The following is a 57,671-nucleotide window of genomic DNA, read 5'->3' as shown; positions in this document are numbered from 1 at the left end:
GTAGGATTCATTGTTAGCATATTCCCTACTATACTTCTGGCGTCAGGTCTTGAATTTTCAAGTTTAGTACCTGTCAAATTAAAAGCAACATTAAATTTATCATTAAGGGCTTTTTGGTTTAAATTTAAACGTCCTGAATAACGTTTTAAATCACTATTACGTAAAACACCTTCCTGATTATCTACTCCTAAAGAGGCGGCATACGTTGATTTATCAGTTCCTCCACTCATGGAGAAATTAATGTTTTGAGAAACACCTGTTCTGGTCAATTCATCCTGCCAGTCTGTATTTGCTCCACCATCTTGTAAATTTCCGTTTACTGCTACAACTTGTTTTCTAAATTCATCAGCACTAAAAACATCAACCTTGTTGGCTAATGTTGAAAATCCGGAAGTCATAGAAAGGTTTATTTGACTTCTTCCTTTTGATCCTTTCTTAGTAGTGATTACAACAACCCCATTTGCAGCTCTAGAACCGTAAATAGCAGATGCTGATGCATCTTTAAGTACCTCAATACTTTCGATGTCCTGTGGATTGATAAAGTTCAAAGGATTTGAAGCAACACCATTATTACTATTGTCTAAAGCAAAACCGTCTACTACATAAAGCGGTGTTGTACCTGAACGCAAACTTCCTACTCCACGAATAATAATGTCCTGAGAAGCTCCCGGTTCACCACTTGCGGCTGTAACGTTAACGCCGGCAACTTTACCTTGAATCAACTGTCCGGCATTTGCTACCACTCCTTTATTAAAATTTTCACTCTTTACAGAAGCAATAGCTCCGGTTACATCCGATCTTTTTTGAGAACCATAACCTACAACAACTACTTCATTTAGAGTGCTAACTTCTTCAGTCAAGGAAACACTCTGTTTTTGACTCCCAGAGAAAGCAACTTCCTTTGTTTGAAATCCTACATAAGAAAAAACTAAAACACCATCGTTTTGTTTTGCTTTAATTACAAAATTACCGTCAAAATCTGTCGTAACAGCAGCTTTAGGATCTCCTTTTATATAAACTGAGACTCCCGGTACTGGTATTTTTTCAACATCAGAAACCACAGCTCCGGACACTGATACCTGCGAGTAGGAATATGACATACATCCTAAGGCAAGAATTAATAATGCGTAAATTTTTTTCATTTAAATATTATTTTATGTTTTGCCAAAAGTATTTTATGAATCCTGTCAAATGGGGTAATTTTGATGCATTAATGAGGATTTTAGATTCAAATTAGGATAAAATTAACGACAAAAAAGGGGTGTTTTGTTCAATAACATTCATCTAACTTTCTGTAAACACAGGGCTAACAAATTTTCTAAGAGAATCCTTTGTATTCTTTAGGACTTTTTCCAAAATATTTTTTAAAAGAACGTCCAAAGTATTTCGGATCATTGTAACCACACTCAAAACTGATCTCAGAAATATTCAATTTTTTGGTTCTTAATAATATTTCTGCTTTCTGTAATCTAAATGAGGTTATTACATCTGAAGGTGACTGATTTAATGTTTCTTTAAAAACACGGTAGCATTTTACTCTCGAAATCCCCAAGGTTTCTACAAGTGTTTCAACATTAAAAGAAGGATCTTGCAACTCCTTTTTTATAGTTTCTAAAGCTTGCTTGACCAACTTATCATTATTGGTTAAAAAAGGGGTGTCTTCTGTTAAAATTTCGAATATTTTTTGCTGCATTTTATTTTCCTTTGATGCCTCTTTGTTCTTATCAATCAGAGAACTTATCTTTTTCATAATAAATGAGGAACTTGCAGGCAACTGAATCAGTGTATCGATACCTAACTCTAATAATTGTTCATGCAATTCATAATTAATGTATTCTGAGATATAAATCATCGGTATTTTGAGGCCTGACATCTTTTTATGAGAAGCTAAAAAATGAACCAGTTCTTTTGAGAATGTCGCTTGATAAAACACCAAAGCAGAAACGTTTAATTGCGTTAAAGCCGAATTTAAATTAGCTACCGAATTTTCGAAAAGCAAATGATAATTATTATTCTCTAAAATCTGATTTGCTGCGGTGTAATCTGACTGATCGCTAAAAACCAAAAACAATTCTTTATCCAGCGAAAGCTGATCCTGTTCGCTAAAATGCTTCCAAGAAATTGTTTCTTTCATTTTTAAATTTTCGTCCGCTAATTCTAAAGGAATTTGTAAAGTACTTTTGAATTTTTCATCAGAATAATCAAAAAAAATCCCATCCAAGTCTTCCAACAACACATTTAATGCTTTAAAATAAGGACTGTAATGTAGAATATTATACCAATTATTTTTTAAGATAACACTATCAGATACAACACTCACTTTTAAGAAGTTATCCTCATACCCTATTTCGATATTTAAGGTACTGTCTGTTTCAGAATATTTGCAGATATCATTAAAAAAATACTGCAAAAGTAACTTTAACCGCAATAAGTCTATCGATACAAAACAAAGAGCATTGTCTATTTCGCAATTTAAATTAACCTGATTGTGTTGCAGCTCTAGTTTTAATTTTTCAATACTATTCTTTAAAACTGGAAACAAATTGACCGCCGATTTCCTGATCGGACCAATATCTTTTACATAACTCAAATAATTCCATCCCGAGATCAGATTCGCCAGTTTACCTGATTGAAAAAGTAAATCCCGTTGCACTTCGTTATCTTTTTTATACGTACTTGAAATTTTAATGATCTCAGCAATTGGATCTTGAAACTCTGCCAGCATAAAAGTTTTAAATTTTTCGATTTCAAAATTTTCGTTTTTAAGAGTGCTGTGCAACTTCAAAAGTTTTTCTTTCTGCTCTGATATTTTTTTGTTCTTTTTATCGAGTTTTTCATTAATAGCCTGCAAATCTTTCTTCTGCTTTTCGATAATTGCGGTTCGGGCTCCTATTTTTGCCACCAAGTACTTTTGCTGCGCTGCTGCAGTTTTATTTCTAAAATAAATCAGCGTGATACAACCTAATAAAATACAACCCGATAATAAAATGTAAAACAATATTGTTTCATAAAAAGCTTTCCTAATATGAAGCGTAAAAAATACGGGCTGCACTACTCCTTTTTCGCCTTTTTTAATCAAAAAATGGTACTCTCCCGAAGATAAATTGGCATATTCTATTTTTTTGGTATCTCGTAATAAAATCCAATTTTTATCTCTTCCTTCTAACTTATAATAAATTGAAGCTGCATTTTCTCTCGGAAAAACAATAGGTACTATTTCTATTTCTAATTCATTATCCGTAAAACTCTTATCTATTACGGGCAAATAATTTTCGTTACCATCGATATTTAATTTGATCTTTTCAACAGATGTGTTGGTACGAAGACTATTCGGATCAAAATAATTAAGTCCATTTACTCCTCCAAAATACAAAAGACCTTTATTATCCTGATAATAGGCCCCTTCTGAAAATTCTGGTGCCTGCCACCCATGATTTGGATTGTATGATGTGATTTTAAAGTTGTTTTTAGCAACAGATGCAATTCCTTTAGTGGTACTCATCCAAACCTTATTTCCGTTATCGATAAGACCGTACACCATGTGACTCGGAAGTCCGTCCGTCTCAGTAATATTCTTAATTAAACCCTTTTTTTTATTAAAAACGCTGACACCTCCTAACGAAGCAATCCAGTAATTATGAGTATTTTTGTCAATTAGAACCGAATAAACACTATTGCCCAAAAGACCCTGATGGGTTGAAATTTGTTCTAACTTACCGGTTTCTAAATTTAAAATAATTATACCATCATTTTCGGTAGCTAAAATTAAACTCTGTTTGTCTTTTTTGACACATCTGATGTGGTATTTATTCAACAAATTTTGTCCTTTAAAACTCTCCCATTTTTCCGTTACTAAATTAAATTTAGCCACACCACCCCAGCACCCTATCCAAAGCTGTTTATTTTCATCTTCACAAATAGAATAAGATCTGTTATTAGGCAATTCCTTTATTTTTTCAGCCTCATAACACCTATATTGAGAGCCTGAAATACGTATAATTCCTTTATAAGTTCCTACCCAAATTGTTCCGTCACTGGCGGTAAATAAACTCCTGACCCTTTCCCAATCCGGATGCAAAGCGGCTTCTTTTATTCTAAACTTGTCGTAAGAATGATTTTTTTTATTGTAATAATAGAGTCCATTTGTGTAGTAGCCCAGCCAAATTTTACCCTCTTTATCTTTGGTAATGGCTCTGATAGTTTCCGTTGGCAAATTAGGATGTTTTACAGGATGTGGCATTATTGTGTTTAACATTTCTGAACCTGTGTAAGCCATACTTAATCCGCCATCTTTTTGCCCTAACCAAATGTTACCAAAAGCATCTTCGTGAAGCGTTTCTATTTCATTACTGCTGAACGAATAAGGCAAATACAAGTCTGAGGTAAAGTGCTCAATGTTTTTTTTGCCCCCTTTATTAGAAATAATATATATTCCGTTTTTTTGAGTAGCATACCAAATATTTCCGAATTTATCTTTTAAAACATCATTGATAATCAGTCTTGGATATTCTTTAAGCAAGCTGTTTTTGAGATCACTCAAATCTGTTTTTTGTACTCTATTATAGGATATTGCGGTGAAAGCTCCCTTTATAAATTCGTAATAAGCCGTACTGGTTTGAACGACAATATTTCCTTTTTGAGATAAATAAATGTTTTGCGGAAGTGACTTAAACTTAAATGTTCTGAATTTACCATTTTCGACGTATTTATTGACATCTCCCTCTTTGCTAATCAGCCAAATACATCCTGTATTATCCTTTTTTACTTTAGTAATATAATTACTGGATATGGTTTCATGATCATTAGCGTTGTGTTTAAAACACTTAAAATTATGACCATCGTAATAATTCAATCCATCCCAGGTAGCAACCCAGAGCCCTCCGTCTTTGTCATTTTCAATATCTATTACCGAATTATTGGATAATCCCTGATTGGTAGTAAAATTTTCGAACTTTATTTGTTGACCAAATGACTGTAATGTGATCAAACACATTATCAATAACCCTCTAACCATTTGTTTGTTTTTTAACCTACAAGTATACAATCAGAGGTTTACTTAAACATAAAGTGTATGTTAAGTTTAAAAAACAGTTGATTTTAGAGAATGATTTATTGAAAAAGTTTTTACCTTGTTTTATTTTTTAGGTAAAATAGTACATTCAATATCACCTTTTTTGATTTTCTGAAATAGTTGAACTTACTTTAATTTTAATTGTAAATTTTTACTTCATATTAAAGTTAATCGTCATAGTGGTGATGTCTTACTAGACAAATTTCAATTCTTTAAAAAAACGAAGCATTTATTACATAAAAATTAAATAGTAGTTACTTCTTCTGATCAAATAGCCGAAGAATAAAGTACATTACTATATTTGTAATTAGTAAGTTAACATTGATTAGAATACTATTTAAATAACGAACTGAAAACAACCAAATCTATGCAAACGGACGATAAAAATGGCATGCTTTACCTGATTGACGGAAGCCTGAACGAGGTTATTAGTCATTACTACCATATTTACAATTCCGATTCTCAAAACGTACTTAAACACTTATCTCCAAGCCTGGAAATACTATTGGTTTTTAATTTTGGTACCAACATTCAAATATCTTTCAACAATTCTACCTCTCCTCATGAGATAAAAAAGGGATGCGCTGTAATTGGCCCTGTCAGGAAAATGCTTAATTATGAACTTAAAGAAGGTGCTGATGCGATTATTGTTAATTTCAGGCTCAGCGGATTTTACAGGCTCTTTAAAGTTCCGCTGAATAATTTTGATGGAGAAACAGTATACGATCCTGATCAAATAACAGACCAGTTCTCATTTAATGAACTGTTTAAAACACTTCTAGAGATGAATGATCTCAAAGCGAGATTAAGTATTATTTCGAGTTTCATCGTACATTACATTCACAAAATGGACGATGCCGCCCAGCCTCTTATTGATGGGGAGCATTATTTTTATAATCCAGCTACACATCCCGTAAAGGCCATTGCATCTGATGCTAACTTAACAGAGCGTACGGTTCAGATTCGATTTCAGAAATATGCCGGATATTCTCCAAAAGAGTTATTGAGATTTTTAAGATTCAAAATGGTACTTGGTCGTCTTATTGATGACAAGGAAAAAATTACCGATATGTTTGAGATTATTTCCGCATTTAATTATCATGATCAAAGTCATTTAATTAAAGATTTTCAACATTTTCTGGGAACAACTCCTCAGCAATTTATAAAAGATTTAAAAGGTAAAGAATTTTTTACCGTAGGTTCCGGAACCAAAAATCCAGACACATTTGAACAATAGTATTAAAAATAATTATTTTTTTACATTATTTAAAAATAACACAAGTTACTCATATACAATAAAATAAACACAAAATAACATACAATACAAGTTAAAAAAACAGATTTAAAGAACACGTTCGTTTTCTTACAATGGCAGTCAATATTTGGGATGTAGTTTTGCTCTAGAAATAAATAACATTCTAAATAGTAAAACTATGACTCATACAATTTTAGGTGCCAACGGTACCATCGCCACTGAACTAATACCTGTATTAAAAAAACACAATGTCAACATCAGACTTGTATCAAGAACACCGCAACATGTTGAAGGAACAGAATCGATAACAGCCGATGCACTCGATTCTGAGCAGCTATTGTCTGCGATACTTGGTTCTGATGTAGTTTATCTAACAATTGGATTGGTTTATAATGCTAAAATATGGGAAGAACAATGGCCGGTAATTATGCGAAATGTTATAAACGCATGTAAAACAACTGGTGCCAAACTAGTCTTCTTCGATAACATATACATGTACGGAAAGGTTGACGGAATTATAACCGAGGAAACTCCATACAATTACATAAGCAAAAAAGGAAAAGTACGAGCTGAACTGGCAAAAATGTTATTGAAGGAAATGGCTTCGGGCAACATTGAGGCTACAATTGCAAGGGCAGCAGATTTTTTTGGTCCGAGAGCAACAGAGAAAAGCATCCCGAGCGTATTGGTATTTGAGAAGTTGAAAGCAGGCAGCACTGCCCAATGGCTGATCAATCCGAATGTGCCAAGATCATTAAATTATACTCCGGATATCGCTGAAGCGCTTTATATTCTTGCGACAAATGAAAAGGCGTTTGGACAGGTATGGCATCTACCGACACCAGCGCCACTTACCGGAAAGGAATTTGTAAAGTTGGCGGCCAAACATTTGAAAAGTTCAGACAAAATTTCGGTTTTACCAAAATGGCTGCTAAAAATAATAGGCCTGTTGAATCCCTTTATGAAAGAAGCATACGAGATGAATTACCAAAACGAATTTCCACTTCATCTTAGTTCTGCTAAGTTTGAAAAAGCTTTTGCATTTAAACCAACCTCATACGAAGATGCAGTTAAGGAAACAGCGCTATGGCATTTAAACAGATAACAATTATAGCATTAATTAAATCAATGTTAAACTTTATCTGATGCGATTTTATGACATTCAAACTACTATTTTCGAACCAAAAAAATCTCCAAAATCAAATGACTTTGGAGATTTTTAAATTTTAGGAAGTTATAAATACTCGTATCTTCTGTTAGCTGTTTTGCTTTAAGAACGTGGTTTCGATAAGTTTCTGTCGTACATAATAATAGTTCCTGCTACGGCGACATTCAAGCTTTTTTCTGATTTGAATTTTACTAAATGATGGCATTTATCCATTACTTTTGAGGATAAGCCGTGATCTTCTGCCCCTAATAAATAAACACAACGTCTTGGATGTTCAAAAGTTTCTAAATCGCAAGCTTTTTCATCTAATTCAACACCCACCAATCGTGCACCTTTGGGTAAGTTTTCATAAAAAGCCTCAAAAGTATCATAATGAAAATATGGAATTGCTTTTACCGCATCATGAGTATCACAGGCTTGTTTGGCATATCGGTTACCAATGGTAAAGATAAAAGTAGCGCCTAAATTTTGAGCAGATCGCCACAAAACACCCAAATTTTCAGGCGTTTTACCATTTTGTATTCCTATCCCGAAATATTCATTTACAAAGTTATCATTCATAAACACAAAAGTACAAACTGTAAGCACATAAATCAATACTTAAACAAACATCATAAAAAGTAGTATTGTCATCCGAGATTAGTGCCTTTTTTCTTTAGATTGAAGTAAAAAAAGATTCGTAACTCCATTATATTTTAAATAGTAAACACAGAATAAATTATAATTAAACAGGTTGTGAATTTATTTTGTTAAGAATTTGATCAAAAAAAAACCCGCCTCATACAGATGTACAAGACGGGCCGTCCATAAAAACATAATCTTCCATTTTATGTTCCTATATAATCTTCCTGATCGTATTTTTATTGCTTTTAATAGTAGTTGATTTCACTAAAATTCACAAATTCATCTCTGACTAATACTGAGTTTATGCTTACTATTTTGTTATCTCCTTTATATACAACTGAATTTGTGTATTAAAATGAAAACTATATTTTTATTTTGTTTTGGGAATAATGTCAATTATCACTGTACGGTTATAAAAACGTTCTTCGGGAAGTTTGTTTTCAAAAGCAGACATATTTTCGTCTTCTCCAAAACCGTGTACTTCAAATTTTACATCTTTTCTGCCCGAATTTGATAATGCTTTTTCTATAATTCCTCTTACTTCATTGGCTCTGTCTATAGATAAATTCAAATTATAAGACTCTTCACCAATAATATCCGTGTGGCCGTGAATGATAACTACAGCATTTTTTGGTATTTTTGGCGTAACAACCTCTGTCAGGTATTTATCATACATCGCGATTGCTTTTGATTTATTAAATTCAAAAATAATACTGAATCTAAGCCCTTCATCAGTTTTAGACGGTGTCCAAAGTACCATGTGCGTGGTGGTTATTTTTTCTTCAACACCGCCAGTTTTGGTTTTACCAATCATTTTTACTTTATAATCACCTTCAGAACGAGTTCCCATGATGCTTTTACCCGGAATACTTACTTTTTCGTGAGTATAAGGACCAAAAGTTTTTACTTTTCCATCGGGATCTGTAGTTTCTAAAGACCAAGACGAATAGGCCTGTTTTGCACCAGTTGCATCAATAGTAATATAACTGTCAATAGGTGCCTCCTGTAAAGTAACTAATTCTAGTGGTTTTAAAGGTGCATCTGGTCCTGCTTGAAATTCCATCAATAATTCTGGTGAATTACTTTCTATAGAAACCCTGCGATCTCCCTCTCGAAGCAACACCAGTTCTTTTGTTGCGCCGGGTTGTTCAGACGGAACAGCAGGTTTTGATTGCCCTTTGGTTGTGATTCTTGATGCATTTATTTCAAATACAGTAACTAAATATGTTTTGATCGATTCGGCCATAGCAACACCATCTTCTGATCCTTTTTCAGAAGAACCAACAAGTTTTACATTGGCTGAAGGATTTTTCACCATTCGATTTCCAAGAATATTAATTACATTATAATATACTGTCATTTGTCTTGCAGAACGTCCAGATGTATTTACACTAGGCGTAATTCCGATCTGATCTTCATTGAAATTTTTTACATCCTCTTTTTTCAGTAATTTGTAGCGACTTGGTATTTTATTCGATTCAAGATCATAGAAAACATAATTTCGTAAAGGAAATACTTCACGTACATTACGTTCCCCCGGAATATTTTTAGGAGCATTTACAGAAAACTGTACCTTAGACTCTGCTGCGGCAGGAGTTTCTAATGCTTTTCCCTGTCCAAACTTAAGCGCCATACCTACTCTAAGAGTTGTAGTACTCCAAGTTTCGACAGAACGTGCATGTTGTCCAAAATAAGGTTGAAAATTTATAAAAGGAGACAAAATAAATTGTGTTTTATGATTTTGTGACGATAACGGAATATCATAACCTGCTCCAACTTGCATCGAGACAAGAACTTCTTTCATATTATCAAAATCACCTCTTACAGCTGGCGTTGCCTCTTGTTCTGGATAAGCCGGATTTGTTCCTAATGTATATTTAAATGATTTATCGACATTGAAAGCCAAACGCGGGCCTCCATACACATAAAAATTAGATTTGAAAGGAGCAAAACGAATGCTCGGCTCAACGGTAACATAACTTAATTTTGTAGATAAATCTGCAGGGCAGTTGCAAGAAGTAACTTTCTGATCGAAAGAACCTTTTCTGCTGTCATATCCTGCCTGAAACATAAACCCTAATCTAGTATCTGGTTGATGAAATTCTACGAGCGGTGCCAAATAAAGTCCCGCACCTTCGCCATTATGAAAAGTAACCGGTGGCGTTAAACTAGCATTAAGCTGATGGGTTGAACCACGGTAAAAATTATAATTGGTGGCACCTGCCAGGCCAAAGAACCAAGAAGGTTTTGTATAATAAACCTCTTGTGCCTGAAGCATCGTTGGCGTACTTACACACAATAAAAACAAAAATAAAAACCTATTTAACAGTGTTTTATCTAAAATTTTCGTTGTGTTTATATTTGTTTTAAAACTAATGTTAGTTTTCATTTACGTGTATTTAGTGATTATTTTTCTTTAGAAATAGCCCGCCCGAAGACGGGATATATTATTTCGTAAATGTTTTAGTTAGGAACATTAATAGTAGTGTTTACCATAGTAACAGATGCGACTAAAGATATCGCTCTTCCGTTAAGCACCGTCTGATTTGCATTTCCAGAAGTAGAAAACGTAACACCAGAATTGGCAATAATAGTTCCTACCATCGTTCCTCCTCCGGCACTGTTAATAGTGGCCGCACTACCTACATACCAAAAAACATTTTTAGGTTGTCCGTTGTTGATCATGATAACGCTTTTTGCACCCGTAGGCCCTGCAATTCCAACGGTAAGTCCAGAAGCAGTTTGAAAAATCCAAGTAGCATTTGAGTCACCTTGCGCATCAAGCGTCAGGTTGCCATTGCTGATTTTAAATGTACCACTTGTTGATTTGTATACTCCCGGAGCCAATGTCAATCCGCCTAATTCTCCTGCATTCGGATCAGAACCACCTGGTTTTGCCGCTGGCGAAATACTTAAATATGCTGCATTTGCATCTAATAGTGCTTTTTCTGCAATTAATAAAGATGTAGCTGTTCCTGGGGCCGGAGGGGCAGTAAATATATCACCCGTCACATTACCAACATTTAGAGGTGTTTCGGTATAAATGATAAGGCCATCGTGAAATCCTGTAATCGTGGTTGAAGCTGCTGTTGTACCCAGACTTCCATTATTTATTACTGTATTTAATCCCTGATTTGTCACTCCGGCATTTCCGCCAAAAGCGCCAAACATAGCTGCCGTTCCAAGATCTACAATTATAGGCGCAGGTGGTAAAAGTACCGTAGTAAAGTTCCAAACATAGTCAGCAGTCAATGGTGTTCCAGAAGCACTTTTTGCTCCATTTGTAATTGTGGCTGTATAAATTTGTCCTAATGCCAACGCATTTGTTGGATTAAACGAAGCCGTGTTACCTGAGTAAGAAACAGTACCCAGAATTGTGGTTGTGCCTTGTTTTAAAGTAAATGTAGCTGTTGTGATTGAAGCTGCATCCATTAGAGTGCTAAAATCTGCAGTTACAGTTTGATTTAAAGCAACATTAATAGCATTATTCATAGGGTCTGTTGCAGTTACTGTGGGTACCCCATCTGTCGTAAAACTCCATGAATAATCTGCTATCATCGCAGTACCTATTGAGTTTTTTGCACCAGCAGTAATCGTTACCGTGTAAATTCTATTAGCCAATAAAGGATTTGTAGGAGCAAAAGATACTGTAGATCCCGTATAAGAAATTACTCCCAGCACAGGATTAGTACCTTGATTTACTTTAAAAGTAGTACTATTTAAGGTAGCTGGATTCATAGCCATATTGAATGTTGCCGAAATTGTTTTATTTAATGCAACCCCAATGGCATTGTTTATAGGATCTGCAGCAGTAACTACAGGTCTTAAAAGCATTCCTGTAGAAAATACCCATACATGCTCAAGCTGTAAAAAATTACCATTTACATCTTTTGCTTTTGTTGTAATTTTAGCCGTATACGTAGTATTTTCCTCAAGCAAAGCTTGTGGTTTAAATGATGCAGTTCTTCCAGTATAGGTAACTGTTCCCGTTATAGGAGACATTCCCGATACAATAAATGAAGTCGAAGTAATAGAATTCGGATCCATATATTCGTTGAATGTAGCGCTAATAACCTGATCCAAAGGAACATTTAATGCATTTTGCAAAGGAGTTGTAGACTCAACTACAGGACATACTCCAGCGACTTCTTTAAAATCATCATTTTCACATCCGGTGATAGATGCGATACATAATACAATAAAGGTTAATAGTAAAATTTTAATTTTCATTTATTTTGTTTTGTTTAAGATTTAGATTATTTGATTGTGTAAAGGTGATGCCAAATGAAAATTAAACATTATACAATTAAGAGTGAGAGTTGTATTATTAACACTATTTGTATGTGGATTTCTATAATTTATGATTTATAAATCAGTAACCGCTGTAATGGGCTATGTTTAATGACTTTTTTCAATACTTAAAGCTTAAACAGATTAGTATCATAGTGCGAATTAAGATCATTACTTTCTATTACTAAAACTAGAAGTAACAACTGAATGACCTTACGAATAACTGGTAAAGGAAAAGAAGAGAGAATGGATAAAAGTTAGGACGTTGTAAAGCAACATACATAATAGTATGAATTCTTTAATTCGAACATAAAAGCCTTATTACTTTATAGTTATAAAATACTATACAAGTTCTTTGCAAGATTCAAAAAAATCGTAAGCTCTTTTCTCAGCATAAGAATACTCTGAATTACGCAGGGGAAAAGCACAATGACCTCCATACTTTGGAGTTTCAAGATAAACATATTCACTTTCTTGAGCTATAGCCCTTGGATAGCATCTTTCTCCTAAAAAAGGATCATCAAGAGAATTAATAATTAAAACCGGAGTGGTAATATTTTTTAGAGAAAATTCAGGAGAAACCCGCTGATAATATTCGTCACGGCTTGCAAAACCATGCAAAGGAGCGGTAAAATAATGATCGACTTCATCAAAAGAAGAAATGCCGTCAATTTGATCACGGTTTATAAAATCCGGAAATTGAGCCGCTTTGTATTTTAATTTTCTTTTAATATCAATTGTAAAATTCTTTAAATAAACTCTGTTAAAGCCCTGTTTAAGCACTTCGGCACTTGTTGCGATATGAGTGGGGACAGAAATACATACTCCCGCCTTTATGCGTTCATCCATTTTTGTCCAGCCAAAATAATTGAGCAGTTGTACACCTCCCATTGAATATCCGATTAAGTAAACATCTTCAAATCCTTTTTGCAAAACAAACTTCACTACTGCGTCCAGATCATCTACTGCGCCGTGATGATAAAGTCTTGGCAAACGGTTCATTTCTCCTCCACAGGTGCGATTATTCCATGCAAAAACTGAAAAATCTTTCTCCTGAAAATAAACGGCACAACTATTATTGTACGTTCTACGGGAATCACCTTCTAAACCATGACATAAAATAACTGCTTTTTTAGGATCATTTAGAATAAAATCAATATTGATAAAGTCGCCGTCTTTTAACTCAAGTTTTTCTCTTGTATATCCAGGAGCATCAAATTTTTTAAACAAAGCGGCATAAATAGTAGAAACATGCCTGTTACGATGAATAATAGAAGGAAAATTATACTCTGATTGTTCAATAATTGGCATGATAAAAAAGTTTTTATGGTCCGGTTTGAATACAAATCTATGAAATCAATCAATACACAATTTAAATCTGTCCTTTTTTTATTACATTTTTTTAAATTATCAATAAGACATAAGATCCTGATGCAATTATGTAACAAAACATGACTAAAAAATTAAATTTGAGATACTTAATAAAAAAACGTTTATGAAAAATTTTGAGTATAAAGGAATGATTTTAACTCCTCACAATAAGGATTGTGCTCTTTTTGAAGAAAAAATAAAAGGTAAATATTATGCTTTGCATCGTCCTTCTAGGCCGGAAATTATATTTGGCTTGCAGAATCGCCAGACGGTATTCATTGGGAAAATCACAAGTGTATCATCAAATCCAGATATGGTTTATGGGACAGTGTACGAGTGGCTGCCGGTGCTGCTCCGATAAGAACAAAACATGGATGGCTCGAAATCTATAATGGAGCAAATTCGGAACATCAATAATGTTTGGTCGCTTTTAATGGATCTCGATGATCCTTCTATCCTACTGGCAAGAACTTTAGATCCGATAATGGTTCCACAGGCAAATTATGAAATTAGCGGATTTTTTGGTTATGTGGTTTTTACGAATGGTCACATTGTGGAAAGAGATAAATTAACAATATATTACGGAGCTGCAGACGAATTTGTTTGTGGTGTCTATTTTTTAATTCAGGAAATTCTTTCTGTACTACGGTGCTGACTTCACCAAGACAAAATCAACTGTAAAATCAGCACTAAAAGATTCAATACAAACATAAACAATTGTTTTTTAGACTTTTATAATAATTAAAATTCTGTAATATTTGAACTACAATCGTGTAAGTTCAATTCAATCAGTAGCAGTAAATTTGAAATATCTGATTATCAGAGTAACGATATCAGAACTTTACTTTTTAATCAAAAATACTAATCAATATGAAAAATTCTCAGGATAAAAAACAGAAAGATCTGTCTATCAACATTTCCGATAGTACCAATAAGTTTCTGACCACTAATCAGGGTATTAGGGTAAATGACGATAATAATACGCTTAAAGCTGGCGAAAGAGGTCCTTCTTTACTAGAAGACTTTATTTTAAGAGAAAAAATCACACATTTCGACCACGAAAGAATCCCTGAACGAGTAGTTCATGCACGCGGATCTGGAGCACATGGTTTTTTTGAAGTAACCAACCCAATTCCAGAATTGACAAAAGCAGGATTTTTGCAGGAAGTAGGACTAACTACACCTGTTTTTACACGATTTTCTACCGTAGCAGGATCACGCGGATCTACTGATCTTGCCAGAGACGTTAGAGGATTTTCGGTAAAATTTTATACTCAGGAAGGAATTTATGACTTTGTGGGCAATAACATTCCGGTATTTTTTATTCAGGATGCTTCAAAATTTCCTGATCTTGTACATGCTGTAAAACCGGAACAGCACAATGAAATTCCGCAGGCTTCTTCTGCACATGATACTTTTTGGGATTTTATATCGCTGATGCCAGAATCCATGCACATGATTATGTGGCTGATGTCTGACCGCGCTATTCCGAGAAGTTATCGTATGATGGAAGGTTTTGGAGTACATACTTTCAGACTAATTAACGAAGCAGGTGAATCTACTTTTGTGAAATTTCATTGGAAACCGAAATTAGGAACACATGCCGTTGCTTGGGACGAAGCACAAAAAATTTCAGGTAAAAATCCTGACTTTCACAGAGAAGATTTATATGAAGCGATCGAAATGGGTAATTTTCCCGAATGGGAATTAGGAGTTCAGATAATTCCTGCCGAAGATGAAGAAAAATATGAATTTGATTTACTGGATCCGACAAAAATTGTTCCTGAAGAATTAGTGCCTGTAACTATTGTGGGAAGAATGGTTTTGAATAAAAATCCAGACAATTTCTTTTCAGAAACAGAACAAATTGCTTTTCACCCTGGTCATGTGGTACCTGGAATTGATTTCTCAAACGATCCGTTGTTGCAAGGAAGATTGTTTTCTTACACCGACACACAGCTTACACGATTAGGCGGACCCAATTTTCACGAAATTCCGATTAATAGAAGTATCGCTCCCGTACACAACAATCAACGTGACGGATTTATGCGTCAGGAAATTAATAAAGGACGCGTAAATTATCATCCTAATTCACTTGGAGGCGGTTGCCCGTATCAGGCGCAAATTAGCGAAGGCGGATTTACAAGTTTTCCCGAACGCATTGAGGCACATAAAGTGAGAGAAAGAAGCAAAAGTTTTTCGGATCATTTTGGACAAGCAAAATTATTTTTTAACAGTCAGACTCCCGAAGAAAAAAGTCATATTGTAAAAGCGCTTCGTTTTGAACTTGGAAAAGTAGATACTACTGCAATTCGTTTGAGAATGCTGGGACTACTCGCTCAGGTAGATACAGAACTTGCACAAAAAGTGGCAATTGGCCTTGGCGCTACTGTACCAACAAATCTAGAGTTTCCTGTCAATAAAGGCGTTTCGCCAGAAAATGAAGGTGGTGATCAGGAGCCAAAAACAGTCGAACAATCTGTCTCCTTATCTGAGGCATTAAGTATGATTAACAACCCGACCAATTCGACAACAATTGAGTCACGAAGAGTTGCTATTCTTTGTTCTGACGGAGTTTCTGAAGCTGCTGTAATGAATATAAAAAGCGCATTGAAAAAAGAAGGTGCCAAAGGATTTGTAATTGCGCCCCATTTAGGTTCTGTGCTCACCGATTCTAATGGAGCTCTTACTGCCGACTACACTTTCCTTACCGCTTCATCTGTTTTATTTGATGCCGTTTATGTACCTCACGGATTAGGACTTTCTGTATTGACAGAAAATGACGATGCGCTGGAATATCTCAACGATGCTTACAAACATTGCAAAATTATTGGTGCTGATGGCGAAGCTTCAGAGTTGTTTACAGCAACCACTTTTGCTTCGAAAGTAGCAAATGACGATGGCGGAATTATTGTAAGCAACGAAGTTGCATCAGAAGCATTTGCTCAAGCATTTATTACTGCAATGACCAAACACCGTTTTTGGAAACGCGAACCCAACTTATACATTTAAAATTAAAAAAAATAAAACATGAAAAATTCAGAAAAACAAGGTCAAACCAATGCCACACAAACAAAGGCGACCGAAACAAAAGAGATAAAAAACAATGCGAAAATTAATATTGTTGAACCTTCATCAGATGCTGCAACAGATTTAAACGAACTTTTTGTAGACAGTCTGAAAGATATTTATTGGGCAGAAAATGCCTTAATTGGTGCGCTTCCTAAAATGGCAGAAAATGCAACTTCTTCAGCTCTTACCAATGCAATATTAGAACATCTCGAGATTACCAAAATTCAAATCGAAAGATTAGAACAAGTATTTGAACTTTTGGGAGAAAAAGCAGAAGGTAAAAAATGCGAAGCTATGGCGGGGCTTTTAAAAGAAGGAGATTCTATTGTTGTAGAAACCATGCCCGGAGCCGTGAGAGATGCCGGTATTATTGCCGCATCGCAAAAAATTGAGCACTACGAAATTGCAACATACGGCACCTTGGTTGCCTTTGCAAAAACGTTGGGAGAAAACGATGCTGCAAAATTACTAACGCAAACCCTTGCAGAAGAAAAAGAAGCAGATTGCCTACTCAACGATGTTGCTCTGAATACCGTAAACGCAGTAGCAGCCGAATAAAGCTGGTTCTTTCAAAAAAAAAATCTGCACAAGTTGCAGATTTTTTTTATCAAAATTTTAAATCCTGAAGATAAAATATTTTTATTTCCAAGGATCCAATACTACTTTTACACAACCATCTTCTCGTTGATTGAAAATATCATAGGTTTTATATTTTCGGCCTCACATATTGTGGTGGCCACCAACTCCACTATTAATGATACATTAACCCTACGACCTTGTAAAAAATATTCGTTTTTAACTAAATCTCACAACAAAAAAACCGTAAAAACAAATCGTTTTACGGTTTTTTTGTTGTAGTAGTACTGGCACAATTCCTTGACTCCTAAAATTAATTTAATGTCTTATTTTTGAAAGGTTTAGCGTATAATGCAAACTAAAAATTAGCAAATGCCAGTCAGATAAAAATTATTTTTTCTTATTCTTTTTTACTTTTGATTTTTTTGCCTTCTTTTTGGCAATTTTTTTTGCTTTTACCTTATCCTTTGCTTTTTTAGCTTTGACTTTCTTTTTGGCATTGGCTTTCACTTTTGCTTTTTTGGCCTTTTCTTTCTTCTTGTCCAATTTAGCTTTTTCTTTCTTTTTCTCTGTTTTAGCTTTTTCTTTTTTCTTAGCCAATTGCTTTTTTTCTTTTTCCTTTTCTTTCATCTTTTTGATCTTCTTTTTTGATTTGGTATTCGATTTATCTTCGTTTTCCTCAGTAGACTCTTCTACTTCTTCAGAAATTATTAGTGGTTCAACTTCTTCGTTTTCAGCTTTTACTTCTTCGATAGGCAACGTTGGTTTTTCAGTCACCTTTCTCACAGGTCTCTTTACTTTGCTTATTTCTGGAAGATCTTCAACCGAAACTGTTTCTTGCTCTGCACCATCAGAAGGATTTTCTAAGTTTTCACCAGAGGAGTTTATTTCTCCCTTTTCTACTTCGGGATCAAGTTCATTTGGAATTACTTTTTTTCTCATTATTCTCTTAATTTGATCTATTAAAACGTGTTATTATAACTTAACGATATTATCAACTTAAATTAATAGTTAATTCAATGTTAATAAATCATTAACAAAGGTAACGTTAAAAAGTATTCGCCAATGTTAAGCTTTGCCCTCTGATGAATTCTTAACATTAGAACCCAAGAGGAAGCCATTTTTCAAAATTAAAATTGAAAAATAGCTTTCTAATGTTTTAAAGTAAATCTATTTTGAAAAAAGAAGTTCCATCATTTAGTATCAATAACTGTATTTTGATACGTAGCTATAAAATTTTCTGCACCTCGATCAGAAGTAAAAACAGGTAAATAACTATTGAATGATCATTTGTTATAAAGCTTCCGTGTGCGTAACTTTTTAGTGACTTCAAAAAATAAAAAATAGTCTTCCTCACGCAATAACATTTTATTAACGGTATCATAATATTTTCAGATAGTACGATTTCTTCTTTTAGGTACTTATAAGCAAGTAAGAATTATAATTCAAAAAAAATAAAAAACGAACTATAAAATGCCGTAGAAAGATTTTCAGAAAAAATAAAGACTGCTGATCCTATTTATCATTTGACAGTGGATCATAACACTAGAATTGAATCAAAATCAAGGAATTTTAAATATGTTATAAACAATTAAAAACTAGAATTATGAAAAAAAAGAATCGAAAAGAAGTAATCAGTAAAGTATTCGGTAAGGTCTTCGTTATGATGGCATTGGCAATGACATTTTCATGTCAGGACACCACATTAGAAGAAGAAAAAACGACTACAACTGTGGTAGAAAAAAAGCAGAATTTTAATAAAATTAGTGCATCTGCCAGTTCAGATTTAGCCAGAAGATGGGCACCAATTCATTACAAAGATGTAGATGCCACGGGAACCTATTCTGAAGGAGGAAAATCAGATTATCTTACTGCCATAAATTATGATAATGACTGGAATGCAGAGAATAACTGGAACAATCTTCCCGCGTTTGCCAACTCTTTATTGGCACATTGTTACTATTCGGTAGTAGAATCAAAAACACATTGGTTTATTACATACGCCTTTTTTTCTCCGAGAGATTGGACAGATATTGCGCTTTTGTACCAACTAGACCAACACGAAAATGATTTAGAAGGTGTATTAATGATTGTAGAAAAAGATGGATCTGCTTACGGAAGCTTAAAAGGAGCCGTTACCACCAATCATTCCGACTTCTTTTCTTATGCAACTGCGGGCAGCTCATTTGTAACTGGATTGGAAAGTATTGATGGAACATTGCAAATGAAAGACTTTAACGGAGAAATGCATCCTGTTACGGCGCAAGAAGCAAAAGGGCACGGCCTAAAAGCGTGGCCACAACACGATATAAACGGAGACGGAATTATCTACTACCCGTCTGCAAGCGGAGTTGCGCAGATACCAGCCGATAATTATGACAATTATGTTGAGTACAAACTTGTTGATATTTTTGAAACAGGAGGATTATGGGACCAACGATTCAACACCGATTTGTTTTTTAATGCAGGTGGCGGTTTTAAAGGAAATGATTTTAAATCAGGTGGAGCCAATGCTCCATGGGCTTGGAATGATGGCAATGATGGTATTGTACAAGGCGGAGAACTTGCCACAGATCCGGCCAAATTAGCCGATAATTATTTTGATGGAGTTGGCAATTTTTCACACACTTATATCAATAATAATTATAATGCTGCGGCCGGAGGTGTTGCAACCGTTTTCCAGAATTGCAACTATACAGGTTATGCAGTTGCCTTGCCAGTAGGTAATTATACACTGGCTCAGCTTAAATCCTATGGTGTTGTAAATGATGATTTGTCATCGGTACGTCTAGAAAGTGGCTATAAAATTACACTGTATCAAAACGATAATTTTGGAGGAGAAACTATTATAATAACTGGAAATAACAGTTGTCTAGGAACTTTTAACGACAAAGCAAGTTCGGTAAAAATTAGTGTTCTATAAGTTATTTTATTGTTAGAAAAATAAATTTAGACAGTCTTTTATTGTATCAACCTCTTTGTAATTGGCCATTTAAAAAGCAAAAAGTCATTCTATTACGGAATGGCTTTTTTTGTTTTCTTTAAATTATAAGTACGCGCCAGATTACCAAAGTACTGCAATAAATTGAAGGGTTTTAAACCCGAATCTGAGACCAATAATTTTTTGATAAGAAATAAATTCTTTTAATTTTTTAATTCTGGTTTGTCAAAATTATGTACTTTTGTTTAATCTTTTAAAATTTTCATTAAACAAATTAATATGTTGTCTGTAAAAAAAGTAGAAAGTTTATCCGAAGTTGATGTAGATCGAATTATTGAAATGGCATGGGAAGACAGAACGCCCTTTGAAGCCATCAAGTTTCAGTTTAATTTGTCTGAGGCTGATGTAAAATCTTTGATGAAAAAAGAGCTAAAATTTAGTAGCTACAGGCTTTGGCGCACAAGAGTAGAAAATTGTAAAACAAAACATGCCGCAAAACGTGTATCGGGAATAGATCGGTTTAAGTGCAATTTACAGCGAGCAATTTCAAACAATAAAATATCCAAACGACGATGAAAAAAACATACCTAAACTCATCAGACATTGATCATTTAGACAAACAAAAAAGAGTTCACCTTATTAACAGTCTCGGCGGTTTTAAAAGTGTTTCTTTAATAGGTACAAAAAGTGATGCGAATACTTCAAATCTGGCGGTTTTTAGTTCTATTTTTCACCTTGGCGCCAATCCGTCGCTAATTGCTTTGATCTTTAGACCAAGCCCACCTGAACGTGATACTTTTAGAAATATTCTTGCTACCGGTTTTTATACTATCAATCATATTAACGAAGCTATTTATCAACAGGCGCATCAAACTTCGGCACGATATGATTCGGATATATCTGAATTTGATGCTGTTGGTTTGACACCCGAATACAAAAACAACTTTCAGGCTCCATTTGTAAAAGAAAGCCACATTCAACTCGGGATAGAATTTAGAGAAAAAATAGACATTACCATTAACAATACCACAATGGTTATTGGCGAAATTGTACAATTGTACGTTCCCGAAGATTGCTTGTATGAAGACGGATTTATTGACATAGAAAGAGCCAACACCATTACCTGTTCAGGTCTAGACAGTTATCATACAACAAAAAGATTGGACAGGCTGAGCTACGCAAAACCCAACAAAGAGATAACTTCAATACTTTCAATTGAGTAAAAAGGAAATTAATATTGTATGGTTTAAAAGGGATTTGAGAGTGACAGACCACGAGGCCTTGTTTACAGCTCAGCAACAGGATCTGCCCATTTTATTGCTGTATTGTTTTGAACCCTCGGTGATGAATTATGATGATTCGGATGTGAGGCACTGGCGTTTTGTTTATGAATCATTGGATTATCTACAACAAAGTTTTGATAAAGCTTCTGCTAAAATTCATGTTTTTCATCAGGAAGCAGGTTTTGTTTTAGAAGAACTTTCAAAAAGGTATGTCATAAAAAATATTTTTTCGTATCAGGAAACCGGCAATAAAGTAACGTTTGAGAGAGATATAGCCATTCAAAAATATTGCTTTGAAAAGAATATTTTTTGGAAAGAATTTCAAACCAATGGCGTTGTTCGAAAGTTAAAAACCCGAAGTGACTGGGACAAAAGGTGGAATCACGCCATGAGTGGTATTCCGCACTCATTTGATGCTAAAAAAGGAAGCTTTTTAGATTTAGAAACCGTTCATTATGATGCTTTAAAAGGTAAAAAATTACCGGAAGCAATAAAAACAAGGAATAAAAATTTTCAGGAAGGAGGCGAATATTGGGCTTGGCGCTATCTGGATAGTTTTTTAAAAGAACGTTATATCAATTATAGCAAACATATTTCTAAACCTAATTTAAGTAGAAAAGGATGCAGCAGATTGTCTCCTTATCTGACCTACGGAAACATCAGTATGCGGATGGTTTATCAATATACGATGCAGCATTATGAAAAATCTGCCAATAAGAGAGCGCTTTCTAATTTTATTTCACGTTTGCATTGGCATTGTCATTTCATTCAAAAGTTTGAAAGTGAATGCAGAATAGAGTTTGAAAACATTAATCGTGCGTTTGATGTTCTTGAAAAACCGAAGAATGAAACTTATATAAAAGCGTGGCAAGAAGGAAAAACGGGCGTACCAATAGTCGATGCGTGTATGCGTTGCCTAGTACAAACGGGTTATATCAACTTTAGAATGCGTGCTTTGGTGGTGTCTTTTTTTGTGTTTAATCTTTGGCAGGATTGGCGGGAGCTACATTTTTTAGCAAGGCAATTTTTAGACTATGAACCCGGTATTCATTATCCGCAATTGCAAATGCAGTCTGGTGTTACCGGAATAAATACGATCCGAATTTATAATCCGATAAAAAATTCTGAAGAACATGATGCTGATGGAATTTTTATAAAAAAATGGATTCCAGAACTGGCCAATGTTCCCGCTCACCTACTTCATGAACCCTGGAAATTAGGTTTGATAGACCAGCAATTTTATGGTTGTTTGATTGGTAAAGATTATCCGTTTCCGATAGTAGACATTGAGGAAACAAGAAAATATGCCAGTACCATTATTTGGAGTTTTAGAAAAAAAGACGATGTAAAAGAAGCAGGGAAGCAAATTTAAAAAAAACATGTAAACAATCCAAATTCAGCAAGAAAATAAAAAAAACAATAAAAAGTATTGAATGAAAAATTACGAAAAAATCGAAAGCTACAATTCAGAAACACTCGAAACAATTGCTACCAATTACCAATCAATTATTAAAAATTTAGGTGAAGATGTGACACGAGAAGGACTCGAAAAAACACCTGAAAGAGCTGCTAAAGCAATGCAATTTTTGACACATGGTTACGAATTAGATCCACTAGAAATTATCAGATCGGCCATGTTTACCGAAGATCACAAACAGATGATCGTGGTAAAGGATATCGAAATGTATTCTATGTGCGAACATCATGTATTGCCTTTTTTTGGTAAAGTACACGTTGCGTATATTCCCAACGGAAAAATAGTTGGGTTGAGTAAAATACCCCGAATTATTGATGCTTTTGCAAGAAGATTACAAGTTCAGGAGCGATTGACAGACCAGATAAGAAATTGTATTCAGGAAGCCTTAAATCCTCTAGGAGTAGCTGTTGTTATTGAGGCGCAGCACATGTGTATGCAGATGAGAGGTGTTCAAAAACAAAATTCTTTTACCACAACCTCATCTTTTACTGGTGCTTTTGAAGAGAACAAAACCCGAGCAGAATTTATTAGTTTAATATCAAATAAGTTGAGCTAAATTGGTTGCATAAGCATTTCTACTCAATTATAAAAAAAGCCGTCACGAGAAATTTCGAGACGGCTGATTTATTAAAAAAGAAAACTTATTTTTTTATAAAACGTTTGATCGTTTGTTGACCATCTTTATCAAAAATAATGATGTAAACTCCGCTTTTTAAGCCCGAAACATTAACATTATTATCATTAATTTTTTGCTTTGTAACCAAACTTCCTGTTTGCGAATCAACGATACTAACATTGGCACCTGACACATTTGTTGTAAAGAAAAGTGTTTCTGAAACTGGATTTGGATATACGTTGAAAGCAACCTCATCTATTTCTTCATTCAAAACAATTGTTGAAACCTGAGGAGTACTTGCTGCAGCACCAATTTTGGTAATTTTAATCCAGTTAATATTTACTCCACTGTTTTGTATGTAAATGCCAAAATTATACGTTCCTGCGCTTACAGTTACCGTTTGCGATACCGTTTGCCAGTTTTGCCATCCTCCAGTATTCGGAATTCCAACTTCTCCCAAAATAATAGTACCACCATTTAAGTCAGAAGATATTTTGGCTCCCGTAACAGCACTTGCAACTCGGTATTCTATAGTGTAAGAACCAGAAGTCGGAAAATTGATATTGTTGTACGCAATCCAGTCGCCTGTATCTGTGTATGCCACATTTAGTCCGCCACCAGTATCTGTTGTAGCTTCGGTTTGGATTCCGTTCATGGCTGAGTAATCCTCGGCCTGAATTAAACTTGAAGTTTGTGCCGTCGTAGTAGGAATCAATTTCCATTGTCCGCATGTCTGACCATTATCGTCCCATTGCTGAACATTGGCACCATTGGCAGTACTCGCACCCGCTACCTCAACAACTTTACCGCTGTGTCGGGCAATAATTTTATAAAATCCATCACCTGTAGAAACTAAAATAAATTGTTGATTTGTCGTTCCGTTGTACGGATATTGCTCTACATTGGCACCATTCGCTTTATTAAAATTATTTACATCTAAAGACTGACCGCTATGATTGGCGATAATTTTATACAATCCATCACCCAAATGCGTAAAGGTGTATTTTTGATGATTTCCACCATTGGCATTTCCCTGCGCTACATTGGCTCCGTTGGCCAGACTTGCAGTCCAGACATCCATATTTAGACCACTATTTCTGTTTTGCAAAAAGTAGGTTGCATTTCCTAAAGTGGTCACTCCGTTTGCAATAATTCGAATAGAAGTTACCTTGTCATTCCAAGTTGTATTCAAACATGAATTATCAGAATTAATTACTGTCGATCCTCCTGTAAAATTATCATCTTGGTACAAAATTGCTTGAAAACCTTGTGTAATTCGAAGCGAAGAAATATCATCATTCAAAACACCTAGTGCGTTCAAACGGGCCATGTTATAATCACCAATCGTTAATCCGCCTGAAAATCCCGTATAATTACAATCTTTATACACTGTGATCACATCTGTTGAAGGGCTGATATTTCCTCCTGGCGGAATTGTTCCTGTAATCGAATAGCTTCCGATAGAACCATATGCCGAATATCCTCCGTAACCGGCATTTCCGGCACCACTTCCGTCAACACCAACATAGTATTTACCGGCTGGTAGATTTACATTCATTGAAGCATTCAAAACAAACGGATCAGAGTTCCAATAGGTCCCTATCTCAGCTCCTGCAGCATTGTACAACCGCATCAAAAGATGCAAATTTCCATCGCGACTCACCGTATTGGCATTAATGGAAACATTTCCACCACCTGTTGTAAAAGTAAAGAAATCATAATCGGCCTCACTGGCAATAACACCATTTTTCTGGTTGATGGCTCCACTAGCATTATAGTCTAAGTTTGCTGCCGAAGCAATATTATTTCCGTAATCATCGCCTCTGTAGCCCACGCCAAATTTAGCACTGGCAATTGTTGCCACATCATCTTGGGTATTATTGGCATAATTGTATTCTCCCTTACTCCATTGTACAACAGGTCTGTAATAACCTGCTCCCATGATAGGTGCCCAGGATGTTCCGTCTATACCTATAAAATAACCTTCAGAAGGATTTGTACGACCGTCATGACCAAGATCAAAAGTATGACCTATTTCATGCGCTGAGGCATCTCCACCAGATTTGCCCGAAGTAATAAATACCCAGCAAGGCACATCGTTGTCCCAGTTAAAAGAACCAATATATGCTACACCTCCCGCCCCCGGGGCTGCAGTATTGGTTGGAGTTACCACCACGCGCATTCTTCTATTTCTCGGATAAGAATTAAAAACAGCTTCACTCGTTGTAATGTTTACATTAAAAGGTCTGTAATCCTCTGCAACTACCTCCCAATGTTGTTGCACAGCGGCATCGCTCATACCAGATGGTGCCGCATTGATTGCGTTTCCGTTGTTCCAAAGATTTCCTGCTGGCATGTTATAACCATCAAAATCTAATAAAACACAACCTGCCGCGCCCGGTAAACTTTGCAAGTTTAACAAAGCCGGAGCAATTTCTGCAGCAGCTGCTACTTTACTTGTTTTACTAGATGTCTGGGGGACATTTTCGTAATTGATACAAACTAAGGTATTGATGTCTACTTTAGAAACGTAGGCATTTCCTTGAGCATCAGAATAGTATTTATATGCTTCTTTTGTTTTCTTAAAAATAATGTGCCCTTCTAATGATTTATCCATCACTTTGATGTAAAAAGAAGATTCTGCCACATTTTTAATTTCTCCAATCAAAAATTCACTTGAAGAATTAGATTCTTTGTAGTTTATTTTTCCATTGAATTTTTTGGAATTTTCGACTGCAAGTAAGACTGTTTTTTCTGTACTTTTTGAAGTAGCAGAATTAACGAGTTCTTTTTTTAAACTACTCATAAATGTTTTACTCGACCCTAGAGAGGTCTGCGCAACAGCAAAGCTACTAAAAGCTAAAAACGCGAGTAAAATTAAGCGAAAGCTGTAATTGTTTTTCATTTTTATTTAAGATTTGGGGTTACTATTTATTAAAAAGCGCTATTCTTTTTTTATAAATAAATAAGCAATAGCGCTCTTTTTAAAAGGTTAATTTTTCACAAAACGCCTTACTGTTTTAATTCCGTTTTTCTCTATCAAAATCAGATAGATCCCAGTTTTTAAACCCGAAACATTTACACTATTGTTATTGATTTTTTGTTCGGAAAGCGTTTGGCCGCCCTGAGAATTGATAATACTCACACTAGCTCCTGAAATTTCTGTAGAAAAGAAAAGTGTATCTTGCGTTGGACTTGGGTAAACAGTCAAACTTTCAATTTTTTCTGTTGGAGCTGATTTCGCAGTAAGAGCCGATCCTGATTTTGTGATTCGGAACCAGTTTAAATTCACACCGGAATTTTGAATGTATATTCCAAAGTTGTACGTTCCTGCATTTACATTTACGGTTTGAGAAACAGTTTGCCAATTTTGCCATCCTCCGGTATTAGGAATATTTACAGCTCCTAACTGAATGCTTCCTGCACTCAAATCTGAAGAAATGACTGCTCCGTTGACATTACTGGCAACTCTGTACTCAATCAAATAAGAACCAGATGTTGGAAAATTGATATTGCTGTAAGACATCCAATCACTCGTATCTGTATAACCTACATTCAATCCTCCACCAGTATCTGTTGTAGCTTCAGTTTGAATTCCGCTCATGACGGCATAACTCTCTGCTTCAATCAATACTGAAGAAGAATTTGTTATTGCTCTCACTCTTACAGAAGTAGCTGTATCATTGAAATTATTATCTACCAGACAAGTATCATCTGAGGTAATAATTGCAGAAGAACCAGTAAAATTATCATTTGTATACAGCACTACTTCATAACCATTTTGCACTTTAAGCGAAGAAATATCATTATCTAAAATTCCTTTTGCCTGCAGGTCAGCTAAAGTATAGTTACCAACAGGTAAACTCACAGCATATCCCGCATAATTACAATCCTTATGCATTGTGGCAACGCCATTTTGCGGTGTATCATAAAATGTTTGTCCTGCCAGATTTCTTCTTTTCAATCCTTGTGCTCTATAATTGGCCACCAAAGTATTAATCTGAGCCAGGTCTAATGCTGTATTTTTATAATATAAAACCCAATCTGCCATGAAAGTGTTCTCTCTATTACTAGTGCTGGTACCTAATACATTATTCCAGATCCAGTTTGCAAATGCCACCTGCATCGTACTTCGGGGATAAACAGGAAGACCAGCCTGAGTTTCATTATCAGTAACAGAATGAGTTGCAATAAGCGTGTTATCCATGTAATATTTGATATTCACACCATCTGTGCAAGTAGCGATAAAAGTATGCCACCCCGCCAATGATTTTTGTTGGGTAGAATAGGTTTTCCATGGCTTCCAAGGATTTGCAATATATTTATGATAGGAAGTCGTATATCCAACTCTGTTGTCTGGAGAAACACCCCATTTATCAGCAGCCATATATTCTATTATATCCATTTCACTATACTTCGAACCATCCTGAGCAAGACTTGAACTTACAATGGTAAAAAAGGTCTGTATATTGGCATCTTTCGTTACAAAAGATTCATCAGATAAGTAGACTCTTGATGCATAAGTTCCTTCAAAATATTCAAAAGAACTTTCTATTCTGGAATGTGTTACAGCTTTAGACTGGCCATTCACAGTTGTTTTCAATGTCATCAACTTATTATTTGAATTATCTGGGTCTGCAACAAAAGCTACATTATTTCTGCTGTACATGGCTCCCTCAGGCGGTCCGCTCACTCCGTTAACTATTTGCCATTTATTAAACGATGACAATTGTGGGTCATTATTGCCTGAATAATTAAAATCATCAAACATTATAACCTGAGCATGGCAGCTTAAACCAAAGAAAATAAATGTCAATAAAAGTAGCTTTGAAAGAACTAAAACTATTATATTTTTCTTCATCTACTTTATTTTTTCACAAAACGTCTTACCGTTTTAATTCCGTCTTTCTCTACCAAAATCAGATAGATTCCGGTTTTTAAACCCGAAACATCCAGACTATTGTTATTGATTTTTTGTTCAGAAAGCGTTTGACCTCCTTGAGAATTGATAATACTCACACTCGCTCCAGAAATTTCTGTAGAAAAGAAAAGAGTTTCTTGCGTTGGACTTGGATAAACAGTCAGACTTGCGATTGTTTTTTCGTCTACAATTTCAGGAGAAGTCATTTTGGATGTTAAAGCAGACGCTGATTTTGTTATTCGGAACCAGTTTAAATTCACTCCCGAATTTTGAATGTATATTCCGAAGTTATACGTTCCTGCATTTACATTTACAGTTTGAGAAACTGTTTGCCAATTTTGCCATCCTCCTGTATTAGGGATATTAACAGACCCTAACTGAATGGTTCCTGCGCTTAAATCTGATGAAATTCTGGCTCCCGAAACAGCACTTGCTACCCTATATTCAATCAAATAAGAACCTGACGTGGGGAAATTGATATTAAAATAGGCCATCCAATCGCCTGTATCTGCATAACCCACATTCAGACCTCCATCCGTGTCTGTTGTTGGTTCGGTTTGCACACCACTCATCGAAGAATAATTTTCAGCCTGAATCAAAGTACCTCCTGCTGGTGGCTGACTTCCTGTAATAACCTGATTGATTGCAGTTAATAATGATTTTGACCCCACAGCATCTTGCGAAAGCTCCCAAATCATAACACCTCCAGCGTTTTGAATCGCAAAAGCTGTTTTTTGTTTAATGGTTGGTATTCCATTATAATAAATCGTATTTCCTACCTGATCTACATTTTCAGCACCCGGATATTGTGCTATAATATTGGCATACGAAATTCCCTGATTAGCAGCAGCTCCAAAACCATATCCGTAAAACGGCACTCCAATAATGGCTTTACTTGCTGGTAAACCTCTTCCTGTCCAGTAATTAAACTGATTAACCGCCATACTATAAGGAGAGTGTGGACCGGGATTTGCAGTATTCCAAGGGCCAGTTGCATCATACGCCATGATATTGATCGAATCATAAGCAGCAAACGTAGAAGAAGGAACATTAGCACCACCATAACCTTCAGAAAGTGCGGCAGTAATTTGTTTACCACCAGCATGCAATTTATTAGCCAAAGCAATTACAAATCCTCCGTAATCACCATTGATTGCAGGACCTTCCAAATCTACATCGACTCCATCAAAATTATGAGCAACAACATAATCATATATTTTTTGAATAAATGCAGTTCTGTTTGCGGGACTGATCAGGTTGAAATAATTACCACGAATGCCCGCATTTTCTGAAGCAGATCCTCCTCCAAGAGAAACAAAAACTTTTACATTTTGTGCATGCGCTGCGTTAATGATAGTGTTAGACCCCGAAGTGAAAGTCAGATATCCGTTGGTATCCGGATTTTCGAACGCAAGGTTTATATGCGTTAATTTATTGTATTGAATAGTGCTTGAAAAAGCATTTAGGTCAATCCAGTTAGGAATATAAGCAATTACTTTTTTTTGAGCGATTGAAAAATTGAAAACGCTCAAGGCTAAAATAATGATCCATTTTAGTTGAATCTTTGTATAATTTTTTTTCATAATCTTCTTTTTTATTTTTTTTGGGGGAAGAAAATAAAAGCCTCAAATTTTTCTCATTTGATTAGAATGTTCGAGGCTTTTAATCATTTAAAACTATTTTTTTATAAAACGTTTAACCGTTTTTCTACCATCTTTTTCAAAAACAACCAAATAAATTCCTGCTTTTAAACGCGAAACATCTATGCTGTTGTTATTGCTTTTTTGTGACACCACTACCGCTCCTGTTTGAGAATCTACTATCTTAACATTTCCGTCAGTTACATCGGCTGTGATAAAAAGTGTATTTTCTGCAGGACTTGGGTAGACATTTAGAGTCACTTCAGCTGGTTCTTCTTCTACTGTGGTAGCAACTGTTTTTGCGTTTAAACCAGCGCCAACTTTAGTAATTTTGATCCAATTGATATTCATACCCGTATTTTGAATGTAAATACCAAAATTGTATGTTCCTGCGTTTACGTTTACCGTTTGCGAGATTGTCTGCCAATTTTGCCATCCTCCGGTATTTGGTACATCCACAGTGCCCAAAACAATAGTTCCTCCATTTAAATCTGAAGATAACTTACCGCCAGTTACGGCACTTGCTACCCTGTATTCGATTAAATAAGAACCTGTTGTTGGAAAATTAATAGCGTTATACGCCAACCAATCACCCGTTTCGGTATAACCAACATTAGAACCACCACCTGTGTCTGTAGTCGCTTCAACCTGAATTCCATTCATGGCAGAATAATCCTCAGCCTGGATTAAAACAGATGTTGAAGAAGTGGTAACTGGAATCAATTTCCATTGACCACAAGTCTGATTGTTGTCATCCCACTGTTGTACATTAGCACCATTGGCAGTACTTGCGCCACCTACCTCAACAATTTTTCCGCTATTTCTGGCAACGATTTTATAGAATCCGTCACCTGTTGAAACCAATATGAACTGCTGATTTGTTGTTGCATTGTATGGATATTGCTCTACATTGGCACCATTTTCTTTACTGAAGTTTTTGATATCTAATGATTGTCCGCTGTGGTTGACAATAATTTTATACAAACCATCACCCAAATGAGTAAAAGTAAATTTCTGGTTGTTACCATTATTGGCAACACCTTGCGCTACATTGGCTCCGTTAGCCGTACTGGCATTCCAAACATCCATGTTTAAACCACTGTTTCTGTTTTGAAGGTAATAAGTCGTATTTCCTAAAGTAGTGGTTCCGTTTGCCAAAATTCGGATAGAAGTTACTTTATCATTCCAAGTAGTATTCAAACAAGAATTATCAGAATTGATGATAGTTGAAGCTCCGCCAAAATTATCATCCTGATACAAAATCGCCTGAAAACCTTTAGTAATTTTAAGCGAAGAAATAGCATCGTCTTCGATTCCTAACGTTTTTAATCGGGCCAAATTATAATCTCCTATAGTTAATCCACCAGAAAATCCGGTATAGTTACAATCTTTATAAGCTGTAATTACATCTGTACTAGCGGGTACAGAAGGTACTAATCCTGCGTATCCTCCAAAAACAGCAATCACTTTTGTTGGTTGTGGCGAATGTAATGAAGGGGATTGATCGGCTACATCATCATAAGCAAATCCGTACGCCAGATTATCAACACTGATACCAGGTAAATGCCAGAATTTAGAATAATGATTTGTTGGATTGGCTTGGTAAAATTGCGACGCATTGTACCAGTTTTGTTGTCCCGGATTGGGTGTAGTAACATTTACCATGTGTCTGTTGATTGCCGCAGTTAACTGAGCTTGAATAACCAGATCCAAATCTCCGTCAACCAATCTTCTGTCTAAAACACCTTTGCCTTCAAGAGCTTCCTGAGTCGAAGGTCTGCTTTGCACTCTACCCGTACGGCCAGTAAATCCGCCGGATTGTCCTACTACTTCAAGTTGTTCTCCAATAATTCTTCCTTTAAAAACACCTGCATCACCCGCATAAAATATTAAATCTTCGTTTTTATATTTATTCCAGATTGCATCAATGTATGATTTTAAATAATTGGCGTGAGGACCTACACTGGTTCCCCCTGTTCCATCGGCAAAAGCAGGAGTTTTGGATGGTGCTGTAATTTCGCCTGTAGCATCATTTACACAACCTTGAAATTCTGAGGGAACATTGGCTTTGAAAGCCGCCACAATCTCTGAATGTTTTTTTAACTCTCCTACTTTTTTCTGATAACCATTGGCACCAAATAATTCCAATCCCATTGGATATTTATACGAATCTACTCTTGAAGGATTTCCAAAGAAACCGTATTGGTTATTGGTAAGTTCAATGATTTCATATAAAATGCCCTGATTAGGATCGGTTACATTCAACGGATTTGGCGAAGTATATCCCGAAGGAGCACCATTAGCACCAAAAAAGTAAAAATACAATTGCTGTCCTTTGGCGATAAAAACTCTACAGCCTGCGATTAAAGGCAATGTAAAAGTCTTATTCGGAATTTCGCTTAATTTGGTAAAGCAATTAGCATATTTAGAGTTCTGTCCTGGTCCGGTATTCCCTCCAATTGTTGGGCCCGTAACCGTATTATAAGAAGAGCTCATGGGTAAAACCTGACTCGTTTTGGCATTGACCCAAACGTGATTACCTGTGTTGTAATCGATACCTACAATCGCCACATATAATTCGTTATCATTAAATGTAGAATTATTCGTGATTGTAAAAGGTATGGCACCTTGCCCGTACATAGAGTTTGACAACACCAAAAATAGTGTCATCAGAAAGGAAATTGCTGATAATTTAATTTTATTCATATTTAAGTTATTTTGGGGTTACGTAAATAGGTTTGAAATCATAAAGCCCTTTTTTAGAAATGATGACTTTATTGATCCGTCAGGTGTAATTATTGGTGCTATCCATTTAAATTTTATTCCAGTTTTATTTATAACAAGAACATTTATTTTTAAAGAAATCACACCCAACGGATTATAATTATTGCTTAATCATTTTTTTAGTCCAGCTTTTTTGATCCGATTTAAAATTCAGAATATAAATTCCTCTGGCAAGTTTGCTAATATCGATCAGGCTTTCGTTAGTGTCAGCATCCATTTTGTGCTCGATAATCTGAGTTCCCGAATTATCAAAAATTGTGATCACTTTATGATCTAATTTTTCGGGTACCAAAACTTGAACATAATTACTTGCTGGATTAGGATACATGGCAAAAACTGCGGTTTCTCCTTGCGGTTCCTCAACAATTGTTGCTGTTTTTTTAGCGGTAGAAGCAGTTCCATACGCTTCCAACTCAAAAAGAGAATATCCATAAGGAGTCAGAGCTTTGGTAGTACATAAAATTCTGATGTATCTTCCGGTTCCGTTCACTACCAAATCGTCTGTTCCGCCATCGCTGGCCGTTTGCGTATTTACCGTTTCATTTTCTGTAAAAACGTTATCAGTAGAAATTTGCACTTTATATTGGGTTGCAAAAGCCGCTTCCCATTTCAAAACCACACGATTGATAGTGTAATTGCTTTGCAAATCAACATAAATCCATTCGCTGGCATTGGCAAAACCGCTCGACCATCTTGAGGCTGTGGCATCTCCATCTGTGGCTTTCGCCGAAGCGTAAGTAGCATTCTCCTCTGTAGAAGCAACAGTTGGTTTTGATAAAGCCAAATTGACGTTGTTGTTTGAAGTAATATTTCTAACAATGACATCGCTAAAAACTCCAGTCGCCAATGTTCCGTTTGCATGAGAAGTCACCGCCATACCCACATAAATAGTATTGGCCATGGCGATCGTTCTTGGCGTACCAATTTGTGTCCATGTTGTACCGTTGTCTGATGAATAAGACGTAAATGTATTTCCTGATCTTACCAAACGAACCCATTTTGGAGACGCACCGCCAGTTCCTTCAAAAATTGTTATTCCCGCTGTTGTGTTTCTGGATAGAAATTCAATTCCTGCTCCTGCACTGGCATCTGTCATAGCGTGTTTAGAAGTTGGCGTAAGTGTTTCGCGGAACATTACACCTGCTTTTGCATAGGTATTGGTATTGGTTAAAGAATTTATTTTGGCAATAATTTCGGCATCACCTGTTATCGCTTGGTTAACATACTGAAACTGATCACTTGACTCCCAAATGTCTGTACCTGCTCCTTTTATTGTAAAAGTTCCGTTACTGTAAGTTGCTTCTCCAGCCGGAGTTACAGCTCCCAAATCTGTACTAACCCAAGGAGATGGCAATGTCGCTGGCGGATTTTCTGTAGAAACTAAATTGACCGCTCTGATATTATCAAAATAATACGTGTTTCCAGAACTGGTTCCCGGCTCAAACAAGAATACAAAACGATTTACTTCGCTATCTAATGTTGAGGCGTCAGGTGCACTAGCATACGTAAAAATTAGCGTATGCCACGTGTTGGTTTGTTTTACAACTGCTTGATAAACGCTGTGTCTTCCTACCGGAAAGTTAGACGGAATTGAAGCGCTGCTTTCTGCCTGCCATGAAATAACAGAACCTACTGGCGCTGAAGTATACACATCCATCGCAAATTTTTTAGTTCCGTTTTTGAAATCTCCAATGTTATTTAAAATCGTGTTGAAAGAAAAATTATCGTATAATTCTGTTGATTTTCTAACATATCTTCCAACATTTGAAGAAGTATTAATTCCGGTTGCGCTCGGATTTGCAATGTTTGGCGTATATGTTCCGATCGCATCTCTAAAAGTAATATTGTGTGTATTTTGATAATCTTCGTAAACCACTCCCAGCGTAAAAGTATCCGGCAATTTGGTTGAACCAATTCTAATATTATCAAAATAATACGTATCGCTGGTATAAGAACCAGAGTTGAACAACAAAACCATTTGATTGATCGCTAAGTTCGATGTTCCTGCGTCCGGACTTGAATTATAATAAAAAGTCAGGGTTTCCCATTGATTTTGTTTTGAAGTAATCGCAACATAATTACTATTTCTTCCTGTTGGAAAATTACCCGGAAGCGATGTGGCGCTATTCTCTAGATTCATACTTACAACAGTTCCTACAGGAGCAGAAGTATAGACGTCAATCATAATTTTATTAGTCTGATTTTTTAATAACCCCGCATCTTCAATCGTGCTTTGTGTATTAAAAAATAAAACATCATATTGCTCGGTTACATTTCGAACATATCTTGCCACATTCGCGGAAGCGTTTACAGAGTTTGACCCGGGATTGGCTACCACACTGTAAGTTCCGGTAGTAGTACCCTTGATAATTCTATTGATACCGTCATAATTTTGCAAAACATCAGTAGCAATAACAGGTTTTTCAGGAGCCGCTTTTGTAAGCAGATTATCAAAATAATAAGTAGTTCCAGCATTAGAATTAGATTCGAAAAGAAAAACTACCGTATTGATAGAAAGGGCACTTGTGTTGGGATCGATTACTTTTTCGAATTCAAACTCAATAGTCTCCCACTTGTTTTGTACCGTAGTGGTGGCTTTGTAACCACTGTGTCTTCCTGAAGGAAAATTAATGGCTGTTGTAACCAGACTATTTTCGAGTTGCATCGAGATTTTAGTTCCTACAGGAGCAGAAGTATAAATATCAAAAGAAATCTTTTTGCGACCGTAAACGTAATCATTGGCATTACTGATCACTACATTTTTAATATTCATAACATCATACAATTCAGATGAGTTACGAACATATCTTCCTACCAAAGGTGATGTATTAATTCCTGTAGCCGACGGATTTGCAATAGCTTCAGTCAGAACACCGGTTTTGTTTCCGTAAACAATATTTCTATTGGATTGAAAATCTTCGTAAATTCTCTCTACCGGTAAAGGTGCTTCTGTGGTTACAGCCAGTTTGTAAGTGTTAGCAGCACAACCAGAAACCGTGGTCGCTACAGCAACATCTCCTCCAGTTGTTCCCCAATTTACTGTAATTGTATTGGTTCCTTGCCCTGAAGTAATTGTTGCTCCCGCAGGAACTGTCCAATTATAGGTTGCTCCGGCAATTGTGTTGATAGAATAGGTTTTATTGGTTTCATTGTTGTATACTTTTGCATCACCAGTTACACCATACGTAAAACTGCCGCTGTAAACGCGAACGTAATCTACCTGCAATTTTGCTGGAAAATCTCCCGGAATTGGTGCTACTCCAGCACCATTTACGCTTGTGTAAGGCGTTCCTGCACTTCCTACTGCAAGATTTAGAATGATGTAAAACGGTCTGTCGTTAAAAGGCCATCCGCCGTTTACGGTTGTATTGGGTGTTGCGGTATGAAATAAATTACCATCAATAAACCATTTAATACTATTGGGTGCCCATTCTACTGCATACACGTGAAATTCTGTAGACAAATCGGTTGGAGATGCGTAGCTTCTACCTGTATAATGATAACCGCCAGCATCATAATGAATAGTTCCATCTACAGATTGTGGGTTCCTGTGTTTGGCTTCCATAATATCAATTTCGCCGGTAAATGGCCAAGTTCCAGATCCTCCCTCTGGCAACATCCAGAAGGCAGGCCACGCTCCCATTCCTGATGATAGCTTCATTCGGGCTTCTATTCTTCCGTATTTTACAGCATATTTACCTTCTGTAGTTAATTTTGCAGAGGCATAAGGTTGTTGCGGAAATTGCGCATTCGGCTCATATTTGGCCTGAATGTTCAAATAACTGTTTGTTCCTTCTTTTACTATTGTCGCCTGATTAGGATCGTAGCGTTGCGCTTCGGCATTTCCGAATCCGCAAAGCGAAGGACAACCATTTCCTGAAATGCTTTGCCATTTCAGTGCATCGACTGTTGTACCATTAAATTCGTCTGACCAAATAAGAGTGTTACACTGCGCACTCATTTTTAGAAAAGACGAAAAAATCAAAATCGTAAGAATAATAAATCTTTTTCGTAAAGCGTAATTACTTCTCGGTGGTTGTCCGAAAAAGGAGTCTTTTTGTTTCATTTTTTTATTTTTTTGTTAGTAAAGACTGCTAACTCTATAATCGATCTATTTGTAAAAAATAGACTATTATTTTATTAACAATGTACAATATTAACAAATAAAATACGTAGAAGTCTTATTTTTAGGTACGGTTTGACTACGGTATTTGTAAAAAAATGTAGTAATAAGCATTCAAAAAAAGTAAAAGTACTTGAGATTATACTTAATAATAAAAGACTAAAAATTAAGAATAAACTCAGTAATATTGGCGTCTGAAGGAAGCTGTAATTTTTTTCGAATGCGGTATCGGGTGTCCTCAACGCCTCTTACGGAGATTCCTAAAAGCGGTGCAATTTCTTTAGTATTGAAATTCATTCGCAAATAAGCACACACACGCATATCTCGAGGTGTCAGTTCTGGGAAACTGGTTTTGAGTCGTTGCATAAAATTATCATGAAGCTGATTGAAGATTTCTTCAAACTCATTCCAATGCTGATCGCCTTGCAACTCATGATCAATTATCCGATTTATTTTTGTGAGTAAAGTAAAATTTACATTCGCATCATTTTTCTTGTCGATTTTACCAATAAGTTCCTTGATAGACAGTAAAATTTCGTTTAAATGAATAAGATTTACGGTATTCGAAGCCACTTTTGCATTTTTTAAATTGATAGTAGCTTCAAGGTTTTCACGCATAATAGCCATATTCTCCTGTTCCAATGCCAATTTTTGCTCGTTTAATGCGGCACGATTTCGCAACAATTCTTTTTCCTGATTCAGGATCAATTGTTCGCGTTCGCGTTCTGCGAGATTTTTTTGGTACCTGATAATAGCATAAATCAAGACACAAAAAAGTGCCAAATACAACAGGTATGCCCAGCTTGTTCTGTACCAAGGCGGTAAAATTCGAAACTTAAAAACAGCCTCATCACTTACAACATCATACAGATTTTTTGCTCTAACGTGAAAAACATATTCATTTTCGGGCAAGTTGGTATATTCTTTTTCAGTCTGAAGGTTCCAATCCGACCATTTTGGGTCGAAACCCTCCAGCCAATACTCGTATTTTGTTGCATCGGCTTCGTCATAACACAAAGACGCAAACGAAAAATGCAAAGCGTTATTAGCATAAGACAAAACAGGAGCAAGTTCATCACCCGAAGAAATATCATGAGTTGGCAACACATCATATCTGCTTGAAAATAGCAGGCTGTCTTTAGGGAAAATACATTTTACCTCCGAGATTACGGCTTTATATTTAGAAAGATAACTTTTGTTTCCGTTCTTTTTATAATGAATTAAACCATCCTGCGTGCCAAAAAATACATCTCCGCTTGCTGTTGTTTGAATGTTTTCGAAACCCGGAACATACAAATATCTTAATTTTCTAAAAGGCAATTCTTCTGTAGTAAATTTACCATTTGCCTCCCTGCTCATCTTCCCTGTATTGTCGCCGGATACATACCAAATGTTATTTTGATGGTCTTCCTTAAGCAGGCGAATATGATTTTCTGTGCCGAGATATTTTTTAAAAGAGGCATCAGGAATCATTTTTTTCGACTTTGAATCTTGTTTGTAAACTCCTTTTGTGGTTCCAAAAAGCATCTGATTGTCAATGCTAAAATTATTCAGAAACAAACTCGATGGAAAACCATTTTTTTGGTTGTAAAAATCATAATCTGTAACCGTATCAAAGTTTTTATTAAATTTTAGTTTAAAAATACCTTTGTATCCGTGAGCCACCCAAATGTTTCCATCTCTATCGGTTACAATGACTCTGCTGCTTTCATCAAAGCCTTTTATTTTTATTTGATATACCCAGGTTTTATTTATATTTTTTAGAAGATACAAACCCGTATAACCGCCAACAAGAAGCAAGTCTGGATGTTTTGGAATAATTATCCCTTGCCAGGCACCATTTGTTTTTGTGAGCAATTGAGCAGAATTTCCTTTTATTTCGAAAATGCCGTTTTTTTCAAAAGCCAAAAGCGAATTGCCGTAAACCCCAATATTCCAGACATTTTCAGACATTCCAGAAATGTGTTGAAAGTGTACATTTTCTTGCTTTCCACTTTTGTATGCCTCCCAATCGAGCCAAAGCAAACCATTACCGGTGCAGATGTATAATTTATTTTGATAAATCTGACTGCAATAAATTTTGGTTTCAGAATTAGAAGTATCTAATATTCTTGACAAGGGTGATGAAATCTGAATCATCGAAATACCCTCTTTTAGCGTTACCCACAAGTTGCCTTCTTTATCGGTTTTAAGATTGGTCACATATTCATTCTGCAAACCCATTTGTTTGTTAATATGCTGAATCAAATGGCCTTGACTATCAATCACCACCAAACCAGCCTGACGCATTCCGATGCCATAATAACCATCGGGAAGTAAAATTCCGGTAGAGATTTGGTTTTGCTTTAATAAATAATCTGCTTCGGTTACAAAAGGCTTTATTTGATTGTTTTTAAAAATAAAAAGTCCGTTTTTTTGTGTGAGCAAGAGCATGCCTTCCTTCGTTGCAAGAGCTTTTCGAATATTCATGCCCACAAACTGTTGTCCGCCAGTGACGGGTTGCAAAGCATCGCCTTTAAGTTTTAGCAAGCCTTTGGCACTATCCAAAACATAACTGTCCGTACCAATAGTAAAAAATTCGTCAAAACTAGAATCCGACTTTATGACCTTGATTTTGTTATTTTTAAAAATAAATATTTTTTCGTTAGAGAAAAAAATCACTTCCTCATTTACAACAATCGTATGCAAAACATCGCCAAATTTTTTGGCCAAGTTTGGAAATAATTTTACTAAAGAAGTGTATTTATATTGGCCGTTTGATAATTGAGCCGCATAGCCAAATTCGCCTTGAGCGCCCACATAAATAACATCTTTTTTGTCGATGGCTAGCGAGCGGATCATGCTTTTATTTTCGGGTTGCGTTACAATACTCCATCGCACACCATCAAATTGCATGATTCCGAAATGATTGGCAAAAAACATCATTCCTTTAGAATTTTGCAAAACATCCCAATTTTCTGAAGCAGCTTTATAGGTTTTCGGACTATAATTGGTAATAAAGGGAACCCCTATTTTTTTTATTTGAGCATTGACTAAACAAGAGAAAATAAATAGGCATACAACTAAAAATCTAAGTATAAAATTCGTCATTTGGCTTTGTCTGTAGGTTAATTTGTGGCTATTGAAACCACAATATCAAAAACAACTTCTTTGGGAAAAGCTGTTTCTTAGCGAGACAAATCGTTTGTTTATTAACACCAATACTGATAATTCAATATTTTAAATCATAAAAAAAACGAATATCTAAATTCAAATATATAAAATTTTATTTTAATGCAACAAATTACATTCTATATAAAAAATCTGTAAATCAATAAATAAAGTGATAAAAATAAACTTACATAGGCAATATGATGTGAAATGCTGCGCCCACGTTTTCTTTTGCTTCAGTAAAAATAATTCCCTTATGATTTTCTACAATTTTCTTTCCGATAGCAAGACCAATACCCGTTCCGTTATAAACATCAGAGTTATGCAATCTTTGAAAAATAGTAAAAATTTTATTTTCATATTGCTGCTTAAAACCAATGCCATTATCCTTGACGATAATCTCGCAATAGCGGGCATGCAGGTCTAAAGTAGGATACTTTTTAATTTCATTAGAAGTCATTTGGCTCGAGCTAATCTCTACTTTGGATATCGAACCATCATTTTTACGAAACTTTAGCGCATTACTGATCAAATTGTAAAAAAGTTGATTCATCTGTAGGGACATAGCCTTGATAACAGGCAATTTACCTACTTCAATTTGAGCTTTTTGCTCCTCTATTAAAAGTTCAAAATCAATAAGGATATTTTCGATAATTACATTTAAATCTGTAACTGTAAATTTTCTTTCAGTATTTTTAAGATAAGAATACGTAAGTAAATCCTTTATTAAAGTATTCATCCTGATTGAAGATTTACTAATTTTTTCGAGTAAAAGAAGTGCTTCCTCAGAAATATTTTCTTTCAAACCTAAAAGCCTGCTGATAAACATTAATATTTTACGCAAAGGTTCCTGTAAATCGTGACTTGCTATATAGGCATATTCCTGTAACTGAACATTGGCGTCGTTTAGGTCTTTTATCGTACTTTCCAATTCGGTATTTGATGTTAATAAATCTACCGTACGCTCGAGTACTTTTGCTTCAAGACCATCCGTTAGTACCTGTAATCTTTGTTCTGTAATTTTTCGTTCTGTAATATCTTCAATAGCCAGCAAAATCAGCTGTTCTTTACTGGTTTCGTTGGTTACTTGTCTGGCGTTTAACAACATCGTGCTTTCGCCGTAAGGCAAAAGATTTACAGAAATCTGGTAATCGTCAAGCTGTATTTTTTCGGGAAGTATCTTTTCTAACATTGCGCGCATCGGAATGTTATCAAAAAGATGATTCTGAATCTCATAAAGCAATTTACCGGTAGCTTCATGTTTTGCAATATTGTATTTGTTAGAAAACGCCCGGTTAATGTTTCGTATTCTTAAATCATTGTCCAGCACCACAATAGGTTCCCTAAGAGTCGCTACAATGGCTTCGGTATAATTTTTTGAAATATTAATTTGCAGCTGTTTATTTAAGAGCTCCTGGTTTATTTGCAAAAGCTCCTCATTGCTCGACTGCAATTCTTCTTTAGAAGTTTCCAGCTCTTCATTGAGGCTTTGTAGTTCTTCACTTCCGCTCAATAATTCTTCATTGGCGCTTTGCAATTCTTCGTTTGAGGCTTCCTGCTCTTCGCTTATAGCGTTTACATCATCGTGTATTTTTGCTAATTCTTTTTCGAGCTGTTCAATTCTTTTCAGATAAACAATATTCCGAGGATCATCTGTAATAGTTGCAGTTGAAATAATATCTTGCTTTCCACTAATAGTTTTGCTAAAAAGAACTAAAAAATAAGGCTCTGCAGTATCTTCTAAAGGTTGAACTTCAATGGTAATTTCGATATTATTTTGTTTGCTTTTAATCTGAATTCCTTCTTTTATAATAAGCGAACCCGTTTCTTTGGCTTTATGACAAGCATTCCGTAATTCAAAAACCAATCCATCACGAGCCATTTTTAAGAGATTAAAAGAGGGCTTACCGGGATTAAGGGCTATAAACTCTGTAATCACACCATTAATATGTACAATATCCAAATTCTCATTAACGATTACACTAGGTGGAGTATAATTGGAAAGCAAGACCAATTCGGCACTTTTTCTAAAATCTTCTTTGGTGATTTCTTTTCTTTTAATGGGTGTCTTGGGGATTTTGGATTTTTGGTCAGATCTCATGCCAGAATGTACAAATCTGCCCGATAATTGTTTACGTGTGTAAATTTTTCCGGCTTTATCGAAAGACTGAAATAATTCGCCAGCCGGGACAGTAGTTTCTGACTTTCCTAAAAGTAAAAAACCATTTTCTTTTAAAGCATAATGAAAAGTGGTCAGGGACTTTTTCTGCAAAAGCGAATCCATATAAATAAATACATTTCTGCAACTAATTAAATCCATTTTGGCAAAAGGAGGATCTGTCAAAAAATTATGAACTGCAAAAATGCAGATATCCCTAATTTTTCTTTTTATTTTATATCCGTTTACAGTTGGGGTAAAATACTTGGCCAGAATGTTCTCGGAAACATTTTTTATCTGAGATTTTGTATAAAAGCCAGTTCTCGCTTTGGCTATAGCAATTTCGGAGATGTCTGAAGCAAAAATCTGAATTTCCTTTCCTGTCAAATTTTCCCCTAAATATTCATAAAGCGAAATAGCAATCGTGTAGGCCTCTTCTCCGGTAGAACATCCTGCAATCCAAACACGTATGGTGTTTCCTTCTGCAACTTTATTGCATAACAAAGGAAAAACGTTTTCGCGCAGAGTCGCAAATATTTTATCATCTCTAAAAAACTCCGTAACAGGAATTAGCATATCATTGAACAAATCTTCTTGTGCTATTTTATCACTCTGAAGCATTTTTAGATAATCGGCCAAATTTGTCATCTTGCTCATTATCATTCTTCTGGCAATACGTCTGCGTATAGTAGTTTGTTTATAATAGGTAAAATCTACTCCGCTATGATGGCGCAGTATTTTAATGATCTCTTGAAATGTTGCTTCATCATCAGGATTGTTTTCTTCGTTGATTAAATTTCTTGCTTTTGAGAGTTCGATCATTTTTTTTACGATCTCAGCCGGCGACAAAATATAATCGACCACGCCAGCATCTATAGCACTTTGCGGCATTTCGTTATTTGCAGCATCAATGTTCTGAGCAAAAGTAATTCCGCCGTGCTTCTTGATCGCTTCAAGTCCCGCAGTTCCGTCAGATCCGTTTCCTGAAAGCAATACGCCATACGCAAGATCAAGATGAACTTCGGCCAAAGAATTAAAAAAAACATCTATAACCTGATTTTTTGTATTTTTAAGACGTGGACTTAGCTTTAAAACCCCATCAAAAGAAGTAAGCATTTTATTTTCGGGAATAACATAAATCATATTGGGCGCCAGATGAATCTCATCGCTAATTTCGTTTATCGGAATTTTAGCCACTTTCGCAAGTATTTCCGTCAGCATACTATCGTGCATCGGATGCAGATGTTGCACAATGACATACGCCATTTCAGAATCGAGAGGAATTGTGTCAATAAGCTCCTTAAAAGCCTCAAGTCCTCCTGCCGAAGCGCCGATACCTACAACAGGAAAGTCTTGGCGAGTAGCCTTTGGTAAGATATTTTTCTGCGTATACATGATGGTTAACCTTTTGTGTATGAGTAAGAACCAAATTAATTTGGCGATAGTGTGTGTTTTTCGCTAAAGCGAAATTATAAAGGAATCCATTGCTGCTTTTTTTAATTTTTCCTCCCAATTTGTTTCAATGACTTTTTTTAATATTTTTTTCAAATCATTAAACTCAATAGGTTTTACAATATAGGCGTTGGCACCTAAACTATAAGTATCTTTTATGCCCTCTTCGGTTGAAGATGTAGAATAAATGGCTATTACGGGAATGTGTTTAAATTTTGTATCCTCTCTAATTTGCTGTAAAGTTTCCAGACCCGAAAGTAAGGGCATATTGAGATCTAAAAAAATGATATCTGGAATGTCAGAATTTAAATCAGAAAGACGATCTATGAGTTCAATACCATTTTTACAAAATTCAACGGGATAATTTAGATGAAGATCTACAATTGCTTCTGCAAAAAAATCTCTATCATCTTCATCATCATCTGTTAACAGAATCCTCATATTGGGAGTATTATTCATTGCAACGGCAGTATTTATCTCAAATATAAACATAAATAGAGAGCGAGATATAAAATAAGGTAATTTACTTACGTTATTATACATAGAAATTAACATCTGTTAAGAAGAAAACAACGTATATAACACGGTATTACTGTTTATTACAAATTTATTTTGATTGAAAATAATTATAGAATATTTATTATTTAACAGGTTTTGGATTACTTTCATTTCGTGAAGACTTATAAAACCTATACAAATCTCAATTTTTAGTAAAGCTTTTTCATTATCAGACGAAAAATATAAAATCGTCATGATCGATTCAGTCCGCTAAAAGGAATAACTTTTACTTAAACTGACGTTAATTTTGAGTTTTGAATTTAAATAAAAATTGATTTTATAATATTATTTTTTACATTTGCTGCTATTTTTATTTATTCTAAATAGATTGTTAAGCAAACGCTTTTTCTTTCGATAAAATAAATCATAATCAATTCAAAAACAATAAAAATCTAAATATGAAAAAGAGTCTTTTTATTTCTCTTGCCTTAATAGCCACTTTTTGTGCCAGCGCACAACAAAAGAATATTTTATTAGAACCTGCTTTTTGGAAAACAGCACCCGATGTAAACGCTGTCAAAGCTGAAATAGCTAAAGGAAACAGCCCATCACAAGCCAACGCAAATGCTTTTGATGTTACGGTTTTGGCCATCAACAATGACGCTCCTGTTGCCACTATAAAGTACTTACTGGAACAACTTGGAAATGAAACCAACAAATTGACCCATGATAATCGTATTTATTTGCATTGGGCCGCCTACAAAGGAAACACAGAAGTGGTTGAATACTTAATTGCCAAAGGATCCGACATTAATTTTGAAGACAGTCACGGTGCTTCTCCAATTTCTTTTGCCGCCTCTAGCGGAGTCGTAAATCCTGCGATATATGATGCTTTTTTTAAGGCGGGAATTGATCCGAAGAAAAAATATAAAAATGGCGAAAACCTATTGCTTCTGGCTATTCCGTTTGATAAAAATCTAACCAACAGCGATTATTTTGTCACCAAAGGAATGTCATACCAAGATGTGGACAACAATGGAAATACAGCTTTTGATTACGCTGCAAGAACAGGAAATATTGCCCTTTTAAAGAAATTATTAGAAAAAAAAGTAAAATATACCGATAATGCTCTTTTAATTGCCGCTCAGGGGAATCGCAGAGAATCGAATACTATTGAAACTTTCAAATTTTTGGTTGAAGACGTAAAAATAAAACCAACAGCCACAAACAAATCTGGAGAAAACGTTTTGCACTTGCTTGCAGGAAAGCCGAATCAAAAAGAAATTATCAATTACTTTTTATCCAAAGGTGTAGCTGCAAATAAAGCTAATAAGGAAGGAAATACGCCGCTTATCATTGCTGCCGGGTCAAGAGATGCTGCTGCATTGGAGCAACTTTTACCAATTGTAAAAGACTATAATACTCAAAATATAAAAGGAGAATCGGCGCTAACTATGGCCGTAAAATCAGGAACTCCTGAGGCAGTTGCTCTTTTATTAAACAAAGGTGCAGACGTAAATGTTCAGGACAAAGATGGTAACAATTTAGGTTACTATTTGGTACAATCGTACCGACCAAAAATGGGCAAGGAAAAAGAGTCAACAACTGATCCGTTTGAAACAAAAGCAAAATTACTTCAAGACAAAGGGCTTAATTTGGCTGCACCACAAAAAGACGGAAGCACTTTATATCATGCTGCCATTGTCAAAAATGATTTGAATTTAATTAAAAAATTAGCTTCTTTTGGCATAGATGTTAATGCCAAAAATAAAGATAGCTTAACGGCTTTACACAAAGCTGCGATGACCGCCAAAGATGACGAAATTCTTAAATATTTATTATCTATAGGAGCCAAAAAAGAAATCACTACAGAATTTGATGAAACTGCGTATGCTTTGGCCAAAGAAAATGAATCATTGACCAAAAATAATATTGCTGTCGAATTTTTAAAATAAATACAAAATTGCTGTGATTTTAAATTCTACTTTAGAAAGAAGTTATAGCTTTACCAACAAAATATAAATTTATTTGCTACTATGAAATCAATACTGAAAATAGCCCTTACAAGCACTTTTATCCTCATTACCTCTCTTCAAGCTAATGCGCAGGCAAGTAAATACAAATGTATGCTACAAATGGCCAATTATATGGGCGAAGGTGCTTATATAGTCGTTTCATTAATCAATCCAGCAGGAGAGTATGAAAAGACACTTTATGTAATGGGTGATGATAAAAAATGGTACAGTTCGCTAAAAGAATGGAATAAATTTCACTCTAAAAAACCTTCAGATATCAGTGCCAAAACGGGAGCATCTGTTACTGGTGGCGATCGCAGTATTACTACCATCGAAATTGAAGATGCTAAAGTTAATAAAGGCTATAAATTAAGATTCGAATCTGCTGTAGAAGATCAGAAATATTATGTAAACGACTTAGAAATTCCGCTAACAACTGCAGGAATTGCTGATAAAACAGAAGGTAAAGGATACATCCGTTACGTAAGGCTCAACAAAATTTAACAGCCCGACATTCAATACAATTGACTACATTTCAATAGATTACACTCGATGACTCTTTCTTTTTGGCGTTACACACACTTAGCTCTGGCTTTGTTTTCTTCTTTATTTTTACTTTTGGCAGCGTCAACGGGTATTATTCTGGCAATCGATGCCATGCAGGAAAAAACGCTTTCATACAAAGTTGAAAATTTTGATCAAATAACTCTGGGAGAAATTCTGCCAGTCTTAAAAAAGACCTATCCAGAAATCACCGAATTAAGTATTGATCACAACCAGTTTGTAACACTACAGGCGATCGATCAGGAGGGCAACGATGTCAATGCGTGTATTGACGTAAGAACCGGAAAAAAGCTGGGTACACCTCAAAAAAAGAGTGCATTTATTCAATGGGTGACAGGTTTTCATCGCTCATTATTTCTTCACGAGGTTGGACGGTTCTTTGTGGGTGTAATTTCATTTTTATTGGTGTTAATTGCAATTTCTGGTTTTGCCCTTGTGCTCAACAGACAAAAAGGTATCCGAAATTTCTTTTCGAAAGTAATCAAGGAATATTTTGCTCAGTATTATCATGTTGTACTGGGCAGGTTGACATTAATTCCGATTTTAATTATTGCCTTAACCGGAACGTATTTGTCTTTAGAAAGGTTTAATTTTTTTATGGGCGAAGACAAAAAACCAGTCGTAACCACACAAACAACAGCTTCAGATATTGCAAAAAAAGGTAGTGAAATATCGCTTTTTAAAAATACACTTTTATCAGATGTAAAGAAAATTGAGTTTCCTTTTACGGATGATCCAGAAGAATATTACATCATCGAATTGCAAGATCGTGAAGTTGAAGTTCATCAGGTTACAGGAGCTATCGTTAGCGAAAAACGTTCCCCAATGACTGTTCAATTATCCGATCTAAGTCTGAATCTACATACCGGGAGAACCAATGCCATCTGGGCTTTTATACTTGCTGTTGCCAGTATCAACATTCTCTTTTTTATCTACTCTGGTTTTGCCATTACGTTGAAAAGAAGGTCAAGCCGAATTAAAAACAAATTCAAAGCCCACGAAAGTAAATACATCTTGTTAGTAGGTTCTGAAAACGGAAGCACCTTGCGATTTGCCAATGCCATTCAAAAGCAATTAGTGGCACACGGAGAAAAAGTATTCCTCGCTGAAATGAATAATTTTACTGTTTTCCCAAAAGCAGAACACATCATTATTTTTACATCAACACATGGCTTGGGTGATGCGCCCTCTAATGCCAACAAATTTATTGCCTTGCTAAAAACACATCAGCAACAGCAAAAAATCAATTTTTCGGTAGTTGGTTTTGGTTCCAAAGCATATCCTGATTTTTGTGGTTTTGCTTTTAAAGTAGATCAAGAATTAGCTAATCTTAGTTGGGCGGAACGCTTTTTATCGGTACAAACAGTAAACGATAAATCTACTGTAGAATTTGTCGAATGGACGAAATTGTGGAATGTTAAATCCCAAACCTCTTTATCTACTACTCCATCGCTCTATAATCACGTTCCGAAAGGATTACAAAAACTAATGGTTTTAGAGAAAACAATGGTTTCTGAGACCGAACAAACTTTTTTACTTACGCTTCGCGCGAATAGCAGAGCCAAATTTACATCTGGAGATTTATTGGCCATTTATCCAGCCAATGATACCCGAGAACGCCTCTATTCTATCGGAAATCATTTGGGTAACATTCAGTTGGTCATCAAACTTCATCCAAACGGATTGGGTTCCGGTTATCTAAATCAACTACAGTTAGGAGATGTTATTAAAGGACAAATCATTCAAAATAATGCTTTTCATTTTCCTAAAAAAGCTCCTCTAGTTGCTTTTATTTCAAACGGAACTGGTATTGCTCCTTTTCTTGGTATGATAGCACAGAATAAGCCAAAAACAGCTACTCATTTGTACAGTGGCTTCAGAATGGAAACCGAGACAGTGGCAGGTTATAAACAATTCGCAACAGCGATGATTCAAAAACAACAGCTTCAAAGCTTTCATTTGGCTTTATCACGTGAGGCCGAACATTTTTATGTAATGGATTTGATTCGAAGAGATGCTTCCTTTTTTACTGATTTACTCAAAGAAGGCGGCGTTATAATGATTTGCGGGTCTTTGGCCATGCAACAAGATGTAGAATCGGTTTTGGATGCATTGTGCAGTGCTGAAAAAATGATACCTTTAGAAGCTTACAAAAACAATGGGCAGTTGCTCACAGATTGTTATTAAACTTATTTTACTCTGCTAAGATGTCTAAACTTTCTAAATACGTTACTTATAAAATACTCCTTATTAGCATGGTAATGAGTAGCTTTATGGGCAGTGCGCAGGTTTTGCGAAAAAGAACGACGCTATTGATGGGAGGCCGTTTTGACATTAGTATTGTTGCTCAGGATTCTTTAGCGGCAGAACAAAATATAAATCTTGTTATTGCAGAAATTAGCAGAATTGAAAATTTAATATCGGACTGGAAATCTGATTCTCAAGTTTCTGAAGTCAATCAAAATGCTGGAATTCGTCCTGTAAAAGTAGATCGTGAAGTTTTTGAACTTACTCAAAGAGCCATTCGGTTTTCTGAAGCCACCAACGGCGGTTTCGACATCAGTTTTGCTGCGATGGACAGAATCTGGAAATTTGACGGATCGATGACTGAGATGCCTTCGGCGGAAGCCATACAAAAATCTGTAGAAAAAGTAGGCTACAAAAACATTCTTCTCGATAGTGTAGCCTCGACCATTTTCTTGAAAATAAAAGGAATGAAAATAGGTTTTGGCGCTCTAGGCGAAGGCTATGCTACCGACAAATGCAGAGCAATGATGCTGGCCAAAGGCATCAAAGCGGGTATCATAAACGGCTCGGGAGATATGAGTACTTGGGGGAAACAACCCAATGGAAAACCTTGGAAAATTGGAATTACGAATCCGTTTTTTCCTGAAAAAGTTTTAGCTATCGTACCCTTAGAGCAAGATGCTGTAACTACTTCCGGCAGTTACGAAAAATTTGTTGTTTTTGATGGCAAACGATATTCTCATATTATCAATCCCACTACAGGTTATCCCGCCACAGGATTGTGCAGCGTTACGGTTTTTGGTCCCGATGCAGAAACTGCCAACGGTTTGAGTACTTCACTTATGGTTTTAGGAAAAGATCAGGGATTACTTTTGCTTGAGAAATATCCGAAATATAGTTGTTTAATGATTACCGACAATGGCAAAGTCATTCAATCAAAAAACTTCCGCATCAAAAAAATTAAGGCAAAGCTCTAATTTCTTGCTACGGAAGTTGTAAGTATTCGAAGTTATTTGTTATAAACTTTCTATTTTTTATCAATTTTATACAATCTTCCTTGATCAGTAACAGCGTACAAAGCACCATCTGAACCTTGTGTAATGTCTCTAAAACGCTGATTTTCCTGAGTTAGAAGTCTTTCTTCGCCTATCACTACATTATTTTGAATGGCCAAACGCACAATATGCATACCGCTTAGTGCGCCTACAAAAAGGTTATTTTGCCACTCTGGAACGCGATTACCACTGTAAAATGTCATTCCGCTTGGTGATACAACAGGGTCCCAATAATAAACCGGTTGCTCCATACCTTCCTGTTTCTGAATTCCTGCTCCAATTTTCTCTCCACCATATTCTATTCCGTAGGTAATCGTTGGCCATCCGTAGTTAGAACCTGCTTTAAGGCGATTGATTTCGTCACCTCCGCGTGGTCCGTGTTCAGACAACCAAACTTCACCAGTAGTAGGATGCAGCGCCAGTCCTTGTGGATTTCTATGACCAAAAGTGTACAACTCCGGTAATGCTCCAGTTGCCGTAAAGGTAGGATTACCTGATGCTGGTGCACCTTCTTTAGTAATTCGTACCACTTTGCCCAAACCATTTGTAACAGCTTGTGCCAAAGGTCTTGTCTCTAAAACAGAACGCTCTCCCGTACTCACGACAAGGTTGCCCGATTTATCAAAAAGAATTCGACCACCGTAATGCAGCGTACTGGCATTGGCAGGATTAGTGCGATAAATTACCGTTGCTGCTTCTATAGCTTTTTCGTCATTAGACAATCTTCCTTTGGTTACAGCGGTGAGATTACCGCCCGTTGCAGCTTCAGAAAAAACCCAGTAAATCATTCGGTTGGATGCAAACTCAGGATCAAGGCACAGGCCTAATAAGCCACCCTGACCAGATGCATTTACGGTTGGGGCTCCCAAAATAGGGCTACTCACCACTCCCGCTGTAGTGACGATGCGAAATCTTCCTGCTTTTTCTGTGACCAGCAGCCTTCCGTCAGGAAGCGTTTTTACTCCCCATGGGTTGGTAAGCGTGGTGGTAATAACTGTTGCCTCGTACTTTGTGTTGGTTAATAAACCACTGGCACGAGTTTGTCCGGCAAACGCCGGAGGATAAGTAGTATTGGCAGCAGAACCTTCTACGGGAGGTGTAACTGTGCCTGGATCTGGTGTTTCAGGATCTTTATCATTGTTACAGCTGAACACGGTAAAGATTGCACTCGAAAGAATAGCAATGTAGGTGATGTTTTTCATAGTCTTGGGATTTTAATTAAAAACGTGTATTATTCTTACTTATTGTATTCATTTACAAATGTAATGCAATCAAAAATATCTTGATTGTATAGAGCTTATAATCTATTAAACAAACATTTAGATAAATTTCATCAAAACTAAATAATAAAATTTATAGCATTTTTAATATTCTTTATATAATTGTAAGGTCATTGCAATCTCTTTAAAACATCCGTATAAAGTATAATATCAAAAGGTTAGCAACATTTGTTAGCTAGATTTTTTTATAAAAACTGCCAGTATGACATTGCGCTTTTTAAGGTCACTTCTCCGTCACGCTTCCGTCACGTCTCCGTCTAAAGTTGGTAGAGGGAATTTAGCGTAAGCGTATTTTTTATGTCAGATTGACATACCCAATATTCAAATTTTTTAGGATAAAAACACCCTACTTATCTGTTTCTTTTTTAAACTCATATAACCCTTTTATTGATATTGAGGATTGAGAATAAGGGCATCACTTTTGAACAAAAAAAAACCACTTTTACAATAAAAGTGGTTTTTGATTCATAGTAATATCGTTTGTTTGTTTTACCTGTTTATTTGTTACAGATTAACTAACTTTCTCCGTTAATCCTCTGGTAAGCCATCCTCTTTTGTTGGCTGTAATAATCGCATAAGGTGTGATCCAGAATAGGCTAAAAGTATAAAAAATACTATACGAATAAGCCCAAAATGCCTCACCTACGCTGTATCTCTTTGCATAAAAGAAAACCGAAAAGCTAGAAAAAATCAATATCCCCAACATGGTCGAACTTAAAAATAATAAGGGATGTGTTGCTATCAAATAGAACATAAACAGTAGAAATGGGTATGCCAAAACAATTTTTAAAGATTGATTTAAAAATAAAAGCCTTGCACCAAATTTTGATTCTTTTCTAAAATCTTTAAAAACAAATTGTGCCATCATGATATTTTCGCGAACATTACTTCTGCTCCATCTGATAAACATTTTGTATAAACCTGTATATTCTTCAGGAACATTGGTCAATACATACGCATTTTTTTGAAACAATACATGGTGCCCTTGTTTGAGTATCATATTGGTCATGGCGCGATCTTCTCCAATGTCTGAAGGCTGTCCCATAAAAGTTTGATTGATCCACTCTTGCAAGCAACCAAAAACAGCAGTATTGCGATAAGCAGCAGCAGCTCCTGGAGTACAAAGTACAGAACCCAACATACTTTCTGCAGAACGCATGAACTCAAAACTCATTACGAAACTAACATTCAGCATTTTTGGAAGCAATGCTTTTTTATTGTTTAAAACCTGAACATTTCCCGCAACTGCGCCACATTTTTCATCCACAACAAATGGACTTACTAAATTACGTAAAGTATCTTTTTTTACAATTGAATCACTGTCTACCGTTACAAAAATTTCTCCCGTTCCTAACTTAAAACCACGGTAAAGTGCATGACGTTTTCCTTTGTTTTCAGGTTGTTGGTAAATTGTCAAACGGTCACCCAATCTTATTTTTGCTTGCTGCATCCAGTACCAGGTATCGTCTTTACTACCATCATCAACGGCAAGTATCTGCATTTTTTGCTCTGGATAATCGCTATCTGCCAAACTCAATAAAGTGTCCCAAACCAGTTTTCCCTCGTTGTAGGCAGGCACAATGACGGTACAAGTAGGCAACAAATCATCTGTTACCGATTCGATTGGCTTGTATTTGTAATACAGGTATAAATTATACAAAAACACACCCGCTTGAAAAAAGAATAAGGCAACTGTTAGCACAAGAAATGGAAGTCCCCATGTAGAATTGATCCTTTCCAGATGAAACTGATCAAAGTCGGCTTGAAATTGATACACAAAAAAAGCACCTGTAATCATTAGGATAAAAGTTCCGATAAGGACTATCAGACCCAATACACTTGATGGTCTTTTGACAGATTTGTGTGTCGATTCGTTTTGAATACGAAAGACAGAATTGCTTAATGAATGTTCGTTACTACTAATGTCATTACTAGAAGAAAAAAATTGTTTTGAGGTAATTGCTTCGCTTTTCATATTAAAAATACTGTTGAATTTTATGGCTTTTATTTAATCTATTATCTCTTCTTCTTAAATTATTTATTGAATAGTAAAAAGAATAAGATTATTTGATAAAATCCTACTTTGCAAGCAGTATGCCACATCAACCTCAGTCTGAAAATGAACAAGTTACACAATACACTACAAAACCTTAATGTATAAAAATTACACATTTCATATACACATTATACAATTGCCAGCTGATTTGGTTGTCTAAATTGACTACCATAACCAACTTGAATAAAACATAAAAACTCGGATTTTATTGCACGTAAAATAGAGAACAATTTATAATTTAGACTAAAATCAATATTAGCAAAAATGCTAAATTATAATGATTTGTAATGCAATTCTATTTATTTGATACTCTTTTTAAGGACATTCATAGTCCTGTCCTCCAGAAGTTTAATTTGATTTATTACAATTTGAGCGACTTCGGTCGCACCTTTTTTAGACAAATGCGTATCATCTGCCTTGTCTTCTGTATAATAAGGCTCTTCTCCTTTTTTAAAATGCAAATGCAACTCTTTTGATCTTTCAGGACCGTACTTTAGCTCCATTAATTCGGTATAATATTCTAAATCGATAAACGGCACTTTGTACTCCTGAGCCAGCAATCTCGTCTCTAAAGTATATTCGCCATGCGTAGCGACCAAGACTCCTTTTTCGTTAAAATTACGTCTTGAAATCGAGCTTAATAACACCGGAATAGCTCCTTTTTCTCTGCTCTCTTTCACAAATCTAATCAGATTATGTCGATAACTCGTATGCGGATTTGTAAATCGTGCAGAGTCGTTTATTTTTGCATCATTATGTCCAAATTCTATAAAAACATAATCCCCTTTTTGCAGTTTTTTATACACAGAATCCCAACGTTTTTCGTTGATAAAACTTTTGGTACTACGACCGTTTACGGCTTTGTTTTCTACCTTAATATTATCTTTAAAAAAAGGCTGAAGCACTTGCATCCAACCAAATTCGGGATTACGATCTGGATTTTGTTTGGTAGCCATAGTAGAATCGCCAATGCCGTAAAGTGTTGTTTTTTGAGCAAAACAAGTAGCCGAAACCAACCAAAGAATCAGAAGATAATTTTTCATAGTACAATCATTAAATTTTTAAACTAAAACTTCAAAAGAAACATAAAACCATACGTTTATTTAGCAGCCGACGGAACGGTCGCTCTCTCGCCAATCACAACCTCATTCATCAATACATTTTCGGCATTTTCGCTCGAAATAGCATTTTTTGCCCACTTAATTTCGATATTATTCAGTGTAATATTTTGTATTTTTTTGTCTGGAAACCCCTGAATAACAATGCCCGCTGCCGAAGCTTTGTTGCACGTAATATCAGAAAACGAAACATTCGAAATTTCAGACTGATGTCCTTTGCCTTCGCCGTGATAATTGGCTGTGATATAAATACAATCTTCGACTTCGTCTAATTGTATCTTTCGAACAAAAATATTTTTTATAAAACCACCTCTGTCTGCATTGGTTTTTAAATAAATTCCTCTTTTGAGATAGCCTACCGTTTTACAATTTTCGACATACACATTCTGGACTCCAGCCGACATTTCGCTTCCAATCACTACTCCATGAAGCCCTTTGAAATTGCAATTTCTAATGACAATATTCTCACTTGGTGTAGCCGAATTTGCTCTTCCTTCATCGTCTCTGCCAGCTTTTATGGCTACGTTATCATCTGCATTATCAAAAGTTACATTTTCTATCAAAACATCTTTGGCATATTCGGGATCGATACCATCATTGTTGTAATTTAACGATTTATAACTGATGCCGCGTACGGTAATACTTTGCGATTGCAGCAAATGCAAGCACCAAAACGGAGAATCTTCGATACGAATATTCTCGACCAAAATATTTTTACACTTAAAAAACTGAATCATCTGCGGACGCAGGAAAAAACCGTTTCCTAGTTTTCTATCCTTCAGAGGAACATTATTATGATTCATCTCTCGGCTCAGGTTTTTACCCTCATTTTCTTTTGATTTAAAACTTTTCCATGTGATTCCTCCCTCGCCATCAATCGTTCCTTCGCCGGTAATGGCAATGTTTTCGCACTCAAAAGCATATATTAACGGACTATAATTGTACACCATCGTACCCTCCCAACTGGTCAAAACCATCGGTAAATAATCATCCGGATTATCGCTAAATTTGATTTTTGCGCCTTTCTCAATCTTCAAATTAACATTACTCACAAAATGAATCGGACCGTTAACTTTATAGATTCCTTTTGGTACAATGATCGTTCCGCCTTTATTCTTTCTACACAGCGCCATCGCCTTATCAAAAACCGCTTTGTTGTTGGTTAGCGAATCGCCTTTGGCACCTAATTTTGTAATATTGATTTGATAAGACAGAAAAACTGGTAACTGAATTCTATTGACAATTTCGTCTACTTTTGCACTCGGAAAATCAGTATTTTGAGCAAATGTAACGGAGCAAATTAGTAAAAAAAGAAGATATTTAAACTGCATATTTTTTGTTTTTTTATCGAAATTTATTTTGAATACCAATTAGTTACATCCTCTTTCAGAATATTTTCTATAGTGTAATTGTCGGCTTCTTTTTTAGAAAGCTGATGCGACCAAGCCACTCTTTTAGTGGGTTGAAAGCCTTCACCTTTGCAACTGTATTCTGCGTAAAAAGCATTTTTTTCGGCATCGGGTTTCGACCAGTTTTCCCAACCTTCCGGTTTGATTTGTTTTCCCAATTCGCAATTTATAAAAACTGTTTTGGCATAAATACGCCAGGGTCTTCCTAAATAAACAGCTGTAGCCAAAGGATTTGCGGTAATTTTACAATCTTTAAATACAAATCCAAACTCCGTTCCTTCGGGAGTTGAAGCGGCGGTAATAAACGAACTTTTGAGACTATGAATCACACAATTTTCGAACAAAGCCGTTGCACCTCCAAAAATAAAATCAGTTGTACCTTCGATATAACAATCTCTAAAATAGTGTTTTGCAGATTTTCCAGACAAATACAATGTATCCTGATTACCCAGAATATTACAGTTTGCAACCACAACACGATTGGCGACAACCGACAAAGCAATTGCTTGTCCGTTGTCGCCAGAAGTATTTTTAATCGTTAAATTAGTCGCCGAGAAATCATCTCCCTCGACTAAAACAGTTGGTGTATAAAAAGTGCTGTTTCTTCCTAAATTTATTTTCGAAAAATTGTCATCAAAAGCAATGATCGTATTTTCTTTACTTTCTCCTACCAAAGTCAAATGGGTATTCCACTCCGGAACCCTTACTTTTTCTGTGTATATTCCGTTTTTGATAAAAATCGTGATTCTTTCGTAAGGAAAAGAAGGAGCCGCATTTATCGCCTCTTGAATTTTAGTAAAATCACCCGATCCGTCTTGTGCTACCGTAAAATAATTGTCTTTTTTTTTTACTGATGATCCAGCATCAGAAACTTTTACACCATTTTTAACCGCCCAGCTTGCGTACTTTTTTAAGACTTCCTTTCCTGCATCAGAATACCAGGAATAACCGTTTCTTCTCTCGTCCCCAATCTCGGCCAATGTTTTTTTCTTAATGCCATCACGGTCACAAAAGAAAGGTTCGTTGGTATCCAACTCCATAAATCTTGCCCAAATTGGCGCTGCATTGGTAGTCGGAATCATTTTTTTATCGATAATTTTTCCAGCATCATTAAGTACTCTTTTTTCTTCAAGATTGGTGATTTTTGTTTTCTCGAACCAAGCGTACGCACTTTTTACTGATGTAATAATTTCTGGTGAAGGATTTTTTACAGACATCAAAAACAAAACAATTTTGGCCGATTCAAAGCCGCTTAGCGAGGCCAATTCAAAAGCTCTTGCATTAGCCGGAGCCAAAGTCACCTCATCATGTTGTGCGCACCAGGCCGTCAATACTCCATTTTGTTTGTATTGTGTTTTTAGGATGCAATCTATTCCTTTATTCAACGCAACTTTGGTTTTTTCAAGCTCTGCTGCAGAAGGTTTTATACTGTAAAAATTGGTCTCATAAGCGATTTC

General features: G+C 35.6%; 35 protein-coding genes (2 of these 35 cut by a window edge). 15 read left to right on the top strand and 20 right to left on the bottom strand.

The window, feature by feature from the left end; genetic code table 11:
- Both J3495_RS02970 and J3495_RS02965 read right to left on the bottom strand, forming a co-directional pair.
- On the bottom strand, window positions 1–1,142 hold the start of the coding sequence (locus J3495_RS02970) for a SusC/RagA family TonB-linked outer membrane protein (protein WP_210665081.1). The gene continues 1,828 nt to the left of window position 1, outside the view; only the first 1,142 of its 2,970 coding nucleotides appear in the window; the start codon lies at window positions 1,140–1,142; the stop codon falls past the left edge of the window.
- Window positions 1,143–1,318: 176 nt separating this feature from the next.
- On the bottom strand, window positions 1,319–5,014 hold the full coding sequence (locus J3495_RS02965) for a two-component regulator propeller domain-containing protein (protein WP_210665080.1): 3,696 nt from the start codon (window positions 5,012–5,014) through the stop codon (window positions 1,319–1,321).
- Window positions 5,015–5,438: 424 nt separating this feature from the next.
- On the opposite strand from J3495_RS02965, the gene J3495_RS02960 reads away from it, so the two are divergent.
- Both J3495_RS02960 and J3495_RS02955 read left to right on the top strand, forming a co-directional pair.
- The gene (locus J3495_RS02960) at window positions 5,439–6,308 is read left to right on the top strand and encodes a helix-turn-helix domain-containing protein (RefSeq protein ID WP_210665079.1); all 870 of its coding nucleotides are present in this window, start codon (window positions 5,439–5,441) and stop codon (window positions 6,306–6,308) included.
- A gap of 196 nt (window positions 6,309–6,504) precedes the next feature.
- Window positions 6,505–7,431 (top strand): NAD-dependent epimerase/dehydratase family protein, encoded by a 927-nt coding sequence (locus J3495_RS02955; RefSeq protein WP_210665078.1) that lies wholly within the window; start codon window positions 6,505–6,507, stop codon window positions 7,429–7,431.
- 165 nt (window positions 7,432–7,596) lie between these two features.
- Here J3495_RS02955 and J3495_RS02950 read toward each other — a convergent pair whose 3' ends face one another.
- From J3495_RS02950 to J3495_RS02935, 4 genes are all read right to left on the bottom strand, one after another.
- Window positions 7,597–8,055 (bottom strand): RNA methyltransferase, encoded by a 459-nt coding sequence (locus J3495_RS02950; RefSeq protein WP_210665077.1) that lies wholly within the window; start codon window positions 8,053–8,055, stop codon window positions 7,597–7,599.
- A 433-nt stretch (window positions 8,056–8,488) separates the two neighbouring features.
- The gene (locus J3495_RS02945) at window positions 8,489–10,507 is read right to left on the bottom strand and encodes an OmpA family protein (protein ID WP_210665076.1); all 2,019 of its coding nucleotides are present in this window, start codon (window positions 10,505–10,507) and stop codon (window positions 8,489–8,491) included.
- Window positions 10,508–10,581: 74 nt separating this feature from the next.
- Window positions 10,582–12,348, bottom strand: coding sequence for an Ig-like domain-containing protein (locus tag J3495_RS02940; RefSeq protein WP_210665075.1), 1,767 nt, complete (start codon window positions 12,346–12,348; stop codon window positions 10,582–10,584).
- Between the two features lie 402 nt (window positions 12,349–12,750).
- Entirely contained in the window at window positions 12,751–13,719 is a 969-nt protein-coding gene (locus J3495_RS02935) for a YheT family hydrolase (protein WP_210665074.1), read from the bottom strand.
- 306 nt (window positions 13,720–14,025) lie between these two features.
- Here J3495_RS02935 and J3495_RS19355 point away from each other — a divergent pair, with 306 nt between their 5' ends.
- The 4 genes from J3495_RS19355 to J3495_RS02920 all read left to right on the top strand — a co-directional run bounded on the left by J3495_RS19355 (window position 14,026) and on the right by J3495_RS02920 (window position 17,409).
- Complete coding sequence (locus tag J3495_RS19355; protein ID WP_317192626.1) at window positions 14,026–14,196, top strand: glycoside hydrolase family 130 protein; 171 nt, start codon at window positions 14,026–14,028, stop codon at window positions 14,194–14,196.
- A complete protein-coding gene (locus J3495_RS02930) occupies window positions 14,150–14,434 on the top strand; it encodes a glycoside hydrolase family 130 protein (protein ID WP_262898246.1) in 285 nt (94 codons plus the stop codon). Before J3495_RS19355 ends, J3495_RS02930 begins: the two co-directional genes overlap by 47 nt.
- A gap of 215 nt (window positions 14,435–14,649) precedes the next feature.
- A complete protein-coding gene (locus J3495_RS02925; protein ID WP_210665073.1) occupies window positions 14,650–16,791 on the top strand; it encodes a catalase in 2,142 nt (713 codons plus the stop codon).
- Between the two features lie 18 nt (window positions 16,792–16,809).
- Window positions 16,810–17,409, top strand: a complete 600-nt coding sequence (locus J3495_RS02920) for a YciE/YciF ferroxidase family protein (RefSeq protein ID WP_210665072.1) — start codon at window positions 16,810–16,812, stop codon at window positions 17,407–17,409.
- A 408-nt stretch (window positions 17,410–17,817) separates the two neighbouring features.
- Here J3495_RS02920 and J3495_RS02915 read toward each other — a convergent pair whose 3' ends face one another.
- On the bottom strand, window positions 17,818–18,369 hold the full coding sequence (locus tag J3495_RS02915) for a hypothetical protein (protein WP_210665071.1): 552 nt from the start codon (window positions 18,367–18,369) through the stop codon (window positions 17,818–17,820).
- A 664-nt stretch (window positions 18,370–19,033) separates the two neighbouring features.
- Between J3495_RS02915 and J3495_RS02910 the strand changes: the two genes are divergently transcribed.
- From J3495_RS02910 to folE, 5 genes are all read left to right on the top strand, one after another.
- Window positions 19,034–20,350: a hypothetical protein gene (locus tag J3495_RS02910; protein ID WP_210665070.1), complete on the top strand. Its 1,317-nt coding sequence runs from the start codon at window positions 19,034–19,036 to the stop codon at window positions 20,348–20,350.
- Window positions 20,351–20,647: 297 nt separating this feature from the next.
- A complete protein-coding gene (locus J3495_RS02905) occupies window positions 20,648–20,944 on the top strand; it encodes a TIGR03643 family protein (protein WP_210665069.1) in 297 nt (98 codons plus the stop codon).
- A complete protein-coding gene (locus J3495_RS02900) occupies window positions 20,941–21,591 on the top strand; it encodes a flavin reductase family protein (protein ID WP_210665068.1) in 651 nt (216 codons plus the stop codon). The genes J3495_RS02905 and J3495_RS02900 overlap by 4 nt, the downstream gene beginning before the upstream one ends.
- Window positions 21,584–23,023 carry a cryptochrome/deoxyribodipyrimidine photo-lyase family protein gene (locus tag J3495_RS02895; RefSeq protein ID WP_210665067.1) on the top strand — a complete coding sequence of 480 codons (1,440 nt, stop codon included), beginning with the start codon at window positions 21,584–21,586 and terminating at the stop codon, window positions 23,021–23,023. Before J3495_RS02900 ends, J3495_RS02895 begins: the two co-directional genes overlap by 8 nt.
- A 61-nt stretch (window positions 23,024–23,084) precedes the next feature.
- Window positions 23,085–23,684: a GTP cyclohydrolase I FolE gene (folE, locus tag J3495_RS02890; protein WP_210665066.1), complete on the top strand. Its 600-nt coding sequence runs from the start codon at window positions 23,085–23,087 to the stop codon at window positions 23,682–23,684.
- An 85-nt stretch (window positions 23,685–23,769) separates the two neighbouring features.
- Here the strand turns inward: folE and J3495_RS02885 are convergent, their stop codons facing one another.
- The 8 genes from J3495_RS02885 to J3495_RS02850 all read right to left on the bottom strand — a co-directional run bounded on the left by J3495_RS02885 (window position 23,770) and on the right by J3495_RS02850 (window position 44,431).
- Window positions 23,770–26,550 (bottom strand): RICIN domain-containing protein, encoded by a 2,781-nt coding sequence (locus tag J3495_RS02885; RefSeq protein ID WP_236025383.1) that lies wholly within the window; start codon window positions 26,548–26,550, stop codon window positions 23,770–23,772.
- Between the two features lie 186 nt (window positions 26,551–26,736).
- Window positions 26,737–28,605: a carbohydrate-binding protein gene (locus J3495_RS02880; protein ID WP_236025382.1), complete on the bottom strand. Its 1,869-nt coding sequence runs from the start codon at window positions 28,603–28,605 to the stop codon at window positions 26,737–26,739.
- A gap of 5 nt (window positions 28,606–28,610) precedes the next feature.
- Window positions 28,611–30,248, bottom strand: a complete 1,638-nt coding sequence (locus J3495_RS02875) for a glycosyl hydrolase family 18 protein (protein ID WP_210665065.1) — start codon at window positions 30,246–30,248, stop codon at window positions 28,611–28,613.
- Between the two features lie 93 nt (window positions 30,249–30,341).
- On the bottom strand, window positions 30,342–33,011 hold the full coding sequence (locus J3495_RS02870; RefSeq protein ID WP_210665064.1) for a beta-1,3-glucanase family protein: 2,670 nt from the start codon (window positions 33,009–33,011) through the stop codon (window positions 30,342–30,344).
- Window positions 33,012–33,189: 178 nt separating this feature from the next.
- The gene (locus J3495_RS02865) at window positions 33,190–37,155 is read right to left on the bottom strand and encodes a family 16 glycosylhydrolase (RefSeq protein WP_210665063.1); all 3,966 of its coding nucleotides are present in this window, start codon (window positions 37,153–37,155) and stop codon (window positions 33,190–33,192) included.
- Window positions 37,156–37,371: 216 nt separating this feature from the next.
- Window positions 37,372–40,302, bottom strand: a complete 2,931-nt coding sequence (locus J3495_RS02860; RefSeq protein WP_210665062.1) for a triple tyrosine motif-containing protein — start codon at window positions 40,300–40,302, stop codon at window positions 37,372–37,374.
- 247 nt (window positions 40,303–40,549) lie between these two features.
- Complete coding sequence (locus tag J3495_RS02855) at window positions 40,550–43,915, bottom strand: CheR family methyltransferase (protein ID WP_210665061.1); 3,366 nt, start codon at window positions 43,913–43,915, stop codon at window positions 40,550–40,552.
- 63 nt (window positions 43,916–43,978) lie between these two features.
- Window positions 43,979–44,431 carry a response regulator gene (locus J3495_RS02850; protein WP_236025381.1) on the bottom strand — a complete coding sequence of 151 codons (453 nt, stop codon included), beginning with the start codon at window positions 44,429–44,431 and terminating at the stop codon, window positions 43,979–43,981.
- 497 nt (window positions 44,432–44,928) lie between these two features.
- On the opposite strand from J3495_RS02850, the gene J3495_RS02845 reads away from it, so the two are divergent.
- From J3495_RS02845 to J3495_RS02830, 4 genes are all read left to right on the top strand, one after another.
- On the top strand, window positions 44,929–46,425 hold the full coding sequence (locus tag J3495_RS02845) for an ankyrin repeat domain-containing protein (RefSeq protein ID WP_210665060.1): 1,497 nt from the start codon (window positions 44,929–44,931) through the stop codon (window positions 46,423–46,425).
- An 81-nt stretch (window positions 46,426–46,506) separates the two neighbouring features.
- On the top strand, window positions 46,507–46,989 hold the full coding sequence (locus J3495_RS02840) for a DUF2271 domain-containing protein (RefSeq protein WP_210665059.1): 483 nt from the start codon (window positions 46,507–46,509) through the stop codon (window positions 46,987–46,989).
- Between the two features lie 48 nt (window positions 46,990–47,037).
- Window positions 47,038–49,236 (top strand): PepSY domain-containing protein, encoded by a 2,199-nt coding sequence (locus tag J3495_RS02835; RefSeq protein ID WP_210665058.1) that lies wholly within the window; start codon window positions 47,038–47,040, stop codon window positions 49,234–49,236.
- Between the two features lie 20 nt (window positions 49,237–49,256).
- Window positions 49,257–50,273 (top strand): FAD:protein FMN transferase, encoded by a 1,017-nt coding sequence (locus J3495_RS02830; RefSeq protein WP_210665057.1) that lies wholly within the window; start codon window positions 49,257–49,259, stop codon window positions 50,271–50,273.
- A 50-nt stretch (window positions 50,274–50,323) separates the two neighbouring features.
- Here the strand turns inward: J3495_RS02830 and J3495_RS02825 are convergent, their stop codons facing one another.
- From J3495_RS02825 to pelA, 5 genes are all read right to left on the bottom strand, one after another.
- Window positions 50,324–51,553: a PQQ-dependent sugar dehydrogenase gene (locus J3495_RS02825; protein WP_210665056.1), complete on the bottom strand. Its 1,230-nt coding sequence runs from the start codon at window positions 51,551–51,553 to the stop codon at window positions 50,324–50,326.
- 589 nt (window positions 51,554–52,142) lie between these two features.
- Window positions 52,143–53,606 (bottom strand): glycosyltransferase family 2 protein, encoded by a 1,464-nt coding sequence (locus tag J3495_RS02820; protein ID WP_210665055.1) that lies wholly within the window; start codon window positions 53,604–53,606, stop codon window positions 52,143–52,145.
- A gap of 380 nt (window positions 53,607–53,986) precedes the next feature.
- Window positions 53,987–54,730 (bottom strand): rhamnogalacturonan acetylesterase, encoded by a 744-nt coding sequence (locus tag J3495_RS02815; protein ID WP_210665054.1) that lies wholly within the window; start codon window positions 54,728–54,730, stop codon window positions 53,987–53,989.
- 56 nt (window positions 54,731–54,786) lie between these two features.
- A complete protein-coding gene (locus tag J3495_RS02810) occupies window positions 54,787–56,136 on the bottom strand; it encodes a glycoside hydrolase family 28 protein (RefSeq protein WP_210665053.1) in 1,350 nt (449 codons plus the stop codon).
- A gap of 23 nt (window positions 56,137–56,159) precedes the next feature.
- Window positions 56,160–57,671: the 3' portion of a pectate lyase gene (gene pelA, locus J3495_RS02805; protein ID WP_210665052.1), read on the bottom strand. Its footprint extends 486 nt past the window's final position; only the last 1,512 of its 1,998 coding nucleotides appear in the window; the start codon falls outside the window, past its right edge; its stop codon occupies window positions 56,160–56,162.

This window comes from Flavobacterium geliluteum (assembly GCF_017948595.1).
Lineage (GTDB): Bacteria > Bacteroidota > Bacteroidia > Flavobacteriales > Flavobacteriaceae > Flavobacterium > Flavobacterium flavipigmentatum.
Note: the sequence above shows the minus strand (reverse complement) of the source record. Positions and strands in the feature narration are given on the sequence as shown.

Coding starts and splice junctions, on each gene's coding strand:
- J3495_RS02965 (WP_210665080.1), bottom strand. CDS start 5,014: ATGGTTAGAGGGTTATTGATAATGTGTTTGATCACATTACAGTCATTT.
- J3495_RS02960 (WP_210665079.1), top strand. CDS start 5,439: ATGCAAACGGACGATAAAAATGGCATGCTTTACCTGATTGACGGAAGC.
- J3495_RS02955 (WP_210665078.1), top strand. CDS start 6,505: ATGACTCATACAATTTTAGGTGCCAACGGTACCATCGCCACTGAACTA.
- J3495_RS02950 (WP_210665077.1), bottom strand. CDS start 8,055: ATGAATGATAACTTTGTAAATGAATATTTCGGGATAGGAATACAAAAT.
- J3495_RS02945 (WP_210665076.1), bottom strand. CDS start 10,507: ATGAAAACTAACATTAGTTTTAAAACAAATATAAACACAACGAAAATT.
- J3495_RS02940 (WP_210665075.1), bottom strand. CDS start 12,348: ATGAAAATTAAAATTTTACTATTAACCTTTATTGTATTATGTATCGCA.
- J3495_RS02935 (WP_210665074.1), bottom strand. CDS start 13,719: ATGCCAATTATTGAACAATCAGAGTATAATTTTCCTTCTATTATTCAT.
- J3495_RS02930 (WP_262898246.1), top strand. CDS start 14,150: ATGGATGGCTCGAAATCTATAATGGAGCAAATTCGGAACATCAATAAT.
- J3495_RS02925 (WP_210665073.1), top strand. CDS start 14,650: ATGAAAAATTCTCAGGATAAAAAACAGAAAGATCTGTCTATCAACATT.
- J3495_RS02920 (WP_210665072.1), top strand. CDS start 16,810: ATGAAAAATTCAGAAAAACAAGGTCAAACCAATGCCACACAAACAAAG.
- J3495_RS02915 (WP_210665071.1), bottom strand. CDS start 18,369: ATGAGAAAAAAAGTAATTCCAAATGAACTTGATCCCGAAGTAGAAAAG.
- J3495_RS02910 (WP_210665070.1), top strand. CDS start 19,034: ATGAAAAAAAAGAATCGAAAAGAAGTAATCAGTAAAGTATTCGGTAAG.
- J3495_RS02905 (WP_210665069.1), top strand. CDS start 20,648: ATGTTGTCTGTAAAAAAAGTAGAAAGTTTATCCGAAGTTGATGTAGAT.
- J3495_RS02900 (WP_210665068.1), top strand. CDS start 20,941: ATGAAAAAAACATACCTAAACTCATCAGACATTGATCATTTAGACAAA.
- folE (WP_210665066.1), top strand. CDS start 23,085: ATGAAAAATTACGAAAAAATCGAAAGCTACAATTCAGAAACACTCGAA.
- J3495_RS02885 (WP_236025383.1), bottom strand. CDS start 26,550: ATGAGTAGTTTAAAAAAAGAACTCGTTAATTCTGCTACTTCAAAAAGT.
- J3495_RS02880 (WP_236025382.1), bottom strand. CDS start 28,605: ATGAAGAAAAATATAATAGTTTTAGTTCTTTCAAAGCTACTTTTATTG.
- J3495_RS02875 (WP_210665065.1), bottom strand. CDS start 30,248: ATGAAAAAAAATTATACAAAGATTCAACTAAAATGGATCATTATTTTA.
- J3495_RS02870 (WP_210665064.1), bottom strand. CDS start 33,011: ATGAATAAAATTAAATTATCAGCAATTTCCTTTCTGATGACACTATTT.
- J3495_RS02865 (WP_210665063.1), bottom strand. CDS start 37,155: ATGAAACAAAAAGACTCCTTTTTCGGACAACCACCGAGAAGTAATTAC.
- J3495_RS02860 (WP_210665062.1), bottom strand. CDS start 40,302: ATGACGAATTTTATACTTAGATTTTTAGTTGTATGCCTATTTATTTTC.
- J3495_RS02855 (WP_210665061.1), bottom strand. CDS start 43,915: ATGTATACGCAGAAAAATATCTTACCAAAGGCTACTCGCCAAGACTTT.
- J3495_RS02850 (WP_236025381.1), bottom strand. CDS start 44,431: ATGAATAATACTCCCAATATGAGGATTCTGTTAACAGATGATGATGAA.
- J3495_RS02845 (WP_210665060.1), top strand. CDS start 44,929: ATGAAAAAGAGTCTTTTTATTTCTCTTGCCTTAATAGCCACTTTTTGT.
- J3495_RS02840 (WP_210665059.1), top strand. CDS start 46,507: ATGAAATCAATACTGAAAATAGCCCTTACAAGCACTTTTATCCTCATT.
- J3495_RS02835 (WP_210665058.1), top strand. CDS start 47,038: ATGACTCTTTCTTTTTGGCGTTACACACACTTAGCTCTGGCTTTGTTT.
- J3495_RS02830 (WP_210665057.1), top strand. CDS start 49,257: ATGTCTAAACTTTCTAAATACGTTACTTATAAAATACTCCTTATTAGC.
- J3495_RS02825 (WP_210665056.1), bottom strand. CDS start 51,553: ATGAAAAACATCACCTACATTGCTATTCTTTCGAGTGCAATCTTTACC.
- J3495_RS02820 (WP_210665055.1), bottom strand. CDS start 53,606: ATGAAAAGCGAAGCAATTACCTCAAAACAATTTTTTTCTTCTAGTAAT.
- J3495_RS02815 (WP_210665054.1), bottom strand. CDS start 54,730: ATGAAAAATTATCTTCTGATTCTTTGGTTGGTTTCGGCTACTTGTTTT.
- J3495_RS02810 (WP_210665053.1), bottom strand. CDS start 56,136: ATGCAGTTTAAATATCTTCTTTTTTTACTAATTTGCTCCGTTACATTT.